General features: G+C 47.7%; 41 protein-coding genes and 5 pseudogenes (2 of these 46 cut by a window edge). 6 read left to right on the forward strand and 40 right to left on the reverse strand.

Annotation, left to right across the window (positions count from 1 at the left end; all coding sequences use genetic code 11):
* The 3 genes from C6P39_RS27405 to C6P39_RS05015 all read right to left on the reverse strand — a co-directional run.
* Nucleotides 1-71, reverse strand: the beginning of a protein-coding gene (locus tag C6P39_RS27405; protein WP_158661461.1) for a hypothetical protein. It extends 112 nt beyond the left edge of the window; 71 of the gene's 183 nt are visible here — the first part of the coding sequence; it begins with the start codon at nucleotides 69-71; its stop codon lies off the left edge, out of view.
* Between the two features lie 1,034 nt (nucleotides 72-1,105).
* Nucleotides 1,106-2,455 (reverse strand): aminomethyltransferase family protein, encoded by a 1,350-nt coding sequence (locus C6P39_RS05010; RefSeq protein WP_104803026.1) that lies wholly within the window; start codon nucleotides 2,453-2,455, stop codon nucleotides 1,106-1,108.
* A 20-nt stretch (nucleotides 2,456-2,475) separates the two neighbouring features.
* A complete protein-coding gene (locus tag C6P39_RS05015; RefSeq protein WP_104803027.1) occupies nucleotides 2,476-3,420 on the reverse strand; it encodes an NmrA family NAD(P)-binding protein in 945 nt (314 codons plus the stop codon).
* 250 nt (nucleotides 3,421-3,670) lie between these two features.
* On the opposite strand from C6P39_RS05015, the gene C6P39_RS05020 reads away from it, so the two are divergent.
* Nucleotides 3,671-5,218 (forward strand): PucR family transcriptional regulator, encoded by a 1,548-nt coding sequence (locus C6P39_RS05020; protein WP_104803028.1) that lies wholly within the window; start codon nucleotides 3,671-3,673, stop codon nucleotides 5,216-5,218.
* Nucleotides 5,219-5,303: 85 nt separating this feature from the next.
* On the opposite strand, the gene C6P39_RS28115 is transcribed toward C6P39_RS05020, so the two are convergent.
* The 5 genes and pseudogenes from C6P39_RS28115 to C6P39_RS05050 all read right to left on the reverse strand — a co-directional run.
* Complete coding sequence (locus C6P39_RS28115) at nucleotides 5,304-5,900, reverse strand: MFS transporter (protein WP_158661462.1); 597 nt, start codon at nucleotides 5,898-5,900, stop codon at nucleotides 5,304-5,306.
* Entirely contained in the window at nucleotides 5,884-6,510 is a 627-nt protein-coding gene (locus C6P39_RS28120) for an MFS transporter (protein WP_158661463.1), read from the reverse strand. Before C6P39_RS28120 ends, C6P39_RS28115 begins: the two co-directional genes overlap by 17 nt.
* Nucleotides 6,511-6,521: 11 nt before the next feature.
* On the reverse strand, nucleotides 6,522-7,838 hold the full coding sequence (locus C6P39_RS05035) for an aminomethyltransferase family protein (protein ID WP_104803031.1): 1,317 nt from the start codon (nucleotides 7,836-7,838) through the stop codon (nucleotides 6,522-6,524).
* 1,083 nt (nucleotides 7,839-8,921) lie between these two features.
* Nucleotides 8,922-9,245, reverse strand: a complete 324-nt coding sequence (locus C6P39_RS05045) for a plasmid mobilization protein (protein ID WP_005340449.1) — start codon at nucleotides 9,243-9,245, stop codon at nucleotides 8,922-8,924.
* Nucleotides 9,223-9,582 (reverse strand): annotated as a pseudogene (locus C6P39_RS05050) (tyrosine-type recombinase/integrase); the annotation flags it as partial. The pseudogene C6P39_RS05050 and the gene C6P39_RS05045, both read right to left, overlap by 23 nt.
* A gap of 880 nt (nucleotides 9,583-10,462) precedes the next feature.
* Between C6P39_RS05050 and C6P39_RS27735 the strand changes: the two are divergent.
* Both C6P39_RS27735 and C6P39_RS05060 read left to right on the forward strand, forming a co-directional pair.
* Nucleotides 10,463-10,666, forward strand: a complete 204-nt coding sequence (locus C6P39_RS27735; RefSeq protein WP_207657111.1) for a hypothetical protein — start codon at nucleotides 10,463-10,465, stop codon at nucleotides 10,664-10,666.
* A gap of 23 nt (nucleotides 10,667-10,689) precedes the next feature.
* On the forward strand, nucleotides 10,690-11,787 hold the full coding sequence (locus C6P39_RS05060; protein ID WP_104803033.1) for a tyrosine-type recombinase/integrase: 1,098 nt from the start codon (nucleotides 10,690-10,692) through the stop codon (nucleotides 11,785-11,787).
* Between the two features lie 352 nt (nucleotides 11,788-12,139).
* Here the strand turns inward: C6P39_RS05060 and C6P39_RS05065 are convergent, their stop codons facing one another.
* The 9 genes from C6P39_RS05065 to ttdA all read right to left on the reverse strand — a co-directional run bounded on the left by C6P39_RS05065 (nucleotide 12,140) and on the right by ttdA (nucleotide 21,226).
* The gene (locus tag C6P39_RS05065) at nucleotides 12,140-13,348 is read right to left on the reverse strand and encodes a tyrosine-type recombinase/integrase (protein WP_104803034.1); all 1,209 of its coding nucleotides are present in this window, start codon (nucleotides 13,346-13,348) and stop codon (nucleotides 12,140-12,142) included.
* A gap of 160 nt (nucleotides 13,349-13,508) precedes the next feature.
* Nucleotides 13,509-14,723 carry a tyrosine-type recombinase/integrase gene (locus tag C6P39_RS05070; protein WP_104803035.1) on the reverse strand — a complete coding sequence of 405 codons (1,215 nt, stop codon included), beginning with the start codon at nucleotides 14,721-14,723 and terminating at the stop codon, nucleotides 13,509-13,511.
* A gap of 87 nt (nucleotides 14,724-14,810) precedes the next feature.
* Nucleotides 14,811-15,041, reverse strand: a complete 231-nt coding sequence (locus C6P39_RS05075; protein WP_104803036.1) for a DNA-binding protein — start codon at nucleotides 15,039-15,041, stop codon at nucleotides 14,811-14,813.
* Nucleotides 15,042-15,112: 71 nt separating this feature from the next.
* Nucleotides 15,113-15,499: a type II toxin-antitoxin system PemK/MazF family toxin gene (locus C6P39_RS05080; RefSeq protein ID WP_104803037.1), complete on the reverse strand. Its 387-nt coding sequence runs from the start codon at nucleotides 15,497-15,499 to the stop codon at nucleotides 15,113-15,115.
* 532 nt (nucleotides 15,500-16,031) lie between these two features.
* Nucleotides 16,032-16,319 (reverse strand): helix-turn-helix domain-containing protein, encoded by a 288-nt coding sequence (locus C6P39_RS05085; RefSeq protein WP_104803038.1) that lies wholly within the window; start codon nucleotides 16,317-16,319, stop codon nucleotides 16,032-16,034.
* A 467-nt stretch (nucleotides 16,320-16,786) separates the two neighbouring features.
* A complete protein-coding gene (locus C6P39_RS05090) occupies nucleotides 16,787-18,220 on the reverse strand; it encodes a serine hydrolase domain-containing protein (RefSeq protein WP_104803039.1) in 1,434 nt (477 codons plus the stop codon).
* On the reverse strand, nucleotides 18,220-19,608 hold the full coding sequence (locus C6P39_RS05095; protein ID WP_104803040.1) for an APC family permease: 1,389 nt from the start codon (nucleotides 19,606-19,608) through the stop codon (nucleotides 18,220-18,222). The genes C6P39_RS05090 and C6P39_RS05095 overlap by 1 nt, the downstream gene beginning before the upstream one ends.
* 92 nt (nucleotides 19,609-19,700) lie before the next feature.
* The gene (gene ttdB / locus C6P39_RS05100; protein ID WP_104803041.1) at nucleotides 19,701-20,327 is read right to left on the reverse strand and encodes a L(+)-tartrate dehydratase subunit beta; all 627 of its coding nucleotides are present in this window, start codon (nucleotides 20,325-20,327) and stop codon (nucleotides 19,701-19,703) included.
* Nucleotides 20,327-21,226 (reverse strand): L(+)-tartrate dehydratase subunit alpha, encoded by a 900-nt coding sequence (gene ttdA / locus C6P39_RS05105; protein ID WP_104803042.1) that lies wholly within the window; start codon nucleotides 21,224-21,226, stop codon nucleotides 20,327-20,329. The genes ttdB and ttdA overlap by 1 nt, the downstream gene beginning before the upstream one ends.
* 169 nt (nucleotides 21,227-21,395) lie before the next feature.
* Here ttdA and C6P39_RS05110 point away from each other — a divergent pair, with 169 nt between their 5' ends.
* The gene (locus tag C6P39_RS05110) at nucleotides 21,396-22,271 is read left to right on the forward strand and encodes a LysR family transcriptional regulator (RefSeq protein WP_158661464.1); all 876 of its coding nucleotides are present in this window, start codon (nucleotides 21,396-21,398) and stop codon (nucleotides 22,269-22,271) included.
* 239 nt (nucleotides 22,272-22,510) lie between these two features.
* On the opposite strand, the gene C6P39_RS05115 is transcribed toward C6P39_RS05110, so the two are convergent.
* The gene (locus C6P39_RS05115) at nucleotides 22,511-23,920 is read right to left on the reverse strand and encodes a relaxase/mobilization nuclease domain-containing protein (RefSeq protein WP_104803044.1); all 1,410 of its coding nucleotides are present in this window, start codon (nucleotides 23,918-23,920) and stop codon (nucleotides 22,511-22,513) included.
* Between the two features lie 127 nt (nucleotides 23,921-24,047).
* Between C6P39_RS05115 and C6P39_RS05120 the strand changes: the two genes are divergently transcribed.
* Nucleotides 24,048-25,442 carry an ATP-binding protein gene (locus C6P39_RS05120; protein WP_104803045.1) on the forward strand — a complete coding sequence of 465 codons (1,395 nt, stop codon included), beginning with the start codon at nucleotides 24,048-24,050 and terminating at the stop codon, nucleotides 25,440-25,442.
* A 55-nt stretch (nucleotides 25,443-25,497) separates the two neighbouring features.
* Here the strand turns inward: C6P39_RS05120 and C6P39_RS05125 are convergent, their stop codons facing one another.
* Both C6P39_RS05125 and C6P39_RS05130 read right to left on the reverse strand, forming a co-directional pair.
* Nucleotides 25,498-25,788, reverse strand: a complete 291-nt coding sequence (locus tag C6P39_RS05125; RefSeq protein ID WP_104803046.1) for a CD1845 family protein — start codon at nucleotides 25,786-25,788, stop codon at nucleotides 25,498-25,500.
* On the reverse strand, nucleotides 25,785-26,093 hold the full coding sequence (locus tag C6P39_RS05130; RefSeq protein WP_104803047.1) for a hypothetical protein: 309 nt from the start codon (nucleotides 26,091-26,093) through the stop codon (nucleotides 25,785-25,787). The genes C6P39_RS05125 and C6P39_RS05130 overlap by 4 nt, the downstream gene beginning before the upstream one ends.
* Nucleotides 26,094-26,349: 256 nt before the next feature.
* On the opposite strand from C6P39_RS05130, the gene C6P39_RS05135 reads away from it, so the two are divergent.
* Nucleotides 26,350-27,525 carry an IS110 family RNA-guided transposase gene (locus tag C6P39_RS05135; protein ID WP_104803048.1) on the forward strand — a complete coding sequence of 392 codons (1,176 nt, stop codon included), beginning with the start codon at nucleotides 26,350-26,352 and terminating at the stop codon, nucleotides 27,523-27,525.
* Nucleotides 27,526-27,782: 257 nt separating this feature from the next.
* Here the strand turns inward: C6P39_RS05135 and C6P39_RS05140 are convergent, their stop codons facing one another.
* The 20 genes and pseudogenes from C6P39_RS05140 to C6P39_RS05240 all read right to left on the reverse strand — a co-directional run.
* Nucleotides 27,783-28,127 (reverse strand): plasmid mobilization protein, encoded by a 345-nt coding sequence (locus tag C6P39_RS05140; RefSeq protein WP_104803049.1) that lies wholly within the window; start codon nucleotides 28,125-28,127, stop codon nucleotides 27,783-27,785.
* A complete protein-coding gene (locus C6P39_RS05145; protein ID WP_330407023.1) occupies nucleotides 28,124-29,443 on the reverse strand; it encodes a DUF3849 domain-containing protein in 1,320 nt (439 codons plus the stop codon). The genes C6P39_RS05140 and C6P39_RS05145 overlap by 4 nt, the downstream gene beginning before the upstream one ends.
* Nucleotides 29,443-31,521, reverse strand: a pseudogene (locus tag C6P39_RS05150) (SNF2-related protein); the annotation flags it as partial. The gene C6P39_RS05145 and the pseudogene C6P39_RS05150, both read right to left, overlap by 1 nt.
* A 170-nt stretch (nucleotides 31,522-31,691) precedes the next feature.
* Nucleotides 31,692-33,491 carry a reverse transcriptase domain-containing protein gene (locus C6P39_RS05155; protein ID WP_104803050.1) on the reverse strand — a complete coding sequence of 600 codons (1,800 nt, stop codon included), beginning with the start codon at nucleotides 33,489-33,491 and terminating at the stop codon, nucleotides 31,692-31,694.
* A 712-nt stretch (nucleotides 33,492-34,203) separates the two neighbouring features.
* Nucleotides 34,204-40,239: pseudogene (locus C6P39_RS28830) on the reverse strand (DEAD/DEAH box helicase family protein); the annotation flags it as partial.
* A gap of 71 nt (nucleotides 40,240-40,310) precedes the next feature.
* Nucleotides 40,311-40,526 carry a transposon-transfer assisting family protein gene (locus C6P39_RS05165; RefSeq protein WP_104803052.1) on the reverse strand — a complete coding sequence of 72 codons (216 nt, stop codon included), beginning with the start codon at nucleotides 40,524-40,526 and terminating at the stop codon, nucleotides 40,311-40,313.
* Nucleotide 40,527: 1 nt separating this feature from the next.
* A complete protein-coding gene (locus tag C6P39_RS05170; RefSeq protein WP_104803053.1) occupies nucleotides 40,528-43,440 on the reverse strand; it encodes a YodL domain-containing protein in 2,913 nt (970 codons plus the stop codon).
* A 33-nt stretch (nucleotides 43,441-43,473) separates the two neighbouring features.
* A complete protein-coding gene (locus C6P39_RS05175) occupies nucleotides 43,474-43,761 on the reverse strand; it encodes an immunoglobulin (RefSeq protein WP_104803054.1) in 288 nt (95 codons plus the stop codon).
* Nucleotides 43,761-45,857 (reverse strand): type IA DNA topoisomerase, encoded by a 2,097-nt coding sequence (locus C6P39_RS05180; RefSeq protein WP_104803055.1) that lies wholly within the window; start codon nucleotides 45,855-45,857, stop codon nucleotides 43,761-43,763. Before C6P39_RS05180 ends, C6P39_RS05175 begins: the two co-directional genes overlap by 1 nt.
* Nucleotides 45,858-46,046: 189 nt before the next feature.
* The gene (locus C6P39_RS05190; RefSeq protein ID WP_104803057.1) at nucleotides 46,047-46,820 is read right to left on the reverse strand and encodes a DUF4366 domain-containing protein; all 774 of its coding nucleotides are present in this window, start codon (nucleotides 46,818-46,820) and stop codon (nucleotides 46,047-46,049) included.
* A complete protein-coding gene (locus C6P39_RS05195) occupies nucleotides 46,813-47,058 on the reverse strand; it encodes a DUF4315 family protein (RefSeq protein ID WP_104803058.1) in 246 nt (81 codons plus the stop codon). Before C6P39_RS05195 ends, C6P39_RS05190 begins: the two co-directional genes overlap by 8 nt.
* A 17-nt stretch (nucleotides 47,059-47,075) precedes the next feature.
* Nucleotides 47,076-48,827: a C40 family peptidase gene (locus C6P39_RS05200; RefSeq protein WP_104803059.1), complete on the reverse strand. Its 1,752-nt coding sequence runs from the start codon at nucleotides 48,825-48,827 to the stop codon at nucleotides 47,076-47,078.
* On the reverse strand, nucleotides 48,824-51,262 hold the full coding sequence (locus C6P39_RS05205; RefSeq protein WP_242986938.1) for a VirB4-like conjugal transfer ATPase, CD1110 family: 2,439 nt from the start codon (nucleotides 51,260-51,262) through the stop codon (nucleotides 48,824-48,826). Before C6P39_RS05205 ends, C6P39_RS05200 begins: the two co-directional genes overlap by 4 nt.
* The gene (locus C6P39_RS05210) at nucleotides 51,162-51,614 is read right to left on the reverse strand and encodes a PrgI family protein (protein ID WP_104803060.1); all 453 of its coding nucleotides are present in this window, start codon (nucleotides 51,612-51,614) and stop codon (nucleotides 51,162-51,164) included. Before C6P39_RS05210 ends, C6P39_RS05205 begins: the two co-directional genes overlap by 101 nt.
* Nucleotides 51,615-51,634: 20 nt before the next feature.
* Nucleotides 51,635-52,504, reverse strand: a complete 870-nt coding sequence (locus C6P39_RS05215; protein ID WP_104803061.1) for a VirB6/TrbL-like conjugal transfer protein, CD1112 family — start codon at nucleotides 52,502-52,504, stop codon at nucleotides 51,635-51,637.
* A 68-nt stretch (nucleotides 52,505-52,572) separates the two neighbouring features.
* Nucleotides 52,573-52,788 (reverse strand): Maff2 family mobile element protein, encoded by a 216-nt coding sequence (locus tag C6P39_RS05220; RefSeq protein WP_104803062.1) that lies wholly within the window; start codon nucleotides 52,786-52,788, stop codon nucleotides 52,573-52,575.
* A gap of 171 nt (nucleotides 52,789-52,959) precedes the next feature.
* Nucleotides 52,960-53,175, reverse strand: coding sequence for a Maff2 family mobile element protein (locus C6P39_RS05225; RefSeq protein WP_104803063.1), 216 nt, complete (start codon nucleotides 53,173-53,175; stop codon nucleotides 52,960-52,962).
* A gap of 48 nt (nucleotides 53,176-53,223) precedes the next feature.
* Nucleotides 53,224-54,270: pseudogene (locus C6P39_RS05230) on the reverse strand (VirD4-like conjugal transfer protein, CD1115 family); the annotation flags it as partial.
* 130 nt (nucleotides 54,271-54,400) lie between these two features.
* Nucleotides 54,401-56,308, reverse strand: coding sequence for a group II intron reverse transcriptase/maturase (gene ltrA, locus C6P39_RS05235; RefSeq protein WP_104803064.1), 1,908 nt, complete (start codon nucleotides 56,306-56,308; stop codon nucleotides 54,401-54,403).
* 700 nt (nucleotides 56,309-57,008) lie between these two features.
* A pseudogene (locus tag C6P39_RS05240) lies at nucleotides 57,009-57,671 on the reverse strand (type IV secretory system conjugative DNA transfer family protein) (its annotated part continues 132 nt past the right edge of the window); the annotation flags it as partial.

Consider the following 57,671-nt stretch of genomic DNA (forward strand, 5'->3'; position numbering starts at 1 on the left):
GCTACATGAGAAATGAATTCTATATTATGCTCAATAATTAATACAGTTTCATTTTCTTGATTTAATTTCAACAAAATTTTTTCTAATAATTCAATATCCTAACTGTTAATTCCAGCTGTCGGCTCATCTAAAATATATAAATTTTTCCCTTTAATCTTTGCACCAAAACATTTAGCTAATTTAATTCTTTGAGCCTCTACGCTCCGGTCGGCGCTAAACAAGCGTCCCCGGACGCTTAACACCCTGTCATGGGTACTTTCCTTAGATAGTATCCTAACATAAGAACTAATGCTTCTGTAAGAGTATATGTAATTCTTTCAGATTATTATTTCTTATAAATGCTCTTTGCGCTTACGCATAAACTACTCTCTCATCTTTAGTACTTACAACAATGCTTTTTTAGTATTCCACCTCTTTGACAATGTACAGCAGCTATCACGATACGTGCAATACCCACAAGAGCAATGGTTTGTTTGGACACTGATGGTTGATACAATTTAACCATATTTTTTCAAGGGTGCTCAAAAGGGGGGCATTTGCCCCCTAAGGAATGCACTGTTTATAGGCACAAAAAGTGGCAGACAGCTAAGGATTTAGCCACCTGCCAGTTGATGAATCTTATACTATTTTCTGTATTTGCCAGTGCGACAAATAGGAAGTTCTCACTCTTTATTATCCCGTTTTAGTTTGTTTTCTCATGTATACCAATTACTGCAATTAATACAAGAATAAGTGTTCCTACTGACATTGATAAAAATGCAATATTCAGACCATGCATGTCTACAACAAACAGACGATATAGCTCGAATTATTAATGTTCAAATAAAATACTTCAAATTGCCAAAAAATCTTTGATAGGCGGAAAAATCTGTTGTTTTCAATAAGTTTTTTGCTTTACTTTCTCGAACCATCTGGAGCGCCTGTGTGATTGCTGGACGAACTCTACGCATAACTGTCGATCACGAAACATGAAAGAGCCAGCTAGAAGAAAATATATGTATTAAGTTAAAAGAATAAACCCTTAAACAGCAGATCCCCTGCAAAGCTTGAAAACTCTGCAGGGGAACACATAAATTTTATTTTCCCTATGTAATCATCTCCGGTTTCATCTTTCAAAAACAGGTATATCCGAAACATCCCGCTTTTCATTACGGATATAATCCTGATTATACGGGAATCTGGCAACCTTTGCGCGAACCTTCATCTGGCGGGTTCCCGGCGTTCCCCAGAGTATTTCAAGCTCCGTCCCTTCTTTGGCATATTCTGCGGAAATAAAGGCCAGAGAAATCATGCTGTTATAGGTATAAGAGATGATTTTTCCGCTTGTGATCCCGATCTCCTTATCTGCAGCCAGCACCTTATCCGCCCGGTACTCAAAACCAAACTCTCTGACACAGAAATAGTATTCAAGAGCGGATGGTTTGGTAATATCCTCGCAGGGTTCCTCCCCAGGGCTGAGCATGGTTGCAAAGACTTCTGCCACATCCTTGGCGTTCCATTCCAGGGTTACGCATTTTTTTTGGGGCTTTTTCGACATTTCAAGGAGGGCTTCTTTTCCAATGAAGTCATGATTGTATTTAATCAGGAAATCCCATCCCACATCATAGGGAGTAACAAAGCGAGCCTGAAGATCATCCCCTACACTTCCGAGAAGCCTTCGATTGAGATTGAACATGGATAACTGAGGCACTGTGCGCATATATTCTGTCATTTTCTCGCTGGTTTCCAGCCACGGAAGCGGATAGTGAAGATTGATATTCGGGAATCCGGCCTCCGTATGGTTAAACATGTTATAAGCCTGGAGCCCAAGCTTTCTTGCTCCCAGCTTTTCACCTGCCGCCCATACCAGATTGTAGATCTCCACATAATCCGCCATATCTCCGTGAATTTCATAAGCAAGGTTGCCGGACATGCCAAGCCGGATGATGCGTACCTGTTTTCCGTTTACCTCCTGGATTCTATGCCTGCCGAATTTGATGTCGTGAAGATTGGCCTGGAATGCGTTTTCCAGAATCTCTAAGGACTTTTCACCGTCAATCTGGATAAAATATTCCTTTCCGCTCATGTTTTCGCCATGCACATCCAGATCTGATGTATTGACATAATAAGAGATCACTGGATCAAGCCAGTAGGTTCTGTAACGATCTTCTCCGATACGGATTACAACGCCGTCTGTCAGAATCTGACCTTTCTCATTGCACATTACGGCATGGCGTATGCCGTTCATTCCCAGCGTGGTAAAATCATTTGTACAGACCTGTCCCATTAATTTAACGGCATCCGGTCCGTACACATCATAAATGGGGGATGTCATAAGCGCCGTTCCAATCCATGCGCTGGTCTGATATGCCTTGATCTCATCCTCCACGCCCGTATAAGCATATGCCGTAATAAAAGATCCCTGTGGGAACATTAAGGTGGCGCCTTCCAGCGCCGGATTCATCATTTCTGCCATTTTTCGTCCTCCTACTGTTTTTAATTATCTGTAGATGTTCTTGTTCCGATTAAATGATTTTCCATATCTTCAAACATTTCTCTTACCGTGATGGGCTTTTGCCCTGTCAGCTTTTCAAAATCATCTGTAAATGTACTCATTTGATTCAAACGGATTGCCCTGCCAAAGGACACCATTCCATCTGAGCAAAATGGGAAGTTCTTCGCCGTATCCGCCCACATTTCCTCCGTTGTCCTTGGAACGCCGATGGAGTCAAAAAACTCATACATCTCATCATCGTTGATATATTGATATTCCGTCTTTTTACCCGTAACCTCCGAGGCGATTGCCATGTACTGTGCAATTGTCAGAAGCTCGGCTCCATTTATATCAACAATTCGGTCTTCCCAATCAGACATTGCCGCACAGGCCGCCGCAAGCGCACAGTCATCCCTCGAAACAAATGCCATTTTCCCATCTCCCATGTTATTGCGGATGATGCCGTTTGTATTTTCAACTGCTTCCACAAATGTGGAGACCATTGCTTCCGCATATTGGGAATCCCGAAGAATCAAATAATGGATGGGCTGTTTTTTGATATACCTTTCGGTCCATACATGATCGTTTACTTCGTAAGCATTGATATCCTCATGTCCGGCTCCTACAATCGATGTATAAACCAGTTTGTTTACACCTGCCGCCACAGCCGCATCAATTGCAATTTTATGTGCCGCTCTTCTTTTCGGTCCAACGAATGGCATGGAGATCAGAATAACTGTATCCGCATCTTTAAATGCTTCCGTCAGTTTTTCCGCATTGTTAAAATCGACAATTCTGGTTTCAATGCCCATTGCCTGGTATTTTTCAAGACCATTTTTTGTTGGAGCCGTAAAAATCAAAGCTTCATGAGGATATCTTTCCAGCAGTACACGGGCTGACCTGCTTCCAAAATTTCCGTCTACTCCATTTAACAATATCTTTTTCATAAAAAATAATCCTTTCAACTATATTAGTTATAATATTAAAAAATTGATACCCCTTTATAGGATGCTCCCTCAGCTCTTTTTATTGCCTCCCTCCTTTTGTCTGAATTATATTATCTCCTCTCTAACTGTCGGCGCCTGAACAGTGTTTCCTATATATTTATAGTAAAGCAGTTGCCATCTCCCGTCATCAGTTATATAATTCATTTATACCGTCTTTTTTCGTCAAAAATAACCAAAGGAGTTTTTTGCAATGAAATCTATGAGCATTTCTGTCATCCTTGACTGGATTCCTGATAAATACAGGATTTTTTATAAATCTACGGGCTTAGATCAATTATTCCAGCATGCCCGCATGCTTGATGATTCCATGGAAATAATCGATAATGATTTTCTGTATTTAACACAAGAGATCTCTTTCCTTGATAGGGAATGGGATATACGTAAGCCCCGGTTCCTGATTTTCTGTACCAAAACCGGATCAAAGGAGGGACAGATAAACCCTTCATGGATGGAGCATGCCGCCATCTTATATACGGACGAGCCTTTTCATAAGGTATTCCGTGAGTTTCTGGATATTTTTGATAAGTACTATGCCTGGTATGAGCAATGCCTAAAGATAATTATCGAAAACAAAAATGTTTCAGATCTGCTTGATTATGCGGCCACCTTTCTTTGCAACCCGATTGCCCTTTTTGCTCCAACCGGAAAGCTGCTGCATTATACCGGGAAATTTCAGGAAAAAATCGAGGGAACTCTCTGGGACGAGGTTATCAATTTCGGCTTTACACCGACAGAATCCATATATCCTGACGAACACCAGAGAATTATGCAGGAAATTCACAGCGGAAACCGCTTAATCTCCAGCGTCTTTCGTCAGGATCCATCCCATCACTCTCTGACCGCTCCGCTTTATTTTGAGGGAAAAAACTTTGGAGCATTCGGTACGACAGATATGAACGGTCCCTTTACGGAAGCACAAAAGGCTTTGTTATTAGAAGTCGTTCATTTTACAGAGCTTGCTATGAATCACCAGATTCAGGCTTTTCTTTTGCAGGATGAAGAAAACTATTATGTTATACGGCTTTTACAGGGATATCCGGCAGATGAGCTTTCTACCTCTTATTATCTCCAAGCCAGAAATTATACGAACGAGGATATTTGGTATCTTTATCAATTTTCCCTTCCGGAATCTGACGTCTCGGATACCCGTCAGTCTGCCTATATTCATCAAATAAAAAACATTCTGCCTCATGGAGTTGTCCTCTATTTTGAACATTCTATTGTTGCGGTTTGCCGCAGGCGGGATTTTGATCCTGATTATGAAAAATCATACGCCGCACTGGAGGATTTGCTAAAACGGCTTTCCCTTAAGGTCTATATAAGCACCCGTTTTTTTAGATTCACGGAGCTTTCCATGGCATATGGACAATGCAGGCTTATGAAATCTTACCCTTTGGAGCCTCAAAAACATATTCAAAGGTTTGATGAAGCCTTTCCGCATGTTTTATATGGTGTCCTTAAGGAAAAAAACTCCTTGCCGGGCTTCTGCCACCCAGCTGTTTTATCCCTATGGCAAAGCCATATGGAGCAGGATCTCACGCTCATTCATAATTTAAAATGCTATCTTATCAACGGAAGAAATATAGCGGAGACTGCCCGGACGCTTCATCTTCATAGAAACACCTTGATCTACCGGCTACGAAAAATTGAAGACCTGCTCCATATTTCACTGGATTACCTGGATGAAAATATGCTTCTCTATTTATTAATATCCTGCTTCATCTGCGAAACACTCTAATTTGGACATCCTCCTATGCTTGAAATTTGGCTTGCGACAGCATTTTCATTGCAACATAGGAAGATTTTCATTTATTTTGTGATTCTTACTTTTGATTGTTTCCAAACTGAGGAAGTAACAGCCCACAGAGGAACATAATTACCATACATATGGATGCAAGCATAAACAACAAACTATAATTTTCTCCCGCAATCGGTGTTAAGATATAAGTTGGAATCAAAACAGCTCCAAAAAGCTGTAATGTAGAGATGACACCCGCCGCACTTCCTGCATATTTAGTTCCAAGTCCTTCTAACAAAACCGGTGCGGAAAGGAAAATAGGCATTGACGCTCCAAGCATAATTCCAGTATAAAGAACCAGTATGTGTAAAACGAATATGGACGGAAATCTCCAACACATAATAATTCCGGCAAAACTCAACACGGCAGCTCCTGATACAAACACTTTAACATTTTTGATTTTAGAGAATACAATGGGACCTGTAATAGAACCAATACAATTTCCCAATGTCAACATAGATGCAATCGTACCACATACTTTCAAATTTATTCCATACATGGTCTGCAATGCTACCGGCATAAAAGTGGATAAAGTTACCGTACTGCCAAGAACCATCATAATGCAAATAGAAACCAGCCATATACCTTTATTAGAAAGTACTACCTTAAGAGGAATCCCCAATGGAAGGTTGATTTTCCTGATCTATCTTCTCCCTTTCTTCCATTGTATCCTCTGGCCTATCTTTCACAAAAAGCAACCATAAAACAAATACACTAATACAGAATATTGCTGATACAATAAAAGCAGATGTCCTGCTATCAAACAAAACTGCCGTCGTTGCTGTCGCAAAGGCTCCCGGAAGTTGTCCGCAAAATGCAAATATGCCCATCAAAATCCCTAGCTTTTCCTGCTCAAACCAACTTGCAGTAATCTTGGATGCATTAATATTGACAAACATATTGGAGAAACCGGTTAATGCCATGCAAAGAAAAAATGGCATATAGCTATTTGCAAAAACTCTCCCAATCATTCCAATTCCAGCTATAACAAATGAAATATTAATGACTTTCTTTGAACCAACCTTGTCAGAAATCATTCCTCCTACAAAACTCAAGAAAATTGCTACAATCATAGGCGCCGTAAATAAAGATGAAAACTGCGATGTTGTAAGTCCAAAAGATTGTATTAGTTCCGGGGCAAACACGGATAACTGGTATTGTGCATAACTTCCCGGCATATATGCAAGACACATAATCGTAAATACCAGCCATTTTCTATTTTTTTTACTCATGGAAACTCCCTTCATTCTTCAAAGCCATACGGACAAGAACTAATATCATAATTTTTATTCTCAACCAGATCATTTAATGGAAATTTTGCAATTACTGCACGGATATCCTTTATACGCTTTCCATAATCGCCCCATTTTACAATCACTTCTTCGTGCTCTTTGGCATATTCCATATCTATGGTACATTCAGAAATCATTTTATGATAATGGGAACTATATACCGCACTACTGGATAAACCAATAACCTTGCCATCCCTTGTGGTAACATAGTCCTGATGTCCTCCACACATGCCCGGAACGCAACAAGGATACTCCATCTGCTTATAAGGCTCCCCCTCTCCATACAAAGATGCCTGTACATCTAAAATATCTTCCGGATTCCAAATTAAAGATACAATCATCTTTTGAGGATTTGACATTTCTTTCTCAAGAGCTTTTCTTCCAATAAAGTCATGATCCAATTTTGCCATCCATTGCCAGCCAACCTCTACCGGCGTACGGAAACGTGCACGAAGATTCTCTGGTTCAACACTTCCAGTATATGAAATATTTGCAGGTGACATTTCTACAACCTTCGGATTTTTATAGGAAGCGCTCTCAAATGATACCGTAACTTGCGGATATCCTCCAAAAGCATGATTCACCGGATAACTCCGCCATCCAAGCCTCTTTAATCCCATAGGTTTTCCAATCTCATAAGCCGCATGATATACATTGGGACCATCTTCTTTTAAACCACGAATTTCATATGCAAGTGTTCCACTCATGCCAATCCTGTTTACTTCCACTTCAATATTCAGTCCCGGAATACTTACCTTACGAAATTGCAAAAATGCTAGATCATGAAGATTCGTATTCGTAAGTTTTTCTATAATTGTTAATGACTTTGGTCCTGAAAATTGAAAGACAAAGATATCACGCATGGTCATTTTCACATCATAAGCACCAGTCTCCAACAGTTTCATTGCTGCAAATGGAAGTGCAGCCGTAATCCGATATGTATTATCGTCGTCTTTCATACTAAGACAATGAGCTGCTATCAATCCTTCTTCATCAAGCATAACCAAATGTTTATTTTTTCCGTTTTTCCATTTGCTAATGTTATTCATACAAAGTTTTGATAGAAACGCCTGTGCATCTTTTCCTTGGAATGTAATTTCAGCCCCACTAATCCCTGCATGAATATAACATGTTTCTGCCCACGATTTACAAGTTTCATACCAAGGATCAGCCTCCCAAGTATAAAGATTCCCAATATTCTGAAAATAGGTTGAAACATCTTTATACTTAGGCTCATAATCTACTCTCGCTCCAATATAATCCTCCACTACACTTTCCTCCTTATTCCGCTAATACCCCAAATCATTCCCAGCTCTGTTCCCTCTTTTGCATAGTCCGGGTTGATAAAGCCCAGTGAAATCTTGCTGTTGTAATGATAAGAAATAATCCCACTTTTTTTAATCTTGCATCACAATTATTTACTCAAATTTTCTTAACCGTCGGCGCCTGAACAGTCACATTTGATATTTATATTCTAAAACGATTAATCATCTTTGTCATTGGTTATATGATTCAATTACTAATACCTTTTTCGTTATTTTTAACCCGATTAGATAATCTTATAAAAAAATACATTTATCCATTATTCTTGATTCACTTTAACAATACTACAAAGTTTTTATGACCTCTTCATAATTGATATATCGTTTATTCAATCAAATCTCTTTGAAACCTCAACAAAAATTTTATATATTTAACCAATGGCATATCCATACTAAATCGTGATCAACGTGAATCAGCACCGCCAGTTTTAATTCCATCTGTTAATGATAATTTCGATTCTAAAATCTATGATATTACTTGGAAAGAGCACTTAATTTTTCTATACTATCATAAGCCTTTTTTGAAATTTGCAATAAAATACTGGATATATTTACTCAGTACAATCATTATATGAAATTGATTTTGAAAAGCAAACCGCTGTCTGAATTACTGGATTATGCCACTATATATCTGGACATCCCTATTGCTTTTTGAGCCTACAAAAATTATGCTACATCAGACAGGTTCTTTTCAAAAAATATTAAGATATCTGAAAATAAGGCCCCTATTATTTGATAATGTTCTTAACACTGTTAGAGTCCGCTTGAAACAGCCAACCTAAGACTAGCAGAAACAACCAATCTGAGTCCAATTAGAAAAGCCATTACCATATTAATTCATGTTCTATAATGGTGTTAGCCAATGCACCATGAAAGGAGAAACATGAATGAAAATAAAAGTAATGACTTGCAGACTATCATAACACAAGTCATAGAAGAAATGAAGTCTGAGCAAGGGGATAAGTTTGATTTAAACAAAATCAACCTTGCTGAACAGATGCAATCGGAGCAGTCATTTTTCTTTTGCTGTCATTCATTTTCCCCTTTCAATCCATACAATGTCTCAGCGACCAATCTCAGGGTACTCAGTAGCTCTTCGTTTTCCTCACTGCATTTTTCCAGACGTTTCAGTTCTTCATAAATCTCTGCCATCTGATTTCGCAATGCTTTATACACTCTTGGATTTCCCTGTACCACAATTTCCCGATCAGTTAATCGTTTTGTGATATAGTCCTGCTTGCTAAGTCCTGACAACCGGACACATGCATCAATCTGCTCTGCTTCTTCCGGTGATACCCGGAATGCTACGATTTTGTTTCTCCATCTTCCTTTACTGTCCAGATTTTTCTCCATTTGATTTTTCCATCCTTTCAATATCCAGCTGTTCTGCCATCTGAATCTGCTCACTTGGAAACAGATGTGCATATCGGTAAGTGATATCAATGCTCTCATGTCCCATTCGGTCTGCGATTGCTAATACCGTAAATCCCATATTGATCAATAACGATACATGGGAATGTCTCAAGTCATGCACTCGAATTCGTTTCACCCCAGATATTTTTGAGCCTCTGTTCATTTCATGATGCAGATAAGATTTGGAAATTGTGAAAATCCGTTCGTCCTCTTTCGGCTCATACAACATTTTCAGGTAATCCTGCATCTCATCACACAAAAACTGCGGCATCTTAATATAATCAATCCTTCCTGCCACATCGGACAGCTTGCTTTGTCTGATAAATGAATGTCTGCCTATAAGTATCCTCCTTCCCCAGCTCTCGCTGACTTCATTGTGAGTAGGTGCATAGGCACCTGTTTACGAACTGATTGCCGTATCCGGCATAAGCCTCGCAGAGCGACTTCTGAAATTGCAAGCAATTTCATCAGTACACGGCTCTCGCCAAATCCGTCTGCAAGCAGCCGCGCTTGGCTCGATGCAATCGCGAAATACACAGAGTATAAACCGTAGGTTTGTGCGATGGGTGTATTTCGCTCTCAATCGCCGAGGGCTGTTTTTGCATCACATAATCTGATTATTACTCAGACTTACGATTTCATTTATGGCGTATCCGCCCTTTTGATTTGCCCATATCTGGGCTGCTTTAACATCTGCAACACTTCCTTCTGTAAAAAAATAAAATAAATTCAAAAATTACACGTATAAGCGTATAAACGTATCTTCCATACTTTTCAGAAACCTGTAATCCCTTGATTTTCCTAAAGATATACGCTTATACGCTTCTTTGGAAAATTCTTTTTTATCTGTATCTCATCTGTATCAGCGGTAGCTGTCTATGCGTATCTGTGTATGGATTCCCTGAAATCCTCTGCTCAATGAAATCGCAAAAGTTTTAGACTGCGAATCCACATATCTTATAGGGTATGATGCCGAGAGAAAACCTTTAGAAAATCTTTCTGATATTATGAATTTCTTATTTCAGTTAGATAAGATAAAGGAACTTGGCTTCAATATCGAAGTCAAACGCCCGCCACATTATGATGGATGGGAATGTGCTATTACTTTTAACGGCAAAGATGTTTCTACGGAGTTAAATCAGGATCTCTGTCTATTCTTGGAAGAATTTGAGGATAAAAGAAATGAAGTCAAGGACTATCAGACAAGTCTTGAATCTTATCAGAAGTGGCAGGATAAAACACTTGCTTATTACGCAAATGCAAAACTGACCGAAAAAGAAACAGAAGAAATCTCAAACGAAGAACGAATACGAAGATTTCAAAAAATCATGAACGAGCGGTACGGTAAGAAAGAGTCCTAATTTTTAAGGAGGATTTTTAGAATATGAAATTACCGAACGGCTACGGAAGTGTAGTAAAACTATCTGGAAAAAGAAGAAAACCTTGGATGGTTCGTAAAACCACAGGCTATCGTATTGATCCAATCAAAGAAAAGAAAGTAAATGAATATATCATCATTGGATATGCCGCCACAAAAACAGAGGGATTACAAATGCTAGCTGATTACAATCGTAATCCTTATGATACAAAGGCAGCCAAAATGACTTTTGATGAAGTGTATGAGGAATGGTCTAAGAAAAAATTTCCTACGGTATCCGAAAGCAATATCAAAGGATACAAGGCATCTTACAAAACATGTGGCATTCTTTACAACCGAGTTTTCAAGGATTTAAAACTGGCAGACTTACAACAGGTTATTGACACCTGCGGAAAGAATTTTCCCACATTGAAAAAAATCAAAATCCTGTTCAACCAGTTATATGAATTTGCATTGAAGAATGACATCTGCAACAAAGATTATTCTACTTTTGTTGAAATCGCCCAGTACAAAGACCGCAATCCAAACAAGCATACACGTACAAAATTCACGAAAGAAGAAGTTGCAAAGGTCTGGACAATGAAAGATGACAAATACTATCAGATCATCCTCATGCTGCTTTATAATGGCACACGTATCTCTGAATTTCTTGACTTGAAGAAAGAAAATGTGCATTTGGAAGAACAGTATTTTGATGTAATTGACAGCAAAACAGAAAACGGAATCCGAAAAGTTCCGATTGCTGATAAGCTCCTGCCTTACTATAAAGACTGGTATAATTCTTGTCCTGATTGCGAATATCTTCTTCATACAGAGGATGGCAAAAGATTTCTTTATCGCAATTACTATGACAGCTATTGGACTCCTCTTGTGGAACAGATTGGAATTGACCGTACACCACATTGTACCCGGCATACCTGTATTTCCATGTTATCGGAAGCTGGTGTTCAGGATACAACAATCAAGAAAATTGTGGGTCACTCCGGTGCTATGACTTTGACAGAAAAAGTTTATACTCACTTAGATATGCAGGTTCTTGTAGACGCAATCAACAAAACCTTAGAAAATGAGGACAGCGTAACTGCCGATACAAAATCTGCATAACAAAAAGGACACTCTCCAGTGTCTATCACCGAAAAGTGTCCTATATTTTTTAGATATTTTTGTTGCAAACGTGTTGCAAATGCGTTGCGAACTGAGTAAATTCCACCGCTTTTCACCACATCTGACAACTCCACAAACCCTTGTAAAACAAGGATTTGAACGTAAATCCAAGTTCCGAAGATTATCTCTTGCGTAACTGAAATTAACGTTTGCTGAACTGCGGTGCACGACGAGCTGCTTTGAGACCGTATTAGGCGTGCCCGTGTGCCGATTTTCCTTGGTTTTACGGGCTTTTTCGCACTTTATGTTCTCAATTAACCCACCCCTTAACCAAAAAAGCGGGGGCTTTTAATCAGGAAACCACCTGCTGAAATGCTCCATTCACCACATCAAACAATTCCTCTGGTTTATTGTACTTTACCTTTGCATAGATGTCCATAGTTGTTTTGCTGTTCTCATGCCCTGCAAGATACTGAACCGTTTTGGGGTCTACTCCCGAATAAAGCAGGTTCGTGATGTAAGTGTGCCGCAGCTGGTGTGGGGTCACATCAAAATCTATTGTGTATTGAATGTTGGGATTGTTCTTCTGCTTCATGCCCAACGTAGGCTTCACACTATATTTAATGCTCTGTCCATTCACATATTTATAATAGGTTCTTTCTTTCGTAGAGCGTACCACCACATATTGCCATACGCGCTGGAACTGCGAATAGGAAAGCGGCTCTCCTGTGCTGTCTGCAATCACATAGTCCGAAATGGAGCTTGCCTTGGCTTCCCGCAGACACTCTACCAGACACTTGGGAATCGGAATATCCCTTTTTGCTGCCTTAGTCTTTAATACCGTGGAAATCACCGGTCTGTTATGCTCTGTTCTCCATGCACGCTGTACGGAAATGTAGGGAGTGGGTACATCCAAAAACACACAGTCCCATTGCAGGGCAAGTATTTCTTCCCGGCGAAGGCCGGCATACAACCCAATCATAACAAACAGATAGGGTGGCAGTCCCTTGACCGCGTCCAGAAGCACCTCTGTCTGCTGGTCTGTGAGCGCTTCCTTCCTTTTTCCTGCTTTCCCGCCTTTTGCGGAAAGCCCCTCGCATGGATTATAGGTAATCAGCTGGCTGCGCTCTGCCGAGTAGAAAATACACTTGATAAGCATATTTACCGTGTTGTACATTCCCTCTGATTTTTTTGACATCGGCACAAGTGCTAAGCGTATATCATCTGCTGTCACTTCTTCCATATACATATCACCCAAAGGCTCGATGATGTGGTTCTTCATTGCGAAGGTATATCCTCGCAGGGTAGCTGCCGTTACTTTTGCCGATTGCATCAGCAGCCACTTCTCGCAATATTCAGCGACTGTAGGGTGCTGTCTGCGAAAGAGGATTTCCTCAATCTGCCGCCGCGCATCCAACTGCTTTTCATACAGTTCCTCACAGGTGGTAGCGTACAAGTTCACGCGCTTACCATCGGCATCCTGAATCCGGGTTCTGTAATATACAGTTCCATTGATTTCAACTGTCCCATACTCTGGAATATTCTTTTTCTTCTTAGCCATAATCTGTCTCCTTTCTGACTGTGGGCGTTTTCCGTTTACACATTCTTTTTATCAGAAATCGCCCGCTTAATCCATGATGTCGATTATGTAAAACAAAGAGCGAGACATCCTTGCCTCGCTCTTTGCTTTGTTTCCTATTTTATTGTGAACGCTTATCCTGCTATACGGCATCCCATAGATCAAATGCTTTGCCCATTGCTCTCACCAATTCATCAGGCCTGTTGTATTTTACCTTTGCGTAAATATCCATCGTGATTTTGCTGCTTTCATGGCCAGCTAAATATTGAACTGTTTTCGGGTCTACCGAGGAATGAATTAAATTCGTGATATAGGTGTGCCGCAGCTGGTGCGGTGTCACCTCAAAATCCAGACTGTAAACCACCTTACCATTATGGGCAGCTTTTTCTCCCAGAACAGGGGTTACGGTATGTTTTACTCGCTTCCCATCTTCATATCTGTAATATGACCGTTCTTTGGCTGTTCTGGTTACAATGTACTGCCAGAGCCGCTTAAACTGTGTATAGGACAGCGGTTCACCATCACTGTTTGCAATCACATAATCCGAAGTCGAACTCGATTTTGCTTCTTTCAAGCACTCCGACAGGCAATCAGGAAGCGGAATGTTTCTCTCCGCAGCCTTTGTCTTTAATTCATCCAGAATGACTGGTCTATTGTTTTCTGTATGCCACGCCTTGCGTACTGTCAGATAAGGGGCTTCCGCATCCAGATAGACTGCATCCCATTTTAAAGCAAGGATTTCTTCACGCCTTAATCCCGCATACAGCCCCAACATAACAAATACATAGGTTTGCAACCCTTGGATCGCATCCAACAGGCGTGATACCTGCTCATCCGTCAGCGCCACTTTATCTTCCTGCGGTACACCGCCGCCCTTTGCAGTAAGATAGATGGTCGGGTTATTTTCAATAATGCGGCTTTCCTTTGCTGCCCGAAAAATAGATTTGTACAGATTGATAACCGACTTATATACCGATGCAGATTTTTTTGATACCGGGACGAGGGCAATCTGAATATCGTCCAAGCTGACATCCGCTATCCTCATATCCCCTAGTTCTTTGATGATATGACGCCTGACCTTGGATGTGTAATCCGTCAAAGTTGTAGCTCTCACATGAACCGACTGCATCAGCAGCCACTTTTCACAGTATTCTGCAACCGTGGGAGATTTACGATTGAATGTTGCATTGTCGATTTTCTCATACGCTTCCAGTTCCTTGTCGTACAATTCTTCGGGTGATCTCGCATATAACGGCACCATCTTACCTTCTGCATTTTGTATTCTCGTTCTATAATACTTGACACCGTTAATCGTCACTGTACCATAGTCCGGAATCACTACTTTCCTTCTTGCCATTTTCGGCACCTCCTAATCGTGATAGTATCCAGCGCTGTACCCTTGTTTTATCAGACATATCCGATTCCGGCAAGGATACGGATTGGCTCACACTCTGGGGCTTCTTGGCTTGCGATAAGTTCCGCTTTTTTCCACTGGCTTTGCTCTGCGCGTACATTTTGCAATATATTCCTGAAGGGCTGTATCCGTAAAATAAACGCAGCCATTTTCCACATACTGCACATAAGAAATCAACCCATTATTACGAGCTGCATCAAGGGTTGCAATGCTTATCCCCAAAATATCGGCAGCTTTTTTTCTGGTAATCAGCTTCTCCATGCTGTGTCCTCCTTACTTCTAAAAAAGTCAAGGATACCATTTCGCACTATGGCATCCTTGACTTTACTATTTTATTTGCCCCATCTCTGTGCTTTCGGTACAGGCAATGAAAGGCTGATTGCCAATGCCCGGTCAACAAAAAACAGCTCTTTTCCCGTCAGCTTCCCTAAATACCTCTGCACCCGCTGCTTGTCTATCGTAAAAAGCTGTTCCAGCTGCACCACAGAGGGCTTTGTCAAGGCCGCGTTCTTCCTTATTAAGAAATGTGTGGGTTGGCCGGGTTTCTTATCAGCGCGGGATGTAACCGTAGCCACAATCAAAGTCGGCGCATGGTAATTGCCGCGATTGTTTTGAATGACTACAACAGGGCGGATGCCGCCCTGCTCAGAGCCGAGATACTGTGTCAGGTCGGCATAATAAATATCGCCTCTGCGATATACCCAATTTTCTTTTATCATTTGCGGTTCCCCCTTTCATTGGGTATGTACCAAAGGGCGGCGTGATGCCGCCCTTCCTTACAATATGTGAGTTTCATATTTGTCCTCGACACCCCTGAAACAATGGAGCGCTTTCAGGCTCCATAGGGAAATCATCAAGCGGCTGGCAGCGAACCGGCTCCATAGGCGTTCAACCTCCCCATCTTCTTTGTGATCGGGCCGCGAATTACGGAAGTATCATTATTCCTGTCATGTGTTTTCGCCTTATTGGGTGCTGCCCAATATTTACATGCCGGTCGTTCTCGCTCCAACAGTCCAAAATCCTTACTCACATAGCAGAAAAAGAAATGGTTTGATTTTGTGCTGCAATCGTCGCGTACCGCTGATGTGGCTGCTGCTCTCGCATCCATGACAGTAATGTACTTGATGAATGATATGTAGTTTTCAAGGTACTGTCAGCTCCGTGTTTCCTTCGCTGTAAGTAAAGTCTACCTTGGATAGCCACATCTTTTTAGCGCACCGCTTTCCCGGTAAGCGCCCATCTAATGGGCGGTTAGTATTCATTCACGCAGGCATTCAGAATGTTGATTGCCGCGTTGATTCTCTTACGCATGATTTCCTCTGAAAGTGTTTTTCCAAGAATCAGATAGTCCAGAGAAACATCAAAATACTCTGCGATTTCTACAAGCAGATCTATGGAACCGCCACTCACACCGGATTCCATTTTTCTCAAATGGCTGTCACTGATATTCAAGTGCTGGCTGAACTCTTCCTGTGTTAAGCCGTGGGCAGCACGGAGCTTCTTGATTCTTGCACCGCTGGATTTAGGGTCAAAATACATTACTTTTTCCTCCGATTTTTTGAAATTTGATTTGCGAATTTCAAAACCGACCGGAGGTGACCGGCAATGGAATGGTCGGGAAAAATGAATAGAAAAAAGCGCACCAGAACTCAGAATTGAGTGACTGGTACGCCAACAGGAAACGATATGATATTGCTTATTTAGGCACCTCGATAGTGCCGACGATACTTGCTTGTATGTTGCATTTTTCTTATTGTCTACTGGCACATGACTTTTTCAAAGCAAACTCATTTATAAAAGAGAAGACCAAGGTTACCTCCAGAACGATAACATTGGTCGAAGCATAACAAACCGCCCTGATGAGTTACCGTTTTTTTTACTCATCAGAGTGACTTTTTCTTTTTAATATAATTGGTACAATCATGCCAATTTAATACATTGGGGACAACTGAAGTTGTCCCACTTCACGATCACTAGTGCCTCTGCGTAGATATAAAATTGAATATTTACCGTTCATGATAGGTTACGGTACTTTCCATAAACACTCTTTTGCTATTGTCATTTCCATCCAAATATGTAACATTGGGCTTCCAGCCGCAGACAACAGTACCACCAGAAAAAGCAAACGTATATTCTTCTCGGTAAGAAGTGTTAATCATGCAGTCTGCAATCGCAAGTACGCCTGAAGAAAAAGCATAGGACAGACAATGCTGGCGCTTTGTGTAGTCTGTGAACAGGTCGTTTTTAATCCAACGCTTATAACCAGCCCAAGCGGTTCTTACTGTTGAATCTTCCATTTCAAATTTGATTCGGATCATCTGATCATCCTCACGTTCAAAACGAACCTTACGAATTTCACGGGGATTCTGATTCAACAGGAGCCATCTGCCAAACAGTTTATCTTCCGCTTCAATGGTCGGAAACTCACCGCTTGCGAGTGGAAGTTGCAAAGACTCAATTTTTCTAGCTAACACTGCTCCATCAGAACTACCAGTATGGTTTTCCAGTGCTTGGTAAATATACTTCTGACAAATATCAGGAACAAACGCACAATTCGTACCGGAAGTGATTCCAATCGTAATCGGAAGTTCCCTGAAACAGATTAGCAGTTGTCCAAAAGCTCCTTCTGCAGCATACAGTTTTTCTCCAGTGTGGAAATGATACCCATATCCGTTCAGCACCTTGTGCTCACATCCAGGCTTTACGATACGTGTAATCCCCATTTCGCGAACCCAATCTGAAGGAATAATCTGCTCACCGTTCCATTTTCCTTCATGCAAAAAGAGCTGTCCTAACCTTGCAATCTGTCGGGCGGTCAGATACATTCCCCATCCACCAGTATTATATCCTTCCGGACTGTGAAGCCAATCCACATGTTCAATACCAATTTTAGAAAACACTCTTTCCCGCAAAAGATTGATACAGGTTTTTCCCATTACCTTGCTGACGATTTTTGAAAGAGTATAGCTGCAGCCGGAATCGTAGTGGAACGCTTTTCCCACATCGGCTGCAATCCGTTTCTCGCCGAGCCATGTTTTTTCCCAGTCTGACTTCAATGCGGTAAAATATACGTTGTTGGCACACGCAGCTGAACCGGCCTGCATTGTCAGCAGATCATAGATGGTTACCTGTTCGAGAATCCTATCATAATTTTCAGGAAGATCTTCCCTGACATAATCGATGAACTTGTCATCCAGTGACAGCTTTCCCTCGCAGACCGCAATGCCCACGCAAAGCGAAGTGCCGGTTTTGGACAGGGAATGCATCATCTGCGGAATATCCTTTTCATAAGGCGCCCAACTGCCATCTACAACTACTTTATTGTCCTTTATAACGACAATACTGTGCAGCTCTGCTTTTTCTTCCAGTTCACAAAGCATTTGGGTCAGCACATCGGCATTCAGACCAACGCTCTTTGGAGTTGCATATTCAAACTTCATTATTGGTTTCCTCCTTCCGGTTCTTCATTTTCACTGCTTGCCCACACAGAGGTTTCCACATGAATACCCCCGCGCTTCGACAGATATACACCCAGCAGAATAAAGCATACCATAACTGCAACTGCCGCTACAGCATAAACAGGTTTAATGCTGACAATTCCCTTAACAAAGATGATAGTATAAATAATAATGCTGACTGTACAGAAAGCATACAGCGCACCCTTGGAAAGATGGAATTTATTCTTCGCCCATGCTTTCGGGTATTTCTTGGACATCTGTGCAATTGAGTATACAATGGTCACATTCATAAAGAAAGTGATGACCTGGAAAATGTTCGTAATTGTTACAATGCTCATATCCAGCAAAATAGGAAGAAGTACAATAATCAGAGTGTAAATATAGATCAGAGTAGGCATACCAAACCGATTTTCTTTAGCAATGGATTTCGGTAGCCAACCATCCACAGTAGCCTGTGTAATCGGATAACGAACATCGTTAAAAACACCATTCAACGTGGTAGTGATTGCCATTAACGGACCGCCAAGCAGGAATAATTTGTATATTCCACTCGGAAGAATGGCCGAAGCAGCAGGAAGAATGGTTTCGACTCCTGCCACCTCATCATGAGGAAGAACGCCACTGGTTACCATTGCGAGGCTCACATAAATAAAGAGCAGGCAGGGAACGCAGGCAAGGCTGGCAAACGGAATGTCTTTCGTTGCGCGCTTGGCATCTTTTCCATACCACAGGATATTGTAATAGCCGTTTGCGGAGTTAATCAGGAGCAGAGCAGCCATCATAAAACCGACAATGCCACCGGTAAACATTTTCTCGCCAGAAAAATCAAAGATTGGCTGCTTGATTTGGGTAAGGCCGAAAACAACGTAAGCCACCATGGTAACAAGTAAAATCCCGGACATGATTTTACTTGCTTTCGCGAAAATGTCCATACCCATCAGGTTCAATACAAAAAGAATCAGAACGCTGGCAATGGATAAAGTCTTAGCCGAAAACATAGGCAGCAGCTCATGAGCATACATACCGAAAGCTAGCGCAAAGGAGCTGTTCAGAATCGGCATGACCAGCTTGGAGTAGCAGATCAAACCGCCGGCGCTGATGCCTCCCAGATTGGTAACGATGGAGTAGGGGCCTCCGGCCAGCCGGAGCGTACCGGAGAGAATGATGTAGGGGAACACCATGAAGAAGCCCATGATGATTGCTACGAGGTAGGCCAGCCACACAGAGTAGCCGGTGTAGGCCATTGCCGGTCCAATCAGAGTGACCATTCCGGAGCCTACGACCATACCGATTGCTATGGCAAACAAATCTACCCGTTTGAGAATACCTGAAGCAGGTTCTGGTTTGTTAGTAATTATATTTTTATTCATAGTACAATACCTCCCAATATCGCGGCCATATAGTCCGCTTATAGTTTTTGCTGTTGTCCTCCCGCCCCTAATGGCAGACAGGTACAAACCGTTTACTTGATGAAGCCAACCTGTTTGGAAATCAATTCTATCTGCTCATCCTTCTTTTTGTTGTACTCCACCTTTTTTTCCTCAAAGTAATTCCGCCCCTCTGAGTCGATGGAAACAATCAATGGTCCAAATTCTTTTACCCTGCAATTCCATAGGGTTTCAGGCATTCCCAATTCCCGCCATTCAGCCCGCACAATCTCCTCTACCTCAACGGCGGCGACTACTGCGTTACCAGCGGGGAACACACAATGGATCGCTCCCAATTCTTTACAGGCTCTCTCCGTATTTTCTCGCATACCACCTTTTCCAACAATGACACGGACGCCTGTTGTTTTCACAAAATCATATTCAAATTTTTCCATTCGCATAGAAGTGGTAGGTCCTACAGAGACCATTTCAAATTTGTCATCCTCCAGAGGACGGACAATAGGACCAGCATGGAGAATTGCATTGTCCCTTACATCCACAGGAATTGTTCTCCCTTCTTCCACCACGCGGCGATGAGCTACATCCCTACAAGTAGTCAAACTTCCTGTCAGGTATATAATATCGCCAATATGTATACTTTTCAGTTCATCTGCCGAAACAGGAGTAGTCAGAATTGTTTTGCCATCTTTACGTTCTATCATTACAGTGTCACCTCCGAATGAGAAAGAATTTTGTAGTTTAGGTCTTTATCAAAAATGATATGACCTCTGCGATGACTCCAACATCCTACGTTGACAGCCACACCAATAGCAGAAGGATGCCGAGCGGTGTTTTCGATATGAACGCCCAGAACGGAGAATTTGCCTCCCATACCTTGAGGACCCAAGCCAATTGCGTTAATGCCATCCTCCAAAAGTTTTTCCATCATTGCTGCCCGTTCATTGTCATTGTGGGAACCGATAGGTCGCATAAGCGCCTTTTTCGACAGCAATGCTGCCGTTTCCACAGAGGTCGCCACACCTACCCCAACCAGCAATGGCGGACATGCGTTGAGACCATAAGAGGTCATGCGTTCTAACACAAATTTGGTTACCCCCTCATATCCTTCACCAGGCATAAGAACCATGGCATGACCAGGAAGTGTACAACCTCCTCCAGCCATGTAGGTATAGATTTCGCATTGTTCTGAGTTTGGAACGATGTCCCACCATACTGTGGGAGTTCCCGTTCCTACATTCTTGCCAGTGTTGTACTCATCGAAAGTTTCTACCGAATTGTGGCGGAGCGGAGCTTCAAAAGTAGCTTGTATTACGGCCTCTTTCAGCAAAATTTCCAACTCATTAATCAAAGGAAATCCAGTACCGCACTTCACCCAGAATTGAAGCACGCCGGTATCCTGACAGGAAGGGCGATTCAACTTTACTGCCAATTCCTGATTGTGAAACATGGTATCATAGATCGACTTAGCGAGATGAGTGTCCTCTTTGTCTCGCAGTTCTTGGAGCTTGGCTATAACGTCATCGGGTAACTTTTTTCCAGTATGCGCGATAAACTTTGCCATTATCTCCTTCATTTTCTTGCTTTGTCTTTCATTAGACATGATTCAATTGACCTCCTCATTACATTCGTGAGAAATAGTTACACGTAGCTTCCATCTCTATAATTTACATTCTAGTATAAATAGAATAGTATGTAAAACGCAAAAAAGTGATTGTGCATAAGAAAAAATTATGCTAGAATTTATAAAAATGATTAGGAGAGAATACGCTATGACACTTCAGCAATTACAATATTTTGTCACTGTCTGCAAATATCAGAATTTTACAAAAGCTGCCCGTGAACTTTATATTTCCCAGCCGGGACTATCTACTGCTATCCGGGAATTAGAAATAGAATGCGGTTTTGCTCTGTTTGAACGCCGTCCCAACAGCATTACACTGACAGACCAGGGAAAGAATTTTCTCCGAGAAGCAGAACATATGCTTCGCTCCTATCATAAACTGCAAAAAAATTCAAAACTCATCGCAGAAGAAAAAACAATCCTACGTATTGGTGTGGCTCCAATGGGGACAAGTGCAGTGTTCCCAAGGTTACGAAAAGGCTTTCTTTCTGCCCACTCTAATATCACTTTTGAAGTAACGGAAGATTCTACCGAATCACTTTATCAGAAAATTGATACTGGAGAATTAGACTTTGCGCTATGTGTATCTATTGCTCTCCCTGATAAGAATTACAGTTATGTAACCATTGGACATAGTCGCCTGCTATTTTGTGTAAATCAAAAAAATCCATTGGCTTGTGAAAAAATTCATTCTATCCAGCAAATTGGCCAGTCTCCCCTTATTATGCTTCCAAGTTATTATAGCCAGACAAAATACTTGAAGCGCCTGTTTCGTGAAGCAGATTGTGTTCCAAATATAGTCCAATACACTTCTCAAGTGTTTATGATTCTTCAACATATTCGAGAAGATGCGGCGGCAGGCTTTCTATCCGAAGAAATAGCTAGACAAAATAACGAATTGGTTAGCTTTGCACTTCAAGAGGTAGAAAATGCTTCTATCACAATGATTCGTAAAAAAGGCGCAAAGACATTTCCCGCTATAGAAACATTTATCCATTATCTCCAAAGTTCAAAGAAAAAATGAGATGAAACTGCTTCATTTAACTCCTAATAAATATGATAACTACATTGTAAACCAATATTTTTTCTAATACTTAGTCGAATTTTTAAAGATTTGGGGCTAAAACAAACTGGCAAGCAATGCCTTTGGATAGCCATTCGGCTTCCAAACGCTGCTTGTTGGGGTATCCCCAAGCCCCTTTTGAACACAGAATTTCATTCTGTGGCTGCGCGTTCTGCGAACGCTTTTGGAACATGACCGGCTCATCGCTGGCCATGTTCTTTTTCTTTTTCGGCCTCCTGCTCCTCCGTCCCCAGCAGCCGATCCACATTTGCCTTTGCCGTCAAAACTTCCTGCATTTCCTGTCTTGCCTGCTGGTACTCGGCATAGGCTTTTTTCTTTTCTGCCAGCAACACGGCATACTCGCTTTGCAATTCTTTCACCCGTGGCAGCTTTTGAACGCCCAACTCGTCAAAGGCTTTCTTTGCCGCCTTATGGAGCAGAATATCTGCTTCATGCTCTGCAAGGAATTTCTTAGAATAACCAGCTTTGCGATAGGCGGTGTAAACATCACGGGTCTTGGAATAGTTGATGATTTGCGTCCGCAGAACAGCGATTTCCGCCATGCGCTTTTCGGCAGATTTTATCTGCCCAGCCAACAGATTATAACGCTCCGTCACAGCCTGCGCTTTGTCGGCAAGGGCAGCATACTCCAGCAAGCCGTTTTCCGTAAGGTAGTTCATGGTCTTTGCCATCTGCTTTAGGTTGAACACCTTTGCCCAGCGCGCATACCCGGCACTTTTCCCGGCCTGCAATTTTGCCTGAATATCCACCAGCAGATTGACCGTTTTAGGCTCCGCCTGCAACAGCTTTTTCTTGCGGGGTTTATGTGCCATTTCTCCGACAAGAACAGCGGAAAGGACGGCTTCGGAATATTCATCTCCCAGCGTATCCAACCGGGCAAAACGGTCTTGCCCTGGTGCTTTCAGGGAAATGGATTTGCCGCGCTTTTTCACTTCTATACCCTCTTGCTGAAGAAGTGCAAACAGGGCTTCCAAACTTTCCGGCTTCTTGGCTAAAGCGTTGTCGATAGCAACGCGCAGCATTTCCCGATGGGACGGCTTTGCAGCTTCGCCCAGCCACTTGTTATAGCTTTTTCCATGGGGCTTCGGATTCTCCACAATGGATAAACCGTTTTCAATACAGATGGTATCATTCAAGCGGCGCACCGCTTTGGTGCTACCCCAAAAGTTACGAAACTTTCTGTCGCAATCCACCGTGACAGCGTTCCATATAATGTGATTATGAATGTGCGCCTTGTCGGTATGGGTGCAGACTACAAAAGCATTGTTGTCCTTGGTAAATCGCCTGGCAAGTTCACAGCCGATGCGGTTCGCTTCCTCCGGGGTTATCTCCCCCGGCACAAAGGACTGGCGCAGATGATAGGCAATCACATCATCGGCTCCGCGCACTCTGCCGGTCAGGGATATATACTCCCTTTTGGCAAGCGCAAATTCAGCGTCAGCGGTGCGGCTGTCACAGGCATAGCTTGTTATGAGCCTGCCGTTCTCTGTCTTTTGCGGGTTCTCTGCATAATCAATAATATCGCTGATCGCCTGACCGACTGTGCGGCCTTTACCGATATGCAGCGGCATGATTCTGGTGGTTGCCATTTGGTTCTCCTCCTTTGATTTTTGATGGAAATATCGCACTCTGGAAATACTACATTGAAATAAAACGCGGCTCTGGGTATAATAGAATGTGTAAACAGATAAAATCGCCTTATATGGGAGGCTTATGATGATAAAAAAATTGATTGCTGAAGCAACCGAATGTGACTTCAAGATTGCCCTGGAAACGAAAAAGCCAAAAAGCTGGTTAAAAAGCGTCAGCGCCTTTGCAAATGGTATTGGCGGCACGTTGTTTTTTGGCGTGGACAATAATGGAAAAATGGCAGGGCTGGCAAATGTCCAGACTGATGCTGAAGCCATCAGCAGACTAATTAAAGAGCGTATCACGCCCCTGCCACAGTTTGTACTTACGCCTGTCCGGGAAGATGATAAGGATGCCCTGATACTTTCTGTTGCTGCCGGTCGCACCACACCGTATTACTATAAGGCTGACGGTATTATGGAAGCCTATGTGCGTGTCGGCAATGAAAGTGTTATAGCCCCGGATTATGTGGTAAATGAACTGATTCTCAAAGGCACCAACCGTTCTTTCGATGCGCTGATTACAGATGCCCGCAAGGAAGATTATAGTTTTACACTTTTGGAAGCTACTTACCGGGAACGGACTGGCCTGCGGCTGGAAGCATCCGATTATGTTTCCTTTGGCCTTGCTGATAAAGATGGCCTTTTAACCAATGCCGGGAAGCTGCTCGCCGACCAGAACATTGTATATAATTCCAGAGTGTTTTGCACTCGCTGGAACGGACTGGAAAAAGGCTCTATTTTTGATGATGCTCTGGACGATAAGGAGTATGAGGGCAACCTGATCTATCTGCTGCAAAGCGGCTGTGATTTTGTCCGCAACAATTCCAAGGTACGCTTTGTCAAAGAAGCACGCTACCGTGTGGATAAACCAGACTACGCAGACCGGGCGGTGACCGAAGCCCTTGTGAACGCCCTTATACATCGTGACTATATCGTTGCGGGCAGTGAAGTCCACATTGATATGTATGATGACCGTCTGGAAATTCAATCTCCCGGTGGTATGTTTGAGGGAAAGCCGATTCAGGAATGTGATATTAACGCCATCGGCTCTGTACGTCGCAATCCCGTTATCGCTGACCTTTTCCATCGTATGAAATACATGGAACGCCGGGGCAGCGGCTTAAAAAAGATTTTAAGTGAAACAGAAAAACTGCCCGGTTATACGGAACAAATGAAGCCGGAATTTTACTCAACACCATCTGACTTTCGTGTAGTATTGAAAAACATCAATTACAACTTGCACACCACAGCGCAAGATGGTGTGCAAGATAGTGTGCAAGATGAGCGTATCACTAAGCTGATTAAATTTTGTTCTGTTGCAAGAACAAGAGATGAAATACAAGAACATCTCGGTATATCAAGCAGAGAATATCTCCGCAGGAACGTACTGAAACCTCTTTTGAAAACGGGACAGCTGGAAATGACAATTCCGGATAAACCCAATAGCAAATACCAGAAATATATCACTTCTCAAAAATAATCTATCCCTTACAAACAGTAGCGGTGCCGGAAGATTGTTTCCGGCACCGCTATCTTTATCCATATATTCCGTCCTGAATCCAATACTTTAACTCCTGCACCTTGGAGAGCAGCCACGCCGCTGCCATTGGCAGTCCCATGGGGCTGACCAGAAAGGCAATGATCAGCAGGATAACTCCGTTTTGTACCGAGTATGTAACCAACACGGCCAGCCCCAGCAGGGCAACGATGGATGCCGCCAGTCCAAAGAGGAACGCGGAACAGTAGAGAAGCCCCATGCAGAGCCAGACGAACACAGTCAATGCCAGGATGACCGGCGCAAATAAAATCTTCAATACCCATCTCATTCTGCTTCCTCCATTCTCCGTTTATCCAAAAAGGGCTGGCAAAGGGCATCCAATTTTCTGGAATCCTCCGCTGTCAACTCCCGTCGTCCTTTCGTCAGCCTGATTTCTTCATATCCGCGGTAATCATCTAACAGCACTTCAAACAATTCTTCCGGTGTGCGGCACAGACACCCATCTTCACAGTAGCGCGTATTTTTATCCCACTGTACCCTGACATAACCGCGCCGCGAATGAAGCACTTCCACCTCGTGATCTGCTGCTAAATAGTCCTTAAAAATTTCAAATACTTTTTCATAGGTCAACATTTTATCAGCTCCTTGTATTATAGAGTAGTAGTGATTAACGCCCCTCTCCAAGGGCGATGTGCTACACTGTAGAGGATGCTGTGGATTGGTCTATTGCTCCTACCACTTGATGGTTTTCGAAAGGCTCCAACCACAGCCCTTTGCAGTATTGTTGATCAGTTAGATACCGCCAGACGGTTTATTTAGAACAAGGTTACAAGAGCAAAGTGTTCTGTGGATACAGCAGCATCACAATCTTACCGTTGGAGGTTTTACTATGATTTGCGTTGGAATTGATGTTGCCAAGGACAAGCACGATTGCTTTATCATCAGTTCAGAGGGCGAGGTGCTCGGCGATGTGTTCACCATCGAGAACAACACGGAGGGATTTCAATATCTGCTACAAAAAATCCGTTCCAACACCTCAGCTCAAGACAAAATGAAAGTAGGACTTGAGGCGACCGGACACTACAGCTACAACATCCTGGGGTTTCTTCTGGACAAAGGTCTTCCCACCTACGTCTTGAATCCCTTGCACACCAATCTGTACCGGAAAAGCCTCACCCTACGAAAGACGAAGACTGACCGAGTAGATGCGCGAACGATTGCGGCTATGCTAATGTCTGATGTGAGCCTCAAGCCCTACACAGACACAGCTTACCACAACGAGGAGCTAAAGTCACTCACAAGATACCGATTCGACAAGGTCAACGAGCGCGCCAAGCTCAAGCAATCGGTCTCCCGTCTGGTCTGCATTCTGTTCCCTGAATTAGAAAAGCTTGTGCCCTCGCTCCATATGGTTTCTATTTATGCTCTGCTTGACGAATTCCCAGGTGCTCGTCAGGTTGCAGGCGCTCATCTGACGCGGCTAAAATCTGTGCTCAGTGACGCTTCCAAAGGGCGTTACGGTCGCGACAAAGCCCTTGAGATTCGTGAGGCTGCCAAGCAATCCATTGGCTCTGTCATGCCGGCAAAATCGCTGGAGCTGCGGCACACCATCCGTCTCATCCGCGAGCTGGACGCTGAAATCAAAGAAATTGAGGTTACTATCGAAGGCATCATGGACGAGATTCAGTCGCCCATCACCACCATCCCCGGCATTGGCACCCGCATGGGCGCGATGATTCTAGCCGAGGTCGGCGACTTCGCAAGGTTCGATTCACCCGACAAGGTCTTGGCCTACGCCGGTCTCTCGCCCTCTACCTACCAGTCCGGGCAGCTCACAAGCAGCTACGCCCGCATGGAGAAGCGCGGCTCCAGATATCTGCGATATGCCTTCTACAATGCGACCAAGTATGTCTGTCACTGGGATCCGGGCTTCGCTGCCTATCTCGCCAAAAAACGTGCCGAGGGCAAGCACTATAATGTCGCAATCTCTCATGCCGCTAAGAAGCTCGTGAGGCTTATCTTTGCTATGGAGAAAACAGGGGAAGCATATCGCCTCGCTGCCTGACCTTTTTGAATTTGCTTGCTCGGCGTCCGGTGGACGTCTGCTTTGCTGCGCCTTTTTTGAATCGCCGATAAATTTGCCATTCACATCATTGGGGGGCTTGACTTTTAATAGTTAGTCTTTCGTTTCCTTCTGCCTGTCTATCTTATTTTATCCACAACCACCCATCTCATGCAAGGATACGGCGGCATAAAAAAATAGCGGAGGGAGTGCGGCAAAGTTTGCCGTTCTCCCTCCGCCGTCAGGGAACCATGCCCCGGTTACGAAATGGAACTTAGATGGGCCAGTACCTCGTTCAGCCCCGCCCATACCGCGTCCTGCTTTTGGAGAATGTCCTCCATATCCGCATCATAGACGCGCCCGGTTTCATGCACCCGTTTGGTCAGCTGGTTCAAGTTGTTGCTGCTGCGGCGCATCAGTGAAAGCAGTTCCTTTAATTCCGGTAAGTCCAGCTTTACCACATAACCATCGATTGCCATTTTCCGCAGATAGGCTTCCCGGTTGCGCGTACCCATCTGCGCCATCTTGGTTTCAATCAAATTCAGTTCATGGGGAGATACTCGGAAATTCAACTGCACATCACGTTTGCGTTTCGGGGCACTCATCGTTCCATACCACGCTTTTTCGGTGCCGGCGGCTTCGGCTCGCCGGTGGCCTGTTCCAGTTTTTTGCGCACCGAAGGCTTGCGCAGGGGCTGGTTCCTGTTTTCCTCTTTGGAAATCATGACGAAGATGCCTTTCCTGTCCTTGATGCCGGAAAAAGTCAGCGACTGGAACGGCAGCATGGAAAACAGTTTATCCTGGTCTTTGGACGATGCTCGGAGAAGGAAGTCCTGGGAGATCTGCGCCATGTAGTGGGTGCCGCTAGGGCTGTTAGGCTGTCCGGGTTCCTGAAGCCGCCCCAAAAGGCGGGCGGCTTCATAGTGAATGTCCTCTTTGGTCAGCAGATAATCGCGCCGTGCCTGTGTGGTGAACAAATCCAGCAGGCCGGGGTGAGTTCTGTCCACCACAAATTCGCATCGGCGGTCGCCGCCCCAGCCGTCCTTGTCCTCATACACGGGAATGGTCTGCGCCCATGCTTTATTATCACGGGAAATGCGCCCGTCCCAATCCTTTTGCCGTACCGTATTGGCCAGAACATAAAGGGTACGGTCATAGCCGAATTGCTCCACCACCTGTTTGACCGCGCCATGCCCCAGCGAGTTGTCCCGATAATGATCCGAAACGGCTGTGTCGATAGCATCCCGGCAGGCAATGTTTGCCTTGTGGGAAGCACGGTATTGTTCCAGTTCGTCATGCTCACGGGCATAGGAAGCCGGATACGGATAGACCGGCAGCTGCAAAAGAGCCAGCTTTGCTTCCTGCTCCCGCTGTACCAACGTATTGGCGCGGCCGGTGATGCACTCCAGAACCGTATCCATGTAGCCGGTTTCCAGCTTTTCAAACTCCTGAAATACATCATTAAGCGGGCTGGACGATTGCAAAAGCGCCGCCGCCTGCTGGTCAGACAGGTCATTGTTTTCCAGTGACATCAAAATATCTTCACGCACGGTGTATTCATAGGTGTGCTTGAGGATTTCATCGGGCGTCTGTGTCAGGAGCCAGTCCCGGTAGGTTTCCTGTTCGGCAAACATCTTTTCATACAAAGCGGTGTTCAAGGCTTCCGATGCCTTTTCCATGTGTTCACTCTCTGTGCTTTGATAATGCGCCAGATCGTGGGGATTATCCTCGCCATATTCGTTGTAGGCCAGATCATCAACGGCTTTCCGTGTGGCGGCATCGGCGTACATCACCTGATAGGTGAAACCGGAGGTGCTGCGGTACGGGAGTTCTTCTTTCACAGTCTGGATAAACTTTTTGGGATCAGTAAAAATCTCCTGCTCCCCACTGGCGTAGGATGCAGTTCCAACAATATTCGACATTATAGTACCTCCTCATGTGGTTTTGATTTCTTTTCCATAGTTCGCAGTGGCATAGGGCGTTTCAGATTTTCCAGCACAGAGGGGCGGCTGCTTTTGGCGATGGCCTGCTCCGGCTGGGAACGCCTTCCGTCCATGTTCAGCTGGGAATCCAGTTCTGTGAGCCGTGCGGTTTTTACCCGCAGTTCCTCCTCATGGGGAAAGGGCTTGCCAACCTCAGCTTGGGCGGCGCTTTGCTGCTGATAGAGGTTTTCAAGCTGCGCCTGTACGCTGCCCAAACGCTCCGGCATCTGCGCCAGCGCATTGTCGATACGGGTCAGGTTGCCGCGCGGATCGGTGCCGAGCGCCGCCCGGTGAGTCATCTGCCCGCGCAGGGCAAGTGTATAGCTTTTTTCAAAGGCATCGAAGCTGACCGTCATGGAAAAGCCGCGATAGGAGCCTATCTGCACCGGGTCGGTTCCCTTGACCTCCTTGCAGGCATCCAGCAGGGCGGCCCCGGCATTTTCCTTGTCGGTGAGGACATCTCCCCGCACCTCCATCCCGGCAAAGCCATCTGCCGGGTGCGGGTGTGCCGCCAGCGTTTCCATATCCGCCTGCAGGCCCTTGATGAAGCCTTTGTTGGCTTCAATCTGCTCTGGAAAGTATTTCAGCAGATTGTCCTCCATGCGGAACTGCTTGCTCTGGTGGTCTGCTTTCATGATTTTCAAGCGGGAAACCTCCACATCCAAATCCATACGCTCCTTGATGCGCGGGTCACCGGCGCACAGCGCCTTGATTTCCGCAAAGGACAGCGCCGTTTCGTCCACATCCTCGCAGGAGCGCACCGGGCTTTTGCTGCTCATAATCTGGCTGATGAATTTCTGCTTATTCTCCACGGTCTGCCAGAGATAGGCATCAAAGGTTCCCTCGGTGACATAACGGCAGACATGGACTTTTGCGTTTGTATTGCCTTGGCGCTCAATACGGCCTTTGCGCTGGGTCAGATCGCGGGGACGCCAGGGGCAGTCTAAATCGTGCAGAGCGATCAGCCTGTCCTGCACATTGGTGCCTGCGCCCATTTTGGCGGTGCTACCCAACAATACACGCACCTGGCCGCTGCGGACTTTGCCGAACAGTTCCTTCTTTCGCACATCGGTGTTGGCTTCGTGGATAAATGCAATCTGTTCCGCCGGGATGCCTTTTTCTATCAGCTTCCTGCGGATATCCGCATAGATGGTAAAGGGCGGCTCCGGTGCGTCCAACGGGATAGCGGTTTCCAGGCCGTGCAGCTCCGGGTTATCCAGATTTCCGCTGACGGCTTTCGCCGCCTTTGCGCTGGGGGCGGCCTGGGGCGTGGAAATGTCGCAGAACACCAGCTGGGTCAGCTTATCGGCATCGCCGTCACGCCAGAACTGCAGTACATTGTCCACGCACTGGTTGACTTTGGTGCTTTCCTCGTCCGGGAGCATGGGATTGATGATACGCTGGTCAAGCCCCAGCTTGCGCCCATCGGAGGTTATTTTAAGCATATTGTCAACGGTAGGGTCTACCGTACCGCTGTGTACTTTGCTTGCACGTTCCGAAAGGCTTTTTACCATTTCCTGTTGGATTTCGGTAGGCTTGGACGCATAGGTGTGGTACTCCACCTCCGGGGTGGGGAGGTTCAGCTGGTCGGCGGTCTTGATGTCCGCTACTTCTTTGAACATGGCCATCAGTTCAGGCAGGTTAAAAAACTTTGCAAAGCGCGTCCTTGCCCGGTAGCCGGTGCCTTCCGGGGCTAATTCCAGCGCCGTGACGGTTTCGCCAAAGCGGGACGCCCAGCAGTCAAAGTGCGTCATGCCGGTTTCCTGAAGGCGGTCATACTGTAAATACCGCTGGATGGTGTACATCTCGGTCATACTGTTTGAAATGGGCGTTCCGGTGGCAAATACCGTCCCCCGGTTCCCGGTCACTTCGTCCAGATACCGGCACTTGGCAAACATATCGCTGGACTTCTGTGCATCGGTGGTGGATAGTCCCGCCACATTCCGCATCTTGGTGTAGAGGAACAGATTCTTGTAATTGTCTGACTCGTCCACGAACATCCGGTCACAGCCCAGCTGTTATGGCAATAGGTAAGACTCCAGCATACAAGTATGCCACATCTTTTCCCCTGCCCCAAACCGTACGGGCGAGTTTCCCCGCATACGGCTTTCCCTCTTAATTTGTGAGGATTCTCCCTTCACGAGAATCTTTACTCAACGAACAAAAAATATATTTACCTAAGAAGGGACTAAACCGCTTTAATAAGCTGTTCAATCCTTGCCTTCCTTTTCGGAAACAATTCATACAGTCTTTCGGGTGTTGCACTGTGCAAGATGATATGTTCAGTTTCTGACAATACACAAAGGTTCTCAAAATCATGCGTTCCACCTTTTTCTACCGGCTTAATATGATGGCAGTGATAATCTTCAACTGACACATATTCGCCTGACAGATAACTTTTGCCTTTGACTGAACTATATTTACTAATCCTAAACATAGCTAATCTACTGCTTTTAATATATTTAGACGAATTGACAATGTAACGAATATCCTCTATTGACACGCCTGGCTTATGTTTATTCTTGCCATAGTTATAAGGATTTTCCCGTGATACCCTACCTTTCTTGGCATGTATCAACTTTTTGTCCCAATTCGCCCACCAAACCTCAATAACAGGGTAGGTATCAAAACAATAGTATCCTTTATTTCCCCAAGTACTGTATCTACCATTCATAAAATCATTCTTAAATGACTGTTCTGCGGTAAACTTAATCTTCTTATTCATTGTGTGATAAAACAGTTTATAAATTCGCCAGCCAATTCGCGTAAAACTTTTACAAAAGCCAGTCATTCCCATGTAATAGTTGTGAACGCCTACTACATAAAGATTCCAGTTAAGTACCGTTTCAAAGTTTGTTTTCTTCCGTATTGCTTTCAGAAGTTCTTTACACTTATCAACAATTTCATCTTCTTTACTTTTTGGCAGCACATTCGCCACCATGAATTTTCCGTTTTGCTGTGGCTTTTTCGTGTTTCGTTTGAAAACATAAAACACATAGCCTAGATATTTCATTCGTTCCGTAGTCAAATCGTAAATTTTCGACTTTTCATGATTTATTATAAGCTTCATGTTCTTGGTCAGATACTTGGTAATGCTGTGCTTAAAGCGTTCAGCATCATTTTTATCTTTGCATAAAACCAAAATATCATCAGCATATCGAACGTGTATACCTATTTTTAAGTTTGTTTTAGCCATATTCCGACGCTTATTGAAATAATGATGAAATTTTGTTACACTTTCATCGTGCCAACAATCACCTTGATCTCTAAGCCACACATCAAATCTATGCAGATATAAATTACTGATGAGCGGTCCTAAAGCGGAGCCTTGTGGTGCGCCGAGAGGATTCTTTACTTTGCAAGAATTTTCATAGTAACCCTTTTTGATAAACTGATACACATAATTTAGGATTACTTGGTCTTTGATGCCGATATGCCACATTTCTCTATAGGTTATTTCAGGGTCTATCGTTCCAAAATAATCTTGTAGGTCAATTGCAAGCACATAGGGCATTGTCTGACATTGGTTTTTAACTTTGGCAAGTGCATTGTGTGCACTTACTTGTTCCCGAAAACCAAATGAACTATCGACAAACTTTGTTTCGCAATACGGTTCTAAGACAAGCTGTATACATTTTTCAACTAACTTGTCCCATACCGAACATATGCCAAGAGGGCGCATTTTCCCGCTGTTTTTATTACCTTTAGGAATATACTTTCTCTTAACATAATCCATTTTCTTGTTTATAAGGCGGTCTTTTACGATATGAGACAGTTTGATGATTGAATAATTTTCAAGGGTTTTATAATTAGTACCATCTTGCCCCTTTGCCATTCGCCCTTTTGCTTTACTCAACTGCCTAACCGCAAGAGCTACATTATCCTCATGATATACCATAGGATGTAATGTCCGCATATCAATCCTACCGTCCTTAAAATCGTTAAACCGCTGTTCCATGTCCACATAATACACATTATTAATACTCATTAGCTGTTCTCGCCCCGCTTCCGTATGATTAGTCTCTTGCGTCTAACGTGACGAATTTGAAGTTTCTGTTTTATTATTCAAATCAAGACTAAAGCCCTTCGCTCCTCCCTATTTCTTGATAGGGTATCTTAACTACTACGGCTCCTGTGACTACCCATTCATAATCTTTCTTGTCCTACCCTTTCAGTGCGGACAGTCCCCAATTATTACTTAATCGTCGGGCAGTTCCCCTTTCTCGATACAATTGCTTTAATACCGCACTTAGGACTCCTCTATACTCCGTAGACTTGGATTACTCCGATACGATTTTCACGTATTCTATAGCGACCATAACGCTATCCCCCATAACAACCTTTTGATATTGCGTGAGGTAAGTCTATTGTTCTGTCCTCTCATTGCTGAGTTCGGACAGCCGTGATAACGAAACGTACAAACAAGGAAATTATATCCATATACGGCAGAACCCGAGGTGTACCATCACTGGCATTGTCCCCGTCTTCACCTATGCTTCGTGACTACCTGTTACCAGAATAGCCAGCAGGAGTATTAGTCAGAATCGGATACATAAGATATTTGGTTCTTATGCCGTTCTCAATCGTATCAATTACCTACAGAGATATGCCTTTCCCACCTCCTCGTGGCATTCTCCATCAGGTTTACAGCGGTGTTCTCCCAACCACGGGAGCTTTTACGCTGCAATTAAGGGCGCACCAAAGGTCACCACATCGTCCTTGCGGCTGTCGGCACGGAGTTTTTCTAACCGGGATTCCAGTCCCTTTCTGGTGCGTTCCAGCTGCTTGACGGTAAACCGCTCGCCGCCGCTGGCCTGCACCTCCTCTATGCCGGAAGTGATCTCCCAAATCTGCTCCTGAATCAAGCGTTCCTGCCGCTCTCTACTGATAGGGATACGCTCAAACTGGCTATGGCCGATGATGACGGCATCATAATCGCCGGTGGCGATACGGGCGCAGAACTTCTTGCGCCGATGGGTTTCAAAATCTTTCTTGGTGGTAACAAGGATGTTGGCGCTGGGATACAGGCGCAGGAACTCCGACGCCCACTGCTCGGTCAGGTGGTTCGGCACAACAAAAATAGACTTCTGGCACAGCCCCAGCCGCTTGCTTTCCATTGCGGCCGCAACCATTTCAAACGTCTTTCCGGCACCCACTTCGTGCGCCAGCAGCGTATTGCCACCGTAAAGCACATGGGCGATTGCATTTTTCTGATGCTCCCGCAGCTGGATTTCCGGGTTCATGCCGGAAAAAACAATATGGCTCCCGTCATACTCGCGGGGGCGGGTGCTGTTCATTTCCTCGTTGTACTGCCGGCATAATGCCTGCCTGCGCTCCGGGTCACGCCAAATCCAGTTCTTAAAGGCATCCCGGAGTGCCTGCTGTTTCTGTGCCGCCAGTGTGGTTTCCTTGGCATTGAGGACACGCTTTTCTTTGCCGTCTGCATCTTCGATGGTGTCATAGATACGGACATCCCGGAGGTTTAAGCTGTCCTCCAGAATACGGTAGGCGTTGGCCCGGTCAGTGCCGTAGGTGGTATAGGCGGCGACATCATTGCGCCCAACCTGTGTTTTGCCCGTAATCTGCCATTCGGCGGTAAATGGGGCATATTTCACATCAATGTTTCCGCGCAGATACCGGGGCGTACCCAGCACCTCATACATGAATTGGCGGTAGTAATCCGGGGCAATCCATGTGGCACCCAGCCGCACCTCAATCTCTGATGCGTCCAAATCCTTGGGCTGTGCTTTCTCAAGAGCCGATACATTGACCTGAAAAGCCGGGTCATGGGCAGCGGCACGATTGGCTTCCCGCAGCTTCTTTCTGACATTGCCGGAAAGGTATTCGTCAGCGGTCTGCCAGCCGGATAATGGATCGCTTCCATAGGCCGGGTCTTTGAAGATAACGCCGGCCAGTTCGGAAATGATTTCTTCCTCGCTCTTGCCGCACAGCTGGGACATATACGGCAGATCCACCCGCGCTTTTTCCCCGATGGAAACCGCAAGGGCTTCGCTGGGCGTATCCACGCTGGACACGGCGGTGTGCTGCCTGATGGTTCGCTTGGTGAACATATCCGCTTTGCGTTCCAGCTGCCCGTCATCGTCCAGCACTTCCAGAGAACAGAGCAGGTAGTAGGAGGAATCAGCAGAGAACGCCAGACGGTTTGCTCGGTCATTCAAAAGCCCATGCCTGGCTGAAAAACTGTCATAGAGCCGGTTCAGTTCCCCCTGCTTTTCGGTGATGGCACTGTCCGGGGTATAGGCATTCATCTGAAGGTCGATGAGCTGATTGACACAATCCCGCAAGGCAACCATGCCCTTGATACGTTCCTCGGCGGTGGCGTTTAAGTCCGGGCGCACCATGCGGCTGTTTTCCCGGTAATACACATTGCCGTCTACCACCGTATAGGAATAATTCTTCACATCCGGGTCAGCAGGGAGGGAGGTATCAACCGTTTCGTCCTCGCCCAGTTCCGGCAGTTCCGCTTCGGTGTACTGACCGTTGATATACTTTATCGCATCATGCAGCTGGTCAGATAATTCCAGACTATCAATGGGGGAAACAGTGTAATCCATGCCGTGTGCGGTGCTTTCCTCGGTGGAATTGCCCAGCACCATCTCCGGGTGGTCGGTAAAATAACTGTTAATAGCATAGCCATTGTCCGTCTGTCCCAAATGCACCCAATTCGGCTGAATATCCATTACCCGGTCGCGCTTTTGTAAAAAGAGTATGTCAGACACTACTTCCGTTCCGGCATTGGCCTTGAACGCATTATTGGGCAGACGGATTGCACCCAACAAGTCAGCCCGCTGCGCCAGATACTTCCGTACCGTGCTGTCCTTGGAATCCATGGTGTAACGGCTGGTAACGAACGCCACCACACCGCCCGGACGCACCTGGTCGAGCGCCTTGGCAAAAAAGTAGTTGTGAATGTTGAAGCCCAGCTTGTTATAAGCCGGGTCGTTGACCTTGTACTGGCCGAACGGCACGTTGCCCACAGCCAAATCATAGAAGTCGCGGCGGTCAGTGGTTTCAAAGCCTGCCACGGTGATATTGGCTTTGGGGTAAAGCTGCTGGGCGATGCGCCCGGTAACCGGGTCAAGTTCCACGCCGTACAGCCGGGAATTTTCCATGCTCTCCGGCAGCATACCAAAGAAGTTACCCACGCCGCAGGACGGTTCCAGAATGTTGCCCGTGGTAAAGCCCATGTTACCGACGGCTTCGTAAATGGCACGGATAACCGCAGGGCTGGTATAGTGGGCGTTCAGGGTGCTGGCCCTGGCAGCTTCATACTCCGCTGGGGAAAGTGCCGCCAGCAGTTCCTTGTATTCCTCTGCCCATGCCGGTTTACTGGCATCAAAGGCATCCGGCACACCGCCCCAGCCTACATAACGGGAAAGAATTTGCTGTTCTTCCAATGTGGCTGTGCGTCCCTCTGCTGTCAGGGTGTTCAGAGTGTGGATCGCGTCCATATTGGCGCGGAATTTTGCTTTCGGCCCGCCTTCGCCAAGATGTTCATCGGTAATATGAAAGTTTTTGGTTTCCGTCTTTGTGGGTTCTTCGGCTTCTTTGTCCCGATCCACGGCAGGCTGTCCGGCTGTTTCTTTTCCTGCAACGGCTTCCCTCACCTGATAAAGATAGTCATTGGCAAGCCACTCGCTGTCAAATTCCTCGGTAACGCCTTCATCGTCTACATAATAGCCACCGTGCAGGTCATCCCAAATGGCATAGCCATTCTCGCTTTCTATAACCGCAAAACGCTCATACCTGTCGGCTTCCGCTTCGGCGGTGACATTTTCATCCGTGCCGGGTAGGGTGGGCTGATACTCTGCGGCAGCTTCGTTACGGGCCTCCTGCCCCAGAAATTCTTCCTCCAGATATGCCTGTGCCTTTTCTGCATCGGGGAACGTAACAACACGTCCATCCGGCAAGGCATAATAGGCATCCTGCCTGCTGTCCCAAATGGCAAAGGCATCTTCCGGGTCAGGAAAGGCATCGCTGGTCATGGTAACGGAAAAACGTGGTTCCGGCTCGGAATTTTCTTCTCCGGCAATTTGCTCCTGACTGTAAAATCGTCCTTCCTTGATAAGCTGGGCAATGCGGCGCTGTACCTTTGTCCACGGTATCTCCCCGATGGCTCCTTCCGCTGTGATGGGGAACGCGGCAAGGTCATTGCCGTATTCGGCTTTCAGCCAGTCCGCCGTACCTTTTTCACGGGCGTGATCCTGCATATAGCGCACAACGCTGTGCTTGCTGGCAATATCACCGTTCCACCCCTGCAGGGCGGCGTCAATATCCGCCTGCGTAATTTCTTTTGTCGCTACCGGTGTTTCAGCCGGTTCCGGCTCATGGACAGCGGCTTGCACTTCTTCGCGCGGCACAAGCCCTGGCACAGATGTCTGTTCCGTTACGGCCGGCTCTGGCGTATCTTCCGCCACTGGCCCCCGCAAAGTTTCCGGCTCTGGGAAGCCATAGCGGGGTTTCGGCGTGGGGATGCCGCCGACCTCCGCATAGCGGCTTTGCAGTTTGGCATACTGTTTTTTCTCGTCTGCGGTCAGATAACGGTCTTTACGAACCAATTCGTCCAGACGCTTCACCACAACAGGCCAAGACATCTGCACAGCTTCACAGTTGTCTTTTTCCAGTTTAATGCCTTTCCCATCGTGGTTTTCATAACTGGAAAAGCTGCCAGAAATGGCGGCACTGTGACCGCCCCAGCCATATTCATCTTTCAGGAAATCGGCTTTTTCCTTGGGGGTATGCGGTTCGGAAAAATAGGTGTAAATTCTGCCCTTACTGCCGCTGACATTGCTTCCCCCGGCAAGAACGGCGCTGATCTCATCCTCTGTGATAAAGCCTTTCAGCCGGGGCACCTCGGCCATCTGCGCAGGGAACTCCCGGCGCGGCAAATCCAAATCCTGCAAACGGGCCAGAATATCCTCTGTATGGTGGTAATGGAAACGCAGCAAATCCCTGTCCTGCCTATAAGCAGCAAGAAACTGTGCATATTCAGCCGTCAGTGCTGCACAAAAAACCGGGTCGGACAGCTGCTCCGCCAGAAACGCTGTTTCATCAGGGAAACCGCTGCCGCGCATGGATTCCAGCGAAGCAAGATAGCCCTGCCCGGCAACGCCATCTGCAAAATCATGTCGTACATACCAAATTGATTCGGCAAGCTCCTTCCGCTCTAAGCCGTAGGCTTCGTCCAGTTCCACATTGGAAGCAAATGCGCCGGTGTCCAGCAACTCCCCGATACGGATTGCTGCATCTTCCCATGAAAGCACCTGGGCGCGGGGTACATACTGTACTTCATTCCCCTTGGCAAGGTGGATGCCGGCATCATCAAACCACGCTGCCAGTTTGCCGGTGTCTGTAATCAGTCCAGTACCGCCACGATATTCCCGTTGCAGGAAATCGGCAATCTGGCTGGTGGTTTTTCCTTTCTGGTACTCTGCCGCAACACGCATACGGCTGTGGCCGGTGTTGCTGCCCAGCCGCAGCACATGGTCAATCTCCTCTTGGACAAAAGAAAAAGCGAAGGGCGTTTGTGTTACGCTCTCCGCTTCATCAATATGGTAAATCTGTTCTGCTTCGGTGGGGAATAAACTCAGCTGTGTATAAGTTCCGCTAAAATCAGTTCCTCCGCCTGCGCCTTGCAGTTGTTCATCAGGCCCACCCATTTCATCTGGTCGCTGGCTTTCAGGCTCTCGGTCACGCCCGCCGCCTGCATCAGCCGGGGCATCATCTGCTCCATGCGGCTGTTCGCCGTCTGCTCGATCTCCGTCAGGTGTGGGTACAGGGTTTCCGAGAGAAGCATCTGGCTGTACAGAACCGGGCGGTGTTCCTTCAGATAGGTTTTCCGCATCCTCCCGTATTTGCCCAGGGGCGGGGTCTGCTGGCTGCTCAGTTTCAGGTTGGGAATCTGATAATCCCCGTTCTTGCTGTAAGTTAAGGTGTTGTTCATCGCTATTTCTCCTTTCCGCGATTTTCTCGCGCTCTACATTCTGAATTGTGATACCGATCTGACGCAGTACCTCTTTGCAGGACTGGCTGACCGCCGTTCCCAGCGCACCCACGGTAGCCGGGGTATTGAAATCGAAGATCGCCATGAAATCCTCATGGTCAAAATACTGTTCCGGCTCCAGTCCGCAGCGGGACATCAGCGCGTAGGTGATACTGATGGTTGCGGCGGATTTGAACTGCACCGCTACGTTGAGTTCATCGTACTCCTCTAAAAAGGAACCGTCAACGGTGCGGAGGATGTCAGCGCCGTTGTCCGCCCAAAACTCATCCGCCAGCTTTCCGGCAATATCGGCAAGCTGCTGGTGCAGGCTGTCCCCGCCAATCCCGTAGCGGCTCTCCAGCATAGCCTGGACGGGTATGGTGTGTTCCGGCTCCATGCTCCAGAGAAACGGGGTGCGGGAATGGGGGCGTGTGCCGGTATCGGAAATATCAAAGACATACCGCAGACGGGGCGTGCCCCCGGAATCGTCCACCAGCGCAATGCCCTTGGAGCCGCGCCGGATGTATCTGCCCATCGTGTCATTCCACAGGTCATATTCCGCACAGGCCGTTGCTTCCGGGCGCTGGGCGTAAATCATCAGCTGGTCATGGAACGGATATTTGTAAAGGCGGGAAGCGGTGTTTAAAAACAGCATCCACTCCTGCCAGCTGGCGGTGAGCCTGCTTGCAACGCTGTCCGCCATCTGTGCATACATTTGTGCTTTTGTCGGCATAGTGGTTCAAACCTCCTTTCAGGTCTTGCCAAAAGAAAAAGGGCAGCTTATGCCGCCCTTTCCGGTCAGGGTTATTCGTCAAAATCGGGAAACAATTCCAACTCATGAAACTCTGCATCGCTCATGGAGCGCAGCTTCTCAAGGGCGGAATCTGTCAATGCCAGCAGTTCCGTTTCATCTTTGGCAAGTTCCGTCCTCATTTCTGTCAGGGCCGAAATGGCTCCCTCACGGGTTCCGGGGCTGTAAATACACAAAAGGTTCTGTTCCTCAAAGGTCAATGCGTTCATATCAAATCTCCCTTTCTGCGCTTTTCTTTGGCGCGGTCTTTTTTGTTTCCTGCTTCGGCTGGCTCTTGAGTTTTCCTACAACAGACGGTTTCTTTTCCTGTTCCTCCCGGTGGGATGCGGCGGCTAAATCCATGAGGGAAATCGGCTGGCCGGAACGGGCCTGCTGTTCCAGTTCCGAAACTGTGGGCTGCTTGGGGCCGTTGTTGATGATGCCGTCTATCATGCCGTAATCATCTTCGGTGGAGATTTCCGCCGCCTTCAGATAGTTCTCCGGCTTGATAAAATCCGGCACCGGTGCAAATCCAAAGCTGTCAACATAGTGACAGGATACCGCACCGGCCTGTTTCAGCACAACGATGTCGCTAACGCTCATGGATGGGCTGTGGTAATCAGCCGGATGTTCATTGTTGAATTTGTACCACAATTTATCTAAAGCCGCATCTGCGCTGTCTGTTTTTTGCAGCGGTGCGGTGTAGATCAGATCGTAATTCTCACGTTCCACCGTGCGGTCAATGGATGTTAGCCACTCCAATCCCTCAAAGCGGATGTCCCGCAGTCCCTCCGTGTCCTTTACCTGATAGATGGCAAAGCAGTCCCCATCATGGGAGAGAAATGCCGCTTCCCGTTCTTCCTGATGGTTCAGCCGGTCTTGGATCGTCTTGTCAAAATCAGGGCTTTCTTCCCATTCCTCACGGCTCACCGCAAACAGCGTACCCGTTGGCTGCGTGTTCAGTTCATCGGTGTCGAACAGCATTTCTGCGTTGCCGCCATCCAGCATGGCATAGACCGTAAAATCCTGTTCCAGTAATCTCTGCGCCATCTCTTTGGAGAGAGGGAGCATATCGCCGTCCAGATAGCCGGTCTTTTCAATATCTTTCTGTGTTAAGTCGGCATCCGGCATGGGGTACTCGTCCAGCGCCTGCTCCGGCGTTTCCGGCAGCATGGAAGCGGCCTGCGCTTCGGAGTTCTCCTCCATACCCAGCATGGCTGCGGTTTCTGCCATGAACGCCTTGGTATCCTCCTCTGTGAACTGTTCCGGCAGCTTGCCGTTCCATGTGCGGCGCATCTCGCCGTTTTCGTCCATTGCATAGCGGCGGGGCGCTGGCATAGGCTGGGCATCCTGCAATTCTTCCACAAGGGAAAGGTCAGCGGCTTCAATTTTTTCGGCGGGCATCCCATGAATGGCGAAAATCTCTTTTCGGGCTTCCATCAGGGGAATGTCCGGATTTGCCAGACAGCCGCCGTCCACTTCCAGCCTGCTTTTTGCATCGTAGATGGTGTAATCATAGCCCTCATCACTGGTCTGGATATGCAGATAATTGGCACCGTCCACAAGGAATAAGGCTTCGCCCGGTTCCTCCACTGGCGCTTCTTTATCCGGCTGGGCGGCCAGGTCAATGCCGCGTTCTTTGCAGATTTCCTTGAAGTGCCGGTCAATATCGGTAATCAGCCCGCTGGCGGTCTTGTTGATGGTTTCCAGGCTGGCTTTGAGTTCCGGTAATTCTTTGTCCTTGCTCCATGTAGCGATGTAGCCGAAGCTGTTCTCGCCGGTCTGGATGCCGTAATACTGGCAGACGGCATAAGATACGCTTTCGGCTTCCACCTCCTCAGTGTGGCGGTCTTTCGGCTTGGGCGGCTCTTTGGTTTCGTCCCCGGCAGCCGCCGCCATTCGTTCCTTTTCCCGGTTGTGGAGCAGGGAGTGGGTAATTTCATGCACCGCAGCGGAAACAGTCTGCGCTTCGCTCATCCCCTCGCGGATGGCAATGCGCTGGTCGGTCAGGCTGAAATAACCGTCCGAACCGTCATTTATGGGCTGGATTGCGATTGGCACGGGGGAAGTGCGGCGCAGGGCTTCCATAAAGACATCAAACTGCGCCACATTTCCGGAAAGGTCACTGGCCAGCTGGGGGAGCGGCTTCCCGTCCGTCTGGCTCACATCGAACACCTTCACCGGGCGGAACATGGGGATTTCCACTTCTTTTTCCTCGGTGACGATTTTCCCGTTCTTATCCAGCATGGGGGCTTTGGTATCGGGGTCAAGTTTCTGTTCCTCGACCTTCTTTTTGAAGGGCGTGGGCGCGATGATGGTAATGCCATGCTCGCCCTTTTTCACATAACGCTCAAATTGATTTTTCCATTTGTTAAAACCGGCTACCAGCGTGGCGTCCGGCTTCTGCAGATAGATCAGCATGGTGTTGTTGACCGAATAGCGGTGGAACCGGGACATGGTGGAAAGGTACTGCCGGTACTTATCGCTCTCAAACAGTTCCTTAATGCCGTCCTCGATGTTCTCAGTAATCTGCCGCAGGCGGTCTTTGTTGCTTAATTTTTCAGGCATGGAAAGGTTCCTCCTTTGCTCCATTTTTTTGATTTCGTTTTCACAGTCTGCAATCAGAGCCTTCTTCTCCTCGACGCTGCCGGAAATCAGCACATCAAGCAAATATCCCACATAATCCTTTTTCTGCACCGCTTCAACAAACAGGTCATTCCATGTTTCGTCCGGTGCAGCCGGGGCATATTCTGCTTCCCATTTCCTCAGCTGGTGAAAATAATCGGAAAGGACAAGGAAACAGTGCTGCTCCTTTTCCTTCCATATCTGTGCATCCGTCTTTTGCCGGATGTATTGCCTTTTTGCCGGAGCATGGCTGTCATAAGCCAGCCCAAAATCCTGTGCCAGCTTTTCGGCGGCTTCTTTCGGGGATAGATTATAGAGCTTGGAAGTGAAGTCGATCACATCGCCATCTTCCCCGCAGCCAAAGCAGTGAAAGCGTTTGTCCACCTTCATGCTGGGGTTGCGGTCATCATGGAATGGGCAGACCGCCATTCCGTTGCGTTTTACCTCAATCCCATACATCCCGGCGGCTTCTCTGGTTGTGACAGCCCCCTTTACAGCTTCAAATACATTCATAGCCACCTCCTGCCCCGGAAACGGTTACGCTGCCATCAATCAGGAATCCGGCTTTCCCCTGGTGCTGGCAGGCGGGCGGTACCCATTTGCCTTTGCCCGTTCGCTGGCGGCTTTCCTGCGTTCCTCGCTGTAAGGCTCCCTTACCAATACGCAGGCTTTCGGCACAATGAATTGCCGGTCACCGGTGCGGGCAATCTGCTCCGGGTACTTTTCCGTCAGCCGTTCCAGCTTTGTCAGCAGCTTCTGGTCATAGGTAAAGACCTCGGCGGTGGACTCTGCTTCGTTGTAGAGGATAATGGTTTCCTGCTCGATCCGGGACAGCTTCATCATTTGCCGCCTTTCTGGGCAAATTCCATCTTGAAATTCGTGCGCTGCCCGTCATCGTCCAGAACAATCACGGCATCATAGGTCTTGCCGGTCTTTTCCGAATAGCAGCCTTTCATCTGCACACGTCCATTTGCCAGGAGGTCTGCGGCAACCGTTTTTGTCAGCTGCTTTTTCTTGGCGGTAAAAAACCGGCTGTTTTTCCAGAGGGCAAACTGGCAGGCGGCGTTCTCGCAGAAAAAGCCCTGCTTGCTTTCCGTCACAATTCCCCCACAGCGGGGGCATTTGCCAACCACCTCACGGCCAGAGGGGAACAAGACCTCCGCGCCCTCAATGGCATGGTAAGTGGAAACCAGTTCTTTGAGCATTTCTGTGATGCCGCCCATAAACTCATCCGGCTCCAGTTCGCCGCGCTCAATCTCCTTTAAGCGGTATTCCCACTCTGCGGTGAGAAGCGGCGATTGCAGCTGCTCCGGCAGTACCGTGACCAGCGATACCGCGTCATGGGTAGGAAGCAGCTGGACGGTTTTCTTGGATTTCTTCCGCTCCACAAAACCGGTGGAAACCAGCTTTTCCAAAATCCCGGCGCGGGTGGCAGGCGTACCCAGCCCTTTGCGCTCGGCGTCCTCCGGCATATCCTTTGCCCCGGCAACCTCCATGGCCGAAAGCAGCGTGTCCTCGGTGAAGTGCCTGGGCGGCGTGGTCTTGCCCTCCCTGATGCAGGGCACTGTCACGGAAAATACCTCTCCTTCAGTGATCACCGGCAGGGCCTTGGCATCATTGTCGGCGGCCGGCTCCGGCGCATCTTTCAGGCTGGCACGGTAGCGTTCTTCAAGCTGTTTCCAGCCGGGGTTCTGTACGGCACGGCCTTTGGCGGTAAACGTATGGCCGGCACAGTCCAGCATCACCACGGTTTCCGCATATTCATAGGGCTGGCCTACGGCACAGAGCAACCGCAAAGCAACCAGTTCCAGCACGGCGCGTTCCCCAACCGGCAGCGCCGCAAGGTCGGTGGTGTGGATATTTTGGGTGGGAATGACGGCGTGGTGGTCGGATACTTTCTTGTCATTGATGACCTGGGCTGCGTTTACCCGGACGGCGCTCCCGCTGGCAAAGGGCATGGCTTTGGCGGTTGCGTTTACAAGCACCGGCAGCCCCTCCGCCATATCGGAAGTCAGGTAGCGGCTGTCCGTGCGGGGGTAGGTACACAGCTTTTTCTCATAAAGGTTTTGCAGATAGTCCAGCGTCTGCTGTGCGGTAAAGCCCAGCAGACGGTTGGCGTCGCGCTGGAGGGTGGTCAGGTCATAGAGGGCGGGCGGTTTTTCCGCTTTATCCTTGCGCTCCACTTTCTGCACCGTGGCATCTGTCCCGGCGCAGGCTTCCTGCAATCTGGCCGCTTCTTCCTTGTCCTTCAGCCGTTCGCCGGCGGCGGTAAAGTCCGCCAGCCCCAGCACCAGCGTATAAAACGCTTCCGGCTTGAACGCAGCAATCTCCGCTTCCCGCTGAACCACCAGCGCCAGTGTCGGGGACATGACGCGCCCGATGTTCAGGGTGCGGTGGTACAGTACGGAAAACAGCCGGGTGGCATTGATGCCCACCAGCCAGTCCGCCTTGCTGCGGCAGAGCGCCGCTTCATGCAGGCCGTCATAGTCCGCGCCGGGTTTCAGGGCTTCAAAACCCTGACGGATTGCACAATCCTCCATAGAGGAAATCCAGAGCCGCTGCATGGGTTTCTTACAGCCGGCCAGGTTGTAGACCGTGCGGAAGATTGCTTCGCCCTCGCGCCCTGCATCACAGGCATTCACAACGGTATCCACGGTATCGGAGTGCATCAGGTCGTGCAGCACCTTGTACTGCTCCTGTTTCTCCTTTCCCACCACGAACTGCCAGCGTTCCGGCAGGATAGGGAGGTCATGGTAGTTCCACTTGGCGTACTTCGGGTCGTAGGTTTCGGCATTGGCAAGTCCGGCCAGATGCCCGATACACCAGCTGACCAGATAGCCTCCGCCCTCCAGATACCCTTTGCGGCGGGTGTCCGCGCCGATCACGGCGGCGATACTTTGTGCGACAGATGGTTTTTCAGCGATTACCAGCTTCATGTTGGTTCCTCCGTTCTTTCAGATATTGGTTTAGTTCCCGCTGGCAGATGCCAAAGCAGCGCTGTCCGGCGTTGCCGCATCCGTAGCAGGGATGGCTTTCGGGGAGAGATGCCAAAGGGCGGGAGCGCTTGCCCCCGCCGCTTGGCTTTTGTGTCATCATGCGTTCAAAGGGGCTGTTGGTAAATTGGGTCAATCCTCTTTATCCCCCGCCGCTTCGTTGTTTTCAGGCTCCGGCGTTTCGTCCTCGCTCTCCCACGGGGCGTCCTCGGAATCCTCGTCCTCATCTTCGCCGTAATCGTAATCGTCCAGATCCGCATTGCCCTTAGTTGTCGGCTTATTCTTAATAAGTTTGATGTAAGCAAACACGCCGCCACCGGCAAGGGCAAGCAGAAGTACCACAAGCACCGCCGGGTTCATGCTGCCTGGCTGTTCCGGTTCCTCCGGCTCCTCGGCCACGGGTTCCTTTGGCTCCTCGGTGGCCACTGGCTCCGGCGCTTTCCCGGCGCACTCGGTCATGTCGGCAGCGCAGACGGGGCAATCCATATCAATGGAACCGGCAGCGCACTTTTCGGTACAAGTGCAGGCGGCCGGTTTGTTTTCGGCTTCCTCGGCCAGCGCTTTCAAATCATCGGTATCCACCGGGTTCAAGAAATAGGTCTTGTACTGTTCCTCGTCCTCGCTGACCGGGGAATCGTAGTCGATGACCAGATAGAAAACATTGCCGTCCCGGTCGGTAATGGTGATGAACTGCTTGTTGGTCGCTTTGTCATAGAGCAGGTCGCGGGTGGAAATATCGCTGTCCTCGGAAAGCGGCTCGCCGGGTTCGGCGGTTTCCTCCGGCACCGGCTCCTCTGTGGGTTCCACATAGTCCGGGCCGCCGGCGAAGGCGGTGGTGGAAAAGGCGGTCAGGCAAAGCCCCGCCGTCAGCAGGCCTGCCATAAGGCGTGTTTTGAATTTATTCATAGGTTTCTTCCTCCGTTTCTCCAGCCATTGCCGCAGGACGGCTGGTATCCAGCTTCTGAATCAGGGCAGACAGGGCGGCGTAGTCCAGATGATGCTCATGCACCAGTTCCAGAATGTCATTGTTCTTGATTTCCGTGCGCTGCTTGTCAAGTTCCCGCTGGCGGGCCTGCAGTTCTGCAATCCTGGCGGCGTTCTTGTCATATTCAGCGTTGATTTTTTTCAGTTTCGTGTTCGTCATTGCTGTGTTCACTCCTTTCACGGCAGACGGGCAAAGGTATAGAAATGCGCCTGCCAGTAGCTTGTATTGATGGATGCGTAGGAAATCGGATCTCCGCAGTGGATCATCATGGAGTTGCCAACATAGATACCCACATGGGATGCGCCGCTGGTGTCGTAGGTTCCCTGGAAGAAAATCAGATCACCGGGCCTGGCATTGGCGGAGGATACCGGGGTGCTGATGTCCAATAGCCCATTGGCGGTCAGCCTGCCTACATTCCAGCCGGAATGGTTGATGACCCAGCTGACAAAGCCGGAGCAGTCAAAGCTGGTGGAGGGGCTGGCCCCGCCCCATACATAGGGGTAGCCCAGATATTTTTCCGCTTCGCTTATCATGGCGGCAAACTGTGCATCGGCCAGTGCTTCGGGCGGCACATCATAATCATTAAAATCCTCCCGTCCGGCTGCATTGGGGTACTGGTCTGTGGGGAACAGGTCAGGACGGTTGCCGAAGGTTGCCATATATCCCGCATACAGCCCCAGCCTGTCCTCGTCCAAAAAGTACACTGGCAGGCGGGACAGGTCAAAATTCTCCAGCTTCACATGGCAGATGTAATAGTCGTATGGCACTTCCACCTCATACTCGTATTCCTCCGTTGTGGTTTCGCCAGTTTCCGGGTCTGTGCTGCTGGTCGTTCCTGTTCTTGTTTCAGTACGATACCGCACTTCCACTTCAATAGTCTGCGTCAGGGTATATTGCCGGTCAAACAGTTCGGATAAGAAGCCCTGCGCCTGTGCAAGCGTCCATTCTCCCTCATAGTAAGCGGTCAGCAGGGACACCAGCACATAAGGGTCATGCTTAATGTCATCCAACTCATACCGGTACTCATCATAGCCAGGGTGCATGGTTTCGTAGTGATCGACCTCATACTGCAAATCCGCTTCTTTGGCTGCATAGGCGGCTTCGGCTCCCAGCATATCCTCATCCCGTGAGGGGTAGGAGGTAGAGGTCAGCGTTGTGATGGTGCTTTGGAAGATGACCGAACAGGAGGAAAGCCCGCCCATCAGCATGGCGAGCAGCAACAGCAATACAACGGCAATCAGGAAACCCTTCTTGTGGCGGGCGATGAACTGCGCTGCCTGTTCGGTTTTCGCCGCGGCGCTTTTTGCGGCTTTGCCGGTGGCCTGCGCCGCTGACGATGCCGTGGTTCCGGCACCCTGTCCGGCGCGCCTTGCTGCGGCATACTGTTTTTTAATCGCCTGCTTTTGCTGCCAGCGGGAAACAGGGTTGCTGGCAAGCTGGGGATTTTCCTGCAAAGATTTCTGGTACAGCACATTCACATTGGCTTTTTCCAGCCTGCGTTCTGCCTTTGCCGCCTTTCGGTATGGCTTCAGACGGTGGGAACGGTAGCCCTCCCGCATCAGCCTTACGCCGGATTCCGCCGCTTCCTCGGATTTATGGGCGCTTTCCACGCCCACGTTGTCCTGTTCGGATTTACGGATTTCCCGATGCAGCTTACCCGCCGCCATGTTGCCCGGTGCGTCACGGGCGGCATGGGTCAGCTTGGCAGGCGGTCTTTTCTTATCCACCTCCTCGAATTTCAGATGGACTTTTTTCTTGCCGGTTGCCGCATCCACTGTTTCTATTTTGGTTTTTATCGTCTTTTTCGGGATTTTCGCCTGAGCTGCGTCCGCCTTTTCTGCTGCCTGCTCCGCTTTGTGAACCGGCTTTTTCAGCACAGGGTCGCTGCGTTCGGCATCGGTAAACTGCAGGCGGGGTTCTTTTTTCACGAAGATACCACCTCCTGCGGCTTGGTGGTCATAATGCGATACAGTTCGGTGTTCTTCGGGAACCGGTCTACAAACGGCAGAATCACGCTGCCATAGAACAGCAGCCCCTCCCCTTCACCGGAATGGGTCACATAGGACAGCTGGTGGGTGGAGATGTTCAGCTGCCTGGCAAGAATGTTCCGGTCACCGCCTGCCTGGTTGAGCATATACACAAAGTCAGAGTTCTCAAAAATGTTCTCCACCTCGCGGCTGGACAGGAGGTCTTTGACATTCTGCGTGATACCTGTCGGAATCCCGCCCCATTTCCTGAACCGCTTCCAGATTTCCACCGTATAGCTGGCGGTCTGTTCCTCTTTTAAGAGAAGGTGCATTTCGTCAATGTAATAGCGGGTGGATTTGTGGGCGGCGCGGTTGACTGTAACACGGTTCCACACCTGATCCTGCACCACCAGCATCCCGATTTTTTTCAGCTGCTTGCCCAGCTCCTTGATGTCATAGCAGACAATGCGGTTGTTGATGTTGACGCTGGTCTGGTGATTAAACACATTCAGGGAGCCGGTTACATAGATTTCCAGCGCCGTGGCAATGTACTGTGCTTCCTTTTCCTCCTGCCCGCGCAGCAGGTTGTACAAGTCCTCCAGCACCGGCATATTCTCCGGCCTGGGGTCATTGAGGTAGGTTTGATACACCAGACGCACACAACGGTCAATGATGGTTTTCTGTACCGGCTGCAGGCCGTCCTTGCCGCCGGCAATCAGTTCGCACAGCGACAGGATAAAATCCGATTTCAGCGACAGCGGGCTTTCATCGTCAGAGTAGTCAAGGTTCAAATCCATCGGGTTGATGTAGTCCGTGGAGGTAGGTGAGATTTTGATGACCTGGCCGTGCAGGCGCTGAACCAGCGGCGCGTATTCTGCTTCCGGGTCGCAGATGATGATGTCGTCCTGCGTCACCAAAAAGGCATTGGAAATTTCACGCTTGGCAGAGAAGGACTTACCGGAACCGGGCGTACCCAAAATCAGGCCGTTGGGGTTCTTTAACAGCTTCCGGTCAACCATGATGAGGTTGTTGGATAAAGCGTTAATGCCGTAGTACAAGGCTTCCTTTCCGGCCTGAAAAAGTTCCTGTGTGGTAAACGGTACAAAGATCGCCACGCTGGAAGTGGTAAGGCCCCGTTCAATTCCCACCTGGTTTAAGCCCAGCGGCAGGCTGCTCATCAGGCCCTCCTCCTGCTGGAAGTCCAGCCGGGTCAGCTGGCAGTTATATTTCTGCGCGATACTGGACGCCTGAAAGATGTTGTTGTCCAACTGGCGTTTGGTATCGGCGGTATTCAGCACCAGGAAGGTCACAAGGAACATCCGCTCGTTACGGCTCTGCAAGTCCTGCAGCAGTTTTTTGGCTTCGCTGCCATAGGTGGCAAGGTCGGAGGGGATGATGTCCATGTCATACCCGGCGCGGACGGCTTTTTTCTGTTCCTCAATCTTGGCACGGTCAAGGTCGGTGATTTTACGCTTCACCGTCTTGATGGCTTTGACCTGATCTAAGGACTGAATATGCAGGTTGACAATGACGCTGCTCTCCATATCCAGAAAATCTGCCAGCATACGGTCGTTCAGTTCCGGTGCGAGGATTTGCAGGAAGGACACCGCCCCCAGCTTCCCGCCCATGGAAAAATGCTTTCCATTTTTGAACGCAAAACTGGTGGGCGCAATAAAGTCCTTGGTGGAAAGGCCGGAGGGCACAAGCCAGTCCCATTCAAACCGGAACGGCTGCTGCCCGTCCATGCAAAATACGCTGTGCATCTGACGCAGGCGTTCCCGCCCGTCCAGCACCTCCGCAGCTACTCCCATGCGCTTGAAGTTGTTGAGAATGTCCGTTTCCACACGCTCCAGCCGGGGCTTTGCCGCCTGGACACCGTCGGCGTCAATGCCAAAGGTCAGGTACTTGGTTTTAATCAGCCCGTTGTTCCCCCTTGCCAGCTGGTTTTGCAGCATTCCGGTATATTCCTCACGGATGGGGTCAAAATCATCCCCCTGTGCCGGGATATTGATGCTGCTGGCAAAGGTATCGTCCGATGCCACCAGATTGAGGAAGGACAGCTGAAATTGCACCGAACTGTCAAAGTAGTTGAGAAAATCACACCACGCTTCAAAGATGGCGGTCTTGTCCTCGTTCTGGCTCAGTTGGTAATTGATGTCCTGAAACTGGATGGTCTTGGTGTAATGGGTATCTGCCACACGGCAGATGCCATCGGGCCACATCCGCTGATAGGGGATGCTGTCCTGTGCGGACTGCTCTTTTTTATCGGTACGGTTTGCCCGCGCAATGGCGGCTTCAATCTGCTTTTTCTCTGTGCGGGTCAGTTTGCGCTTCGGCCGCACCGGCTTTTCTTTCCGGCCGGGGCCTGCGGCGTGGTTTCGTTTTTTGGCAAACAATGTGATGCACCTCCTTGTCAAGCTGTTCCTGCCGCATCAATACGGCATAGAAATTGTTGGTTTTGTAGGGGCGCTGCTTGGGGCGGATAAAAGCAACGCGGATGATATTCCCAATGATTTTTTCTAATGTCTGGCCGTTTTTCTCATACATGGCCAGCATAAAAAACGGCAGCATGGCAACCACCATACACATGGCGGCGGCGCTGTTGCCAATGGGGGTTTTGAGTAAAAAGAAAAGCGGGACGCCAAACAGCGCGCCGCCCGAAAAGCAGACCAGCTGCCGTTTCGTGAGATTGAACATGACCTTTGTTTTTACTTTGGTCAGGTCTTTGGGTACGGGTACATAAGCCACTTGAAATCCTCCTTTCGCGGTTACGAGGCATGAAACACCGATTTTGCAAGGCTCCCCGTCTTAAAGAGCGTGAAGCACAGCAGCACCGTATAGCCCATGCAAGTCCAGATTGCCTTGATGATGTCGGTTTCCGTTGCAATGTTCTGTACCAGCACGGCATAGATTGCCACGCATACAATGATGAGAAATGCCTGAAAGCCCAGCGCAAATAAGCTGCGCAGGTACCCTTGCCCCATCTGCCCCCATTCCCGGTTGGTTATGGTGGCCATTGGGATCGGCGCTACGGAAGTCACCAGGTAAATCTCTATCATACGTCCGTAGATGACGATAAAAATGCAGATAGTCAGCGCCCACATGGTCACGCCAACGAACAGGGACTGGAACCAAAGCCCGAACAGCGGGCCAATGTCCATCTCCATCAGGCGGTCATGCAGGTTATCGACAACCGAAGAAATGTCGATAGCGGTATTGCCGACAATCACGCCGGACGCACGGCTTACCACGCTCTGCGCCATATCAAACACACCCATGACGATATTCCATGTGTTGGTGACAATCAGGATTGAGCAGGCAGTTTTGAAAATCCACTTGAAAAACATCCAGGTGTCCACATCATTCAGGTTGTTTTTATCGGTAATCATCTGGATCAGTTCCAGCGTCATCACCAAAGCCAGGATCAGGCCGGCAATGGGCAGGATCACGGTTTCCGACAGGTTCTGTATCATGTTGAAAATGCCGCCGTTCCAGCCCTGTGGGGTCTGCCCCGCCTGTGTGGAGATTTCCCCGACTTTTTGGTTGACCGTATCAAACATCCCGGACAGGTTGCTTTCGATGCCGCCTGCAAGGATTTCCTTCAGCCATTGGGTGATTTGTTCCTTGATATAATCCACTTAACTTTCCCTCCTTTCTTGCCCCGCCCGCATGGCACGGGAGGGGCAGAGGATTTTTTGTACAGAGATTAGCTGAACAACCCGGACAGCAGGGGCACAAGGGTCATGCCGATGAGCGCCACGCCGCCGCCAGCCATCAGCTGTTTCATACCCTGCGACTTCGCGCCGGGGTTATCGTTGCCGTAGCCTTCCATCAGGTTGATTGCGCCCCAGATACCAAGGCCGGCACCCAGCGCCACAACGAGGGTCTGCAAAACGGTTACTGCACTGTTGAAAAAAGCCATATGAAATACCTCCATGTTTTCTGCCCTTGCGGGCAATCTGTGAGAATGTGATGTAACAAAAGCCGCACGGCGGCAAAACCGGCAGGCAAACGGCTCATTCAAAATGGTTGGGGAGCCTTCCTGCGTTCGGCATTTGCCGCGCGGCCATTTTACGGGGGAATCCGGCGCTGTTTAGCTGAACAACCCGGACAGCAGCGGCACAAGGGTGATGCCGATGAGGGCGACACCGCCGCCTGCCATCAGCTGTTTCATACCCTGCGACTTCGCGCCGGGGTTATCGTTGCCGTAGCCTTCCATCAGGTTGATTGCGCCCCAGATGCCAAGGCCGGCACCCAGCGCCACGACAAGGGTCTGCAATACGCCTATTGCACTTGTGAAAAAAGCCATGTTCAATACCTCCATAATGTTGTTGGTTGACAGAAAAAGACGCAGCCCTTAACCGGGTGCGTCCGTGGAAGTGTCTACCTCGTAAACCTCGTAGACTTCATTGGGTTTTGGTTTCAGCCGGGTGGACAGGAACGCCTCAATGTCAAAGGCATTTTTGCTGTCCGCATCGGCTGTGAGATGGTAATTCGGGTGCTTTGTGATGTCGTATTTATCCGAAAAGAACGGACGGACACCGCGCAGCTGCAAAATGCACTTGCCGCCGTCCATGACAGCAAGTTCGTCCTGGCTCATCAGTTCTTTGCCAAGTTTCTGATAATTTAAGCTATGAGAAGTTTCCCGCCCACGGCTCTCGCCGGTGTTATAGGTATCAATCGTTTCCTTGCCCAGCACCGCCGCCAGTTCTTTTAGCGTGGTCGGCTCTTTTCCGCCGAGGAATACCGAGCAATCCATATTCCCTATGATGGTGTCAGCATTGTCCTTGTAAATAGCTTTCAGCTGGCTTTGTGCCTGCAATACCAGACAGGCGGAGATTTCGCGGCTTCGGATGGTCGCCACCAGCTTTTCCAGCTTTGGGATCTGGCCGATGTTGGCGCACTCGTCAATCAGGCAGCGCACATGAACCGGCAAACGCCCGCCATATACATCATCTGCCTTTTCACAGAGCAGATTGAACAGCTGGGTGTAGCACATGGAGATCAGAAAATTAAAGCTGTCATCGGTGTCGGACATAATCAGGAACAACGCCGTCTTGCGGTCACCCAGCGTATCCAGTTCCAGTTCGTCATAAGCGGTCACTTCCCGCAGCTCCTGAATATCAAACACCGCAAGTCTGGCACCGCAGGAAATCAGGATGGATTTTGCGGTCTTGCCCGCCGCCAGTTTGTATTTCTTGTACTGGCGCACAGCAAAATGGTTGGGCTTTTCCGCTTCCAGCGCATCAAACATCAAATCGACGGGGTTCTTAAATTCCTCATCATCCTCCCGGACTTCCATCGCATTGATAAACTCAATCAGCGTGGAGAAGTTCTGTTCTTCTTCCGGGGCTTCATAGTGGATATAGCCGATCAGCGCCACATACAGCAGCGTTTCGGCCTGTTTCGATAGGTAAGCCTTTGATATAATCTCCGGCTTTTCCCCCGACTAGCACCGGACATGCGATTTTCACCGCATCCGGCGCCCCATCGATTGTGTTGGCCTACATTTAAACAGTCACCAAATTATTACGTTACCCTATTGCTGGCAGACCAGCCCGCTCACGCAGACTGTTTATTTTGGAAATCATCTTTTTGGTTATTTCAAGTGTTTTGGTTAAGGCTTTTAATTCTCTTTGAGGTGTCTTCTGTAATAACGGCAGGTATTTCTTGTGTATGAGAATCATATTTCTGTAGCGTTCTTCTCCACCCTGTTCTTTAGATTTCTTGAACCAACATTCTATTGTTGAGGCATTCGTGAACACTTCTCCACTTATCGCACATTTACCCTGTTGTGCAGAAAATAAGGAAATTCTGCTATCCGTGTATTCTATGCTGTGGTCAGTTATCCGGTCATCTTTTAATCCATTCATGACCGCCTTGTTAAGAATGAGGCTTGTATGGATTAGTTCCCTTCCCTCTGGTGTGTAGCTACATACTTTGATTCTTTTAGGCATTGCCACCTTGAATTTCACATATGCTATCGGATAAATCATCTGGTCAATCCCAGCAACATATCTTATCATCCTGGATTTTCCAAATCTTCCCTTTTCGCTCTGGGTTATCGTTCCGCCCTCACGCTTTAACATACATCCCTTTTCGGTGTTCAGCCTGTTTGTAAGTACCGTCATAACCTGTCTGTGGATTGCCCTGCAATCAAGGCTGATGCAGGTTGCAAGCTGGTAGTAGTTCTGTATGCCTAAAACCATCGAGTTATAAAGCCTTATCTCATTGAGACAGCTTATTTTTTCCCTTGGTCTTGCTATGTTCTTAGCTTGCTCCACTAATTTATCCTTTTCAATCTTTAGCCTTTTATCACAGATTGCCGATTTGACTACATACTTATGGTGTTTGGGAATGACCTTGATTTTGAAGCCTAAAAATTCCGACCATCTTTTACGGGTGTTTACAATCCTCGTTTTTTCTGGTGATACTTCAAGTTTCAGCCTTTCCTCAATCCACTTTGTGACAGCTTCTTTTGTTTTTACAGCGTCTTCCTTGGTTCTACAGAAGATTCTAAAATCGTCAGCATATCTCACGATATGCATTTCCTTGAGATTTGTCCTCCTCATTACCGTATATCCGTGGCTTTTATCTAAGACCTCGGACGTTCTGATAACTCTGTATTTCGCTTTTTTTAATGCCAGTGGGTTTTCTTCCCATTGGCTAGCCACCCACCAGTCAAGTTCATTTAGCACTATGTTTGCCAGCAAGGGGGAAATGATGCCGCCCTGCGGAGTTCCCTCGGTAGGGATGAGTGTTGAACCATCCTGCATTCTTATTGGTGCTGTCAGAATTCGCTTTATTACAAATATAAGCTGTTTGTCCTGTATTCCGAATGCCCAAATCTGTTTTATCAGCTTGCTATGATTCACATGGTCAAAAAATCCTTTTATATCAAATTCAATCACATAATGAAGATTCATTCTCTGTAACATCGTGTAAGTTTTTGATATCGCATGCTCAACCGAACGATTTGGTCTGAATCCATAGCTATTGTTATAAAACTTTGCCTCACATATCGGCTCTAAAATCTGCTTAATACATTGCTGTATCAGCCTGTCCCATATACACGGGATGCCTAAGGGACGCAGTTTTCCATTGGGTTTTGGTATATCTTTCCGTCTTACAGGTTTGGGTCTGTAGCCATGCTGGCTCCCCGTAACAATGAACCTCACTTTCTCCACAACCTTGTCGGGAGACATTCCCCCGATTTCTGTGATATTCCTGTTGTCCGTACCTGCTGTGTAGCTTCCTTTGTTAGCCTTTATGTTCCTATATGCGAGCAGGATGTTATCCCGGCTCAATATCAAATCCATAAGACTTTCAAATGTATCGCCGCTTAGGCTTCTCTGATATAACTCATCGAAGGTATCCTGCATATCATAGTATTCAGCGTGCCGCAAATCATCTACACATAGGTTTTTGTTTTTCTTTGGCATAAGGCATCACCTCCTTTTGAAAGTGACCCTTTTGGTCTTATTCGAATCCTTATGTTGGACTGAATAATGTATGCTTTTTACAACCGACTAGAGGCCATTCCTACTTCTTCCATTACAGAAGCTATCAACAGTTCGACCTCAACCTTTCAGCACCGATTCATCTGCTTATTGTTCTTCGTCAGATTATCCCTGTCCGGGATTCGCTACCTTTCCTTGTTCCGATAGTCCTATCTGTACATTTATACCCTTAGGTTTCTGCTATAGTCCTGCCAGCTTGGATATGCCTGTAACATATCATGGTCGTTCGTAGGGAAAATTTCTACTAAACCACACTGGCTGCGCTTTAACGCACCCATACATTTCTATATGGTCTTCTTTTAGAACCGTACATTCACAGATTCGTCAGTTTGCCCGCCAAAGCAAACATACTAACCATAGGTATTTTATAGAGCCTCGGCTTATAGGTAACACACCCCACCTCTGGGGCGCTTTCGTGAGACATTTGGCAGTCTCTTACGGTTACTCTCAGCCTTTGTCATGGAGCTTCAAACCCCGACCTTTACAATCGACGCATGTCCATCAAGGCTAGGCGTTTCCGGACGTTACTCCTTCATTCCACCTATTGAACTATCAGTTCATAGACTGATTTATTAAATTAAATCGTGCCCATGCGCAGGCTTGTTACCGCCTGCGAACAAGTCGCACTCACCCAAAAATCGTCCCCGGCTTTTCCCTCGCCTTTGGTGTTGGCAATCAGGGTCGTGACCAGCTTCAAGATGTCTTTTTCACTGTGGATATATGCGAACGGGTTATAGTGCATGGACTTCTTGAAATTGATGGTGTTCAGCACCTTGATGTGATACGGCTCATAAATGATTTTGCCGTTTTTGTCTTTTTCCGGCTTTCCGTCCTTGCCCAGCTTGGGCGCGCCGCGCTGGAGCATTTTGCCGCACTCCACCAAAATGGTTCCTTTCGGGTCTGTGACAACATAACTTGAGTGCATTTGCATCAGGTTAGGCTTGAGCCAGAAGCGGGTCTTGCCGGAGCCGGAGCCGCCAATGACCACCACATTTTTGTTGCGGGCGGTCTTGGGGTCTTTCGGGCGGCTGCTCATGGTCAGGCGTTCCGTCTGCGTGAGAATGACGTTATTCTGGAACACCGGGTCAATATAGGGCTGAATGTCCTCATGAGTTCCCCAGCGGGCAGAGCCATACTCCACATCTTTGCGGTACTTCTTGGCGTTCTTGCCCTTGATGTAAACCGCCAGCCGCAGCGCAGCGCCGCACAGCAGGCCAACCAATAAATCCGCCGGCACGAAGCTGGGGAGGGGAGATTGGAACGCAGCGGAAAAGCCCTCACCGAT

Source organism: Blautia marasmi, from assembly GCF_900258535.1.
GTDB classification, from domain to species: Bacteria; Bacillota; Clostridia; order Lachnospirales; family Lachnospiraceae; genus Blautia; species Blautia hominis.

Excerpts from the sequence above, each read along its gene's own strand:
- C6P39_RS05010 (WP_104803026.1), bottom strand. The coding sequence starts at position 2,455 with ATGGCAGAAATGATGAATCCGGCGCTGGAAGGCGCCACCTTAATGTTC.
- C6P39_RS05015 (WP_104803027.1), bottom strand. The coding sequence starts at position 3,420 with ATGAAAAAGATATTGTTAAATGGAGTAGACGGAAATTTTGGAAGCAGG.
- C6P39_RS05020 (WP_104803028.1), top strand. The coding sequence starts at position 3,671 with ATGAAATCTATGAGCATTTCTGTCATCCTTGACTGGATTCCTGATAAA.
- C6P39_RS28120 (WP_158661463.1), bottom strand. The coding sequence starts at position 6,510 with ATGAGTAAAAAAAATAGAAAATGGCTGGTATTTACGATTATGTGTCTT.
- C6P39_RS05045 (WP_005340449.1), bottom strand. The coding sequence starts at position 9,245 with ATGGAGAAAAATCTGGACAGTAAAGGAAGATGGAGAAACAAAATCGTA.
- C6P39_RS05060 (WP_104803033.1), top strand. The coding sequence starts at position 10,690 with ATGAAATTACCGAACGGCTACGGAAGTGTAGTAAAACTATCTGGAAAA.
- C6P39_RS05065 (WP_104803034.1), bottom strand. The coding sequence starts at position 13,348 with ATGGCTAAGAAGAAAAAGAATATTCCAGAGTATGGGACAGTTGAAATC.
- C6P39_RS05070 (WP_104803035.1), bottom strand. The coding sequence starts at position 14,723 with ATGGCAAGAAGGAAAGTAGTGATTCCGGACTATGGTACAGTGACGATT.
- C6P39_RS05075 (WP_104803036.1), bottom strand. The coding sequence starts at position 15,041 with ATGGAGAAGCTGATTACCAGAAAAAAAGCTGCCGATATTTTGGGGATA.
- C6P39_RS05080 (WP_104803037.1), bottom strand. The coding sequence starts at position 15,499 with ATGATAAAAGAAAATTGGGTATATCGCAGAGGCGATATTTATTATGCC.
- C6P39_RS05085 (WP_104803038.1), bottom strand. The coding sequence starts at position 16,319 with ATGTATTTTGACCCTAAATCCAGCGGTGCAAGAATCAAGAAGCTCCGT.
- C6P39_RS05090 (WP_104803039.1), bottom strand. The coding sequence starts at position 18,220 with ATGAAGTTTGAATATGCAACTCCAAAGAGCGTTGGTCTGAATGCCGAT.
- C6P39_RS05095 (WP_104803040.1), bottom strand. The coding sequence starts at position 19,608 with ATGAATAAAAATATAATTACTAACAAACCAGAACCTGCTTCAGGTATT.
- ttdB (WP_104803041.1), bottom strand. The coding sequence starts at position 20,327 with ATGATAGAACGTAAAGATGGCAAAACAATTCTGACTACTCCTGTTTCG.
- ttdA (WP_104803042.1), bottom strand. The coding sequence starts at position 21,226 with ATGTCTAATGAAAGACAAAGCAAGAAAATGAAGGAGATAATGGCAAAG.
- C6P39_RS05110 (WP_158661464.1), top strand. The coding sequence starts at position 21,396 with ATGACACTTCAGCAATTACAATATTTTGTCACTGTCTGCAAATATCAG.
- C6P39_RS05115 (WP_104803044.1), bottom strand. The coding sequence starts at position 23,920 with ATGGCAACCACCAGAATCATGCCGCTGCATATCGGTAAAGGCCGCACA.
- C6P39_RS05120 (WP_104803045.1), top strand. The coding sequence starts at position 24,048 with ATGATAAAAAAATTGATTGCTGAAGCAACCGAATGTGACTTCAAGATT.
- C6P39_RS05125 (WP_104803046.1), bottom strand. The coding sequence starts at position 25,788 with ATGAGATGGGTATTGAAGATTTTATTTGCGCCGGTCATCCTGGCATTG.
- C6P39_RS05130 (WP_104803047.1), bottom strand. The coding sequence starts at position 26,093 with ATGTTGACCTATGAAAAAGTATTTGAAATTTTTAAGGACTATTTAGCA.
- C6P39_RS05135 (WP_104803048.1), top strand. The coding sequence starts at position 26,350 with ATGATTTGCGTTGGAATTGATGTTGCCAAGGACAAGCACGATTGCTTT.
- C6P39_RS05140 (WP_104803049.1), bottom strand. The coding sequence starts at position 28,127 with ATGAGTGCCCCGAAACGCAAACGTGATGTGCAGTTGAATTTCCGAGTA.
- C6P39_RS05145 (WP_330407023.1), bottom strand. The coding sequence starts at position 29,443 with ATGTCGAATATTGTTGGAACTGCATCCTACGCCAGTGGGGAGCAGGAG.
- C6P39_RS05155 (WP_104803050.1), bottom strand. The coding sequence starts at position 33,491 with ATGAGTATTAATAATGTGTATTATGTGGACATGGAACAGCGGTTTAAC.
- C6P39_RS05165 (WP_104803052.1), bottom strand. The coding sequence starts at position 40,526 with ATGAACGCATTGACCTTTGAGGAACAGAACCTTTTGTGTATTTACAGC.
- C6P39_RS05175 (WP_104803054.1), bottom strand. The coding sequence starts at position 43,761 with ATGAAGCTGTCCCGGATCGAGCAGGAAACCATTATCCTCTACAACGAA.
- C6P39_RS05180 (WP_104803055.1), bottom strand. The coding sequence starts at position 45,857 with ATGAAGCTGGTAATCGCTGAAAAACCATCTGTCGCACAAAGTATCGCC.
- C6P39_RS05190 (WP_104803057.1), bottom strand. The coding sequence starts at position 46,820 with ATGAATAAATTCAAAACACGCCTTATGGCAGGCCTGCTGACGGCGGGG.
- C6P39_RS05195 (WP_104803058.1), bottom strand. The coding sequence starts at position 47,058 with ATGACGAACACGAAACTGAAAAAAATCAACGCTGAATATGACAAGAAC.
- C6P39_RS05220 (WP_104803062.1), bottom strand. The coding sequence starts at position 52,788 with ATGGCTTTTTTCAACAGTGCAGTAACCGTTTTGCAGACCCTCGTTGTG.
- C6P39_RS05225 (WP_104803063.1), bottom strand. The coding sequence starts at position 53,175 with ATGGCTTTTTTCACAAGTGCAATAGGCGTATTGCAGACCCTTGTCGTG.
- ltrA (WP_104803064.1), bottom strand. The coding sequence starts at position 56,308 with ATGCCAAAGAAAAACAAAAACCTATGTGTAGATGATTTGCGGCACGCT.